The sequence below is a fragment of the Massilia agilis genome (assembly GCF_024756255.1).
Lineage (GTDB): Bacteria > Pseudomonadota > Gammaproteobacteria > Burkholderiales > Burkholderiaceae_D > Telluria > Telluria agilis.
Window position 1 is genome coordinate 230,687 of the sequence record NZ_JANUHB010000006.1, and the last position, 57,671, is coordinate 288,357.

Annotated in this window: 48 protein-coding genes (2 of these 48 running past the window's edge); 28 read left to right on the forward strand and 20 right to left on the reverse strand. The window is 64.6% G+C overall.

Annotation, left to right across the window (positions count from 1 at the left end):
• Window positions 1–1,528: the 3' portion of a xanthine dehydrogenase family protein molybdopterin-binding subunit gene (locus NX774_RS21200; protein WP_258824270.1), read on the forward strand. Its footprint begins 683 nt before the window's first position; 1,528 of the gene's 2,211 nt are visible here — the last part of the coding sequence; the start codon falls outside the window, past its left edge; its stop codon occupies window positions 1,526–1,528.
• 30 nt (window positions 1,529–1,558) lie between these two features.
• Here the strand turns inward: NX774_RS21200 and NX774_RS21205 are convergent, their stop codons facing one another.
• From NX774_RS21205 to NX774_RS21225, 5 genes are all read right to left on the reverse strand, one after another.
• Window positions 1,559–2,230, reverse strand: a complete 672-nt coding sequence (locus tag NX774_RS21205; protein ID WP_258824271.1) for an ABC transporter ATP-binding protein — start codon at window positions 2,228–2,230, stop codon at window positions 1,559–1,561.
• Between the two features lie 64 nt (window positions 2,231–2,294).
• Complete coding sequence (locus tag NX774_RS21210; RefSeq protein ID WP_258824272.1) at window positions 2,295–3,128, reverse strand: ABC transporter permease; 834 nt, start codon at window positions 3,126–3,128, stop codon at window positions 2,295–2,297.
• Window positions 3,125–4,102: an ABC transporter substrate-binding protein gene (locus NX774_RS21215; protein ID WP_258824273.1), complete on the reverse strand. Its 978-nt coding sequence runs from the start codon at window positions 4,100–4,102 to the stop codon at window positions 3,125–3,127. The genes NX774_RS21210 and NX774_RS21215 overlap by 4 nt, the downstream gene beginning before the upstream one ends.
• A gap of 22 nt (window positions 4,103–4,124) precedes the next feature.
• A complete protein-coding gene (locus NX774_RS21220; protein ID WP_258824274.1) occupies window positions 4,125–5,048 on the reverse strand; it encodes a TauD/TfdA dioxygenase family protein in 924 nt (307 codons plus the stop codon).
• A 30-nt stretch (window positions 5,049–5,078) separates the two neighbouring features.
• Window positions 5,079–5,867 (reverse strand): sulfurtransferase, encoded by a 789-nt coding sequence (locus tag NX774_RS21225; protein ID WP_258824275.1) that lies wholly within the window; start codon window positions 5,865–5,867, stop codon window positions 5,079–5,081.
• Between the two features lie 235 nt (window positions 5,868–6,102).
• Here NX774_RS21225 and NX774_RS21230 point away from each other — a divergent pair, with 235 nt between their 5' ends.
• Together NX774_RS21230 and NX774_RS21235 are read left to right on the forward strand one after the other, a co-directional pair.
• Window positions 6,103–7,443 (forward strand): MFS transporter, encoded by a 1,341-nt coding sequence (locus NX774_RS21230; protein ID WP_370660463.1) that lies wholly within the window; start codon window positions 6,103–6,105, stop codon window positions 7,441–7,443.
• Between the two features lie 27 nt (window positions 7,444–7,470).
• Window positions 7,471–7,968 (forward strand): MarR family winged helix-turn-helix transcriptional regulator, encoded by a 498-nt coding sequence (locus tag NX774_RS21235; RefSeq protein ID WP_258824277.1) that lies wholly within the window; start codon window positions 7,471–7,473, stop codon window positions 7,966–7,968.
• A gap of 60 nt (window positions 7,969–8,028) precedes the next feature.
• Here the strand turns inward: NX774_RS21235 and NX774_RS21240 are convergent, their stop codons facing one another.
• Window positions 8,029–9,012: a quinone oxidoreductase family protein gene (locus NX774_RS21240; protein WP_258824278.1), complete on the reverse strand. Its 984-nt coding sequence runs from the start codon at window positions 9,010–9,012 to the stop codon at window positions 8,029–8,031.
• A gap of 84 nt (window positions 9,013–9,096) precedes the next feature.
• Here NX774_RS21240 and NX774_RS21245 point away from each other — a divergent pair, with 84 nt between their 5' ends.
• Window positions 9,097–9,978, forward strand: coding sequence for a LysR family transcriptional regulator (locus tag NX774_RS21245; RefSeq protein WP_258824279.1), 882 nt, complete (start codon window positions 9,097–9,099; stop codon window positions 9,976–9,978).
• A gap of 98 nt (window positions 9,979–10,076) precedes the next feature.
• On the opposite strand, the gene NX774_RS21250 is transcribed toward NX774_RS21245, so the two are convergent.
• From NX774_RS21250 to NX774_RS21270, 5 genes are read right to left on the reverse strand one after another with little or no spacing between them, the layout of a single operon-like run.
• A complete protein-coding gene (locus NX774_RS21250; RefSeq protein WP_258824280.1) occupies window positions 10,077–11,540 on the reverse strand; it encodes an efflux transporter outer membrane subunit in 1,464 nt (487 codons plus the stop codon).
• Window positions 11,541–11,546: 6 nt separating this feature from the next.
• Window positions 11,547–12,461 (reverse strand): efflux RND transporter periplasmic adaptor subunit, encoded by a 915-nt coding sequence (locus NX774_RS21255; protein ID WP_258824281.1) that lies wholly within the window; start codon window positions 12,459–12,461, stop codon window positions 11,547–11,549.
• A gap of 7 nt (window positions 12,462–12,468) precedes the next feature.
• Window positions 12,469–12,675 (reverse strand): DUF1656 domain-containing protein, encoded by a 207-nt coding sequence (locus tag NX774_RS21260; RefSeq protein WP_258824282.1) that lies wholly within the window; start codon window positions 12,673–12,675, stop codon window positions 12,469–12,471.
• A complete protein-coding gene (locus tag NX774_RS21265; protein WP_258824283.1) occupies window positions 12,672–14,723 on the reverse strand; it encodes an FUSC family protein in 2,052 nt (683 codons plus the stop codon). Before NX774_RS21265 ends, NX774_RS21260 begins: the two co-directional genes overlap by 4 nt.
• Window positions 14,720–15,187: a MarR family winged helix-turn-helix transcriptional regulator gene (locus tag NX774_RS21270; protein ID WP_258824284.1), complete on the reverse strand. Its 468-nt coding sequence runs from the start codon at window positions 15,185–15,187 to the stop codon at window positions 14,720–14,722. Before NX774_RS21270 ends, NX774_RS21265 begins: the two co-directional genes overlap by 4 nt.
• A gap of 333 nt (window positions 15,188–15,520) precedes the next feature.
• Here NX774_RS21270 and NX774_RS21275 point away from each other — a divergent pair, with 333 nt between their 5' ends.
• The 18 genes from NX774_RS21275 to NX774_RS21360 all read left to right on the forward strand — a co-directional run bounded on the left by NX774_RS21275 (window position 15,521) and on the right by NX774_RS21360 (window position 39,654).
• On the forward strand, window positions 15,521–16,087 hold the full coding sequence (locus NX774_RS21275) for a Pvc16 family protein (RefSeq protein WP_258824285.1): 567 nt from the start codon (window positions 15,521–15,523) through the stop codon (window positions 16,085–16,087).
• Window positions 16,084–16,899 carry a hypothetical protein gene (locus NX774_RS21280; protein ID WP_258824286.1) on the forward strand — a complete coding sequence of 272 codons (816 nt, stop codon included), beginning with the start codon at window positions 16,084–16,086 and terminating at the stop codon, window positions 16,897–16,899. Before NX774_RS21275 ends, NX774_RS21280 begins: the two co-directional genes overlap by 4 nt.
• A gap of 240 nt (window positions 16,900–17,139) precedes the next feature.
• Window positions 17,140–18,531 carry a phage tail sheath family protein gene (locus NX774_RS21285; RefSeq protein WP_258824287.1) on the forward strand — a complete coding sequence of 464 codons (1,392 nt, stop codon included), beginning with the start codon at window positions 17,140–17,142 and terminating at the stop codon, window positions 18,529–18,531.
• Window positions 18,532–18,590: 59 nt separating this feature from the next.
• Window positions 18,591–19,058: a phage tail protein gene (locus NX774_RS21290; RefSeq protein ID WP_258824288.1), complete on the forward strand. Its 468-nt coding sequence runs from the start codon at window positions 18,591–18,593 to the stop codon at window positions 19,056–19,058.
• Window positions 19,045–19,545 (forward strand): phage tail protein, encoded by a 501-nt coding sequence (locus NX774_RS21295; protein ID WP_258824289.1) that lies wholly within the window; start codon window positions 19,045–19,047, stop codon window positions 19,543–19,545. Before NX774_RS21290 ends, NX774_RS21295 begins: the two co-directional genes overlap by 14 nt.
• 1 nt (window position 19,546) lies before the next feature.
• Window positions 19,547–19,714, forward strand: coding sequence for a DUF5908 family protein (locus tag NX774_RS21300; protein ID WP_258824290.1), 168 nt, complete (start codon window positions 19,547–19,549; stop codon window positions 19,712–19,714).
• A gap of 24 nt (window positions 19,715–19,738) precedes the next feature.
• Window positions 19,739–20,407 (forward strand): CIS tube protein, encoded by a 669-nt coding sequence (locus tag NX774_RS21305; RefSeq protein ID WP_258824291.1) that lies wholly within the window; start codon window positions 19,739–19,741, stop codon window positions 20,405–20,407.
• A complete protein-coding gene (gene vgrG / locus NX774_RS21310; protein ID WP_258824292.1) occupies window positions 20,400–22,184 on the forward strand; it encodes a type VI secretion system tip protein VgrG in 1,785 nt (594 codons plus the stop codon). The genes NX774_RS21305 and vgrG overlap by 8 nt, the downstream gene beginning before the upstream one ends.
• Window positions 22,185–22,196: 12 nt before the next feature.
• Complete coding sequence (locus NX774_RS21315) at window positions 22,197–22,496, forward strand: PAAR domain-containing protein (RefSeq protein WP_258824293.1); 300 nt, start codon at window positions 22,197–22,199, stop codon at window positions 22,494–22,496.
• 5 nt (window positions 22,497–22,501) lie between these two features.
• Window positions 22,502–22,912, forward strand: coding sequence for a GPW/gp25 family protein (locus tag NX774_RS21320; RefSeq protein ID WP_258824294.1), 411 nt, complete (start codon window positions 22,502–22,504; stop codon window positions 22,910–22,912).
• Window positions 22,909–26,670: a baseplate J/gp47 family protein gene (locus tag NX774_RS21325; protein ID WP_258824295.1), complete on the forward strand. Its 3,762-nt coding sequence runs from the start codon at window positions 22,909–22,911 to the stop codon at window positions 26,668–26,670. The genes NX774_RS21320 and NX774_RS21325 overlap by 4 nt, the downstream gene beginning before the upstream one ends.
• Window positions 26,667–29,129, forward strand: a complete 2,463-nt coding sequence (locus NX774_RS21330) for a baseplate wedge protein (protein ID WP_258824296.1) — start codon at window positions 26,667–26,669, stop codon at window positions 29,127–29,129. Before NX774_RS21325 ends, NX774_RS21330 begins: the two co-directional genes overlap by 4 nt.
• Window positions 29,119–32,982, forward strand: coding sequence for a contractile injection system tape measure protein (locus NX774_RS21335; protein WP_258824297.1), 3,864 nt, complete (start codon window positions 29,119–29,121; stop codon window positions 32,980–32,982). The genes NX774_RS21330 and NX774_RS21335 overlap by 11 nt, the downstream gene beginning before the upstream one ends.
• A gap of 79 nt (window positions 32,983–33,061) precedes the next feature.
• Window positions 33,062–34,735 carry a hypothetical protein gene (locus NX774_RS21340; RefSeq protein ID WP_258824298.1) on the forward strand — a complete coding sequence of 558 codons (1,674 nt, stop codon included), beginning with the start codon at window positions 33,062–33,064 and terminating at the stop codon, window positions 34,733–34,735.
• A gap of 38 nt (window positions 34,736–34,773) precedes the next feature.
• Window positions 34,774–35,622, forward strand: coding sequence for a hypothetical protein (locus NX774_RS21345; RefSeq protein WP_258824299.1), 849 nt, complete (start codon window positions 34,774–34,776; stop codon window positions 35,620–35,622).
• 73 nt (window positions 35,623–35,695) lie between these two features.
• Complete coding sequence (locus NX774_RS21350; protein WP_258824300.1) at window positions 35,696–36,538, forward strand: hypothetical protein; 843 nt, start codon at window positions 35,696–35,698, stop codon at window positions 36,536–36,538.
• Window positions 36,539–36,540: 2 nt separating this feature from the next.
• Window positions 36,541–37,908, forward strand: a complete 1,368-nt coding sequence (locus tag NX774_RS21355; RefSeq protein WP_258824335.1) for an ATP-binding protein — start codon at window positions 36,541–36,543, stop codon at window positions 37,906–37,908.
• A gap of 9 nt (window positions 37,909–37,917) precedes the next feature.
• Window positions 37,918–39,654 (forward strand): eCIS core domain-containing protein, encoded by a 1,737-nt coding sequence (locus tag NX774_RS21360; RefSeq protein ID WP_258824301.1) that lies wholly within the window; start codon window positions 37,918–37,920, stop codon window positions 39,652–39,654.
• Window positions 39,655–39,704: 50 nt separating this feature from the next.
• On the opposite strand, the gene NX774_RS21365 is transcribed toward NX774_RS21360, so the two are convergent.
• Complete coding sequence (locus NX774_RS21365) at window positions 39,705–40,745, reverse strand: type II secretion system protein M (RefSeq protein WP_258824302.1); 1,041 nt, start codon at window positions 40,743–40,745, stop codon at window positions 39,705–39,707.
• Between the two features lie 151 nt (window positions 40,746–40,896).
• On the reverse strand, window positions 40,897–41,694 hold the full coding sequence (locus NX774_RS21370) for a hypothetical protein (protein WP_258824303.1): 798 nt from the start codon (window positions 41,692–41,694) through the stop codon (window positions 40,897–40,899).
• A gap of 240 nt (window positions 41,695–41,934) precedes the next feature.
• Here NX774_RS21370 and NX774_RS21375 point away from each other — a divergent pair, with 240 nt between their 5' ends.
• On the forward strand, window positions 41,935–42,249 hold the full coding sequence (locus tag NX774_RS21375) for a hypothetical protein (protein ID WP_258824304.1): 315 nt from the start codon (window positions 41,935–41,937) through the stop codon (window positions 42,247–42,249).
• 581 nt (window positions 42,250–42,830) lie between these two features.
• On the opposite strand, the gene NX774_RS21380 is transcribed toward NX774_RS21375, so the two are convergent.
• The 6 genes from NX774_RS21380 to dnaA form a co-directional block, all read right to left on the reverse strand.
• Window positions 42,831–43,823 carry a hypothetical protein gene (locus NX774_RS21380; RefSeq protein WP_258824305.1) on the reverse strand — a complete coding sequence of 331 codons (993 nt, stop codon included), beginning with the start codon at window positions 43,821–43,823 and terminating at the stop codon, window positions 42,831–42,833.
• A gap of 282 nt (window positions 43,824–44,105) precedes the next feature.
• A complete protein-coding gene (locus NX774_RS21385; RefSeq protein ID WP_258824306.1) occupies window positions 44,106–45,734 on the reverse strand; it encodes a DNA cytosine methyltransferase in 1,629 nt (542 codons plus the stop codon).
• Between the two features lie 195 nt (window positions 45,735–45,929).
• Complete coding sequence (locus NX774_RS21390; RefSeq protein WP_307731410.1) at window positions 45,930–46,442, reverse strand: very short patch repair endonuclease; 513 nt, start codon at window positions 46,440–46,442, stop codon at window positions 45,930–45,932.
• An 89-nt stretch (window positions 46,443–46,531) separates the two neighbouring features.
• On the reverse strand, window positions 46,532–49,033 hold the full coding sequence (gyrB, locus tag NX774_RS21395) for a DNA topoisomerase (ATP-hydrolyzing) subunit B (RefSeq protein ID WP_258824307.1): 2,502 nt from the start codon (window positions 49,031–49,033) through the stop codon (window positions 46,532–46,534).
• A 170-nt stretch (window positions 49,034–49,203) separates the two neighbouring features.
• The gene (gene dnaN / locus NX774_RS21400) at window positions 49,204–50,310 is read right to left on the reverse strand and encodes a DNA polymerase III subunit beta (protein WP_258824308.1); all 1,107 of its coding nucleotides are present in this window, start codon (window positions 50,308–50,310) and stop codon (window positions 49,204–49,206) included.
• A gap of 306 nt (window positions 50,311–50,616) precedes the next feature.
• A complete protein-coding gene (gene dnaA / locus NX774_RS21405; protein ID WP_258824309.1) occupies window positions 50,617–52,011 on the reverse strand; it encodes a chromosomal replication initiator protein DnaA in 1,395 nt (464 codons plus the stop codon).
• Between the two features lie 499 nt (window positions 52,012–52,510).
• On the opposite strand from dnaA, the gene rpmH reads away from it, so the two are divergent.
• From rpmH to yidC, 4 genes are read left to right on the forward strand one after another with little or no spacing between them, the layout of a single operon-like run.
• On the forward strand, window positions 52,511–52,645 hold the full coding sequence (rpmH, locus tag NX774_RS21410; RefSeq protein WP_040378179.1) for a 50S ribosomal protein L34: 135 nt from the start codon (window positions 52,511–52,513) through the stop codon (window positions 52,643–52,645).
• Window positions 52,646–52,678: 33 nt separating this feature from the next.
• Complete coding sequence (gene rnpA / locus NX774_RS21415) at window positions 52,679–53,071, forward strand: ribonuclease P protein component (RefSeq protein ID WP_258824310.1); 393 nt, start codon at window positions 52,679–52,681, stop codon at window positions 53,069–53,071.
• Window positions 53,068–53,325, forward strand: a complete 258-nt coding sequence (gene yidD, locus NX774_RS21420) for a membrane protein insertion efficiency factor YidD (protein ID WP_258824311.1) — start codon at window positions 53,068–53,070, stop codon at window positions 53,323–53,325. The genes rnpA and yidD overlap by 4 nt, the downstream gene beginning before the upstream one ends.
• A 10-nt stretch (window positions 53,326–53,335) precedes the next feature.
• A complete protein-coding gene (gene yidC, locus NX774_RS21425; RefSeq protein ID WP_258824312.1) occupies window positions 53,336–54,994 on the forward strand; it encodes a membrane protein insertase YidC in 1,659 nt (552 codons plus the stop codon).
• Between the two features lie 77 nt (window positions 54,995–55,071).
• On the opposite strand, the gene NX774_RS21430 is transcribed toward yidC, so the two are convergent.
• Window positions 55,072–56,532: a sulfatase-like hydrolase/transferase gene (locus tag NX774_RS21430; protein ID WP_258824313.1), complete on the reverse strand. Its 1,461-nt coding sequence runs from the start codon at window positions 56,530–56,532 to the stop codon at window positions 55,072–55,074.
• Between the two features lie 172 nt (window positions 56,533–56,704).
• Between NX774_RS21430 and mnmE the strand changes: the two genes are divergently transcribed.
• Window positions 56,705–57,671, forward strand: partial view of a tRNA uridine-5-carboxymethylaminomethyl(34) synthesis GTPase MnmE gene (gene mnmE / locus NX774_RS21435; protein WP_258824314.1) — the 5' portion only. Its footprint extends 413 nt past the window's final position; 967 of the gene's 1,380 nt are visible here — the first part of the coding sequence; the start codon lies at window positions 56,705–56,707; its stop codon lies beyond the right edge, outside the window.

Here is a 57,671-nt window from a genome sequence, read left to right on the forward strand (position 1 = left end):
CGTGCTGTGCCCCTTCACCGGCGGCGGCTTCGGCTGCAAGGGCTCGGTGTGGTCGCACGTGGTGCTGGCCGCGATGGCGGCGCAGCAGGCCGGGCGCCCGGTCAAGCTGGTGCTGGACCGGAACCAGATGTTCGGCCCGGTGGGCACACGACCCATCACCGAACAGCGCATGAAGCTGGCCGCCATGTCCGACGGACGCCTGACCGCGTCGAGCCACGACGTGCTGGCCTACACCTCGATGATCGAGGACTGGATCGAACCATCCGCGCTCGTCACGCGGATGCTGTACGCGTCGCCCTGCCAGGCCACCACGCACCGGCTCGCGCGCATGAACCTGGGCACGCCCACCTTCATGCGCGCCCCCGGCGAGGCAACCGGAACGTTTGCGCTGGAAGCGGCGCTCGACGAACTGGCCTGCCAGCTCGGCATCGATCCGGTCGAGCTCAGGCTGCGCAACTACGCCGAGCGCGATCCGGAAAAAGACGTGCCGTTCTCGAGCAAGTCGCTGCGCCAGTGCTACGAGATGGGCGCCGAGCGCTTCGGCTGGTCGCGCCGCAATCCGCAGCCACGCTCGATGCGCGACGGCGACAAGCTGGTCGGCTACGGCATGGCCACCGCCACCTACCCGACGCGCCGCTCGCCGGCCGGGGCCAGCGCCGCCATCGACGAGGAAGGCCATGTGCGCGCGCGCTCGGCCACGCAGGACCTGGGCACGGGCACCTACACGGTGATGACGCAGGTGGCAGCCGATGCGCTCGGCGTGCCGGTCGCGCAGGTGCGCTTCGAGCTGGGCGACTCGCGCATGCCCGAGGCGCCCGTATCCGGCGGCTCGACCACGGTGGCCAGCGTGTCCTCGGCCGTGCACGCGGCAGCCACCGCGCTGCGCATGAAGCTCATCTGGATTGCCTCCGCGGATGCGCGCTCGCCGCTGCACGGTGCCATTCCCGACCAGGTTGGGGTGGAGGACGGCTGGCTCTACCTCAAGAGCGACCCCGCACGGCGCGAACGCATGTCCAGCATCGTCAAGCGCCACGGCAAAGGCCCGGTCGAGGTCACGGCCGATGCCGCGCCCGGCCACGAGAAGGAGCACTACTCGATGCACGCATTCGGCGCCGTGTTCGTCGAGGTGTGGGTGGACGAGGCGCTGGGCGAGATCCGCGTGCCGCGCGTGACGGGCGTGTACGGCGTGGGCCGGCTGCTGAACCAGAAGACCGGATACAGCCAGCTCATGGGCGGGATCGTCTGGGGCATGGGCATGGCGCTGTTCGAGGAGACCGTGTACGACAAGCGCAACGGACGCGCCGTCAACGGCAACCTGGCCGAGTACCACGTGCCGGTGAACGCGGACGTGGGCCGGATCGACGTGCTGGTGGTGGACGAGGACGAGCCGCATGCGAACCCGCTGGGCGCAAAAGGCATCGGCGAGATCGGCATCACCGGCGTGGCCGCCGCGATTGCCAATGCCGTGCACCACGCCACCGGCAAGCGCATACGGCACCTGCCGATCACGCTCGACAAGCTGCTATAAGCCGCCGCCGGCGCTGCCCGCGCGCTCCGCTCAGGCGTGCAGCGCCGCCATCACCTCGCGATGAATCTCGAACAGCGCGGGATCATCCGGATCGCGTGGCCGCGCGATGTCGACCGTGATGGTTTGCACCACCTGGGCCGGGCTTCCCCCCAGCAGCACGATCCGGTCCGCGAGGAACGCGGCCTCGAGCATGTTGTGGGTGACCAGCACGCCGGTCGGCCGCGCGCGGGTGTCGTCCATCCACAGCGACTGCAACATGCTGCGCACGCGGCGCGCGGTCAGCTCGTCCAAGGCGCTGAACGGTTCGTCCAGCAGCAGCACGTCCGGCTGCACGGCGAACGCGCGCGCAATGGCGGCGCGCTGCTTTTGCCCGCCCGAGAGAAACTGGGGATACGAGTGCGCATGCTCGAGCAGTTCGACCTTGGCAAGCAGCGCCGCCACGTCCGGCGGCACGCCCTTGGCCTGCCCGCCAGTCACGATCGAGATGTTCTCCGCAACGCTGAGCCAGTCCAGCAGGCGCGGCTGCTGGAACACCACGCCCAGCTTCACGTCCCCGGCCGGCCGGTCGAACCCGACCTGGCCGCGCGACGGCGCCTCGAGCCCCGCGATCAGGTTGAGCAGGGTCGACTTGCCGCACCCGGAAGGCCCCACCAGCGCCACCAGTTCCCCTGCCCGGATCTCCAGGTCCAATCCGCTGAACACGGGCTTCGCATGTCCGCTTCCATGTCCGGCATACGCCTTGTGCAAGTCCTGTATGCGCACGCCGCTAGTCATCGCCGTCCGCCTTCTTCCATCGGTTTGCACACGCTTCAAGCGGCCGGAATATGCCATGTTCGACCAGCAGCATGGCGAACCAGAATGCGAGCGTGAGCGCAATGACGCCCTCCACGTTCTGGGTGCTGAACTGCGAATTGAGCTGGTAGCCGACGCCGTTGGACATGCCGAAGATCTCCACCAGCACGATCACTTTCCAGGCGATCGAGAACCCGACGCGGCAACCCGAGATGATGAAGCTGAACAGCAGGGGCAGCCACACCTTGCGCAGCACCACCATGAATGGCAGGCGGAACACCAGGATCATCTGCGCCAGTTCCAGCCCCAGCGAGCGAACGCCGTGCTGCACCGAGATGACCAGTGATGGCAGCACGCCCAACGCAACCGCAACCACCGGCGAGACGAGGCTCACCCCAAACCAGATTACGCACAGCAGCGCCCACACCAGCCCGGGGACGGTCAATCCGAGGATGATGCCGGGTTCGAAAAAGCGCTCGGCCGTCTTTGACAAGGCGGTAGCGATCCCCACTGGCAGCGCAATGACCAGCGCGAGCAGGAAGCCCAGCGCCATGCGCGCGAAGGTGATGGCGATCTCCGACAGTGCAAAACCCGATGCCGAAATCTTGATGAGCTCGCGCCCGATGGGGGCGGTGTGCGGCACCAGCGGCGACTCGAGCAGGCTCGCCATGCATTCCCACGTTGCCACCAGCAGCACGAAGAACAGCGCCTGCGGACCGAACCGTGCCGCCAGCTGCCGCAATCGGGCGGCAGCTGCGGCAAGGGACGGCGGCTCGGCCGGGACCAGCCACAGCTTTTCCGTCTTCATGCTGCGCCGGCGCCGACGTAGAGTTTGCGTGACGGCACCCGATCGATCACGCCGAGTTTCGCCGCAACCTCGACCTGCTTGTCGATCACGGCAAATACGCTCTCATCCCAGCGCGTCGCATATGCCGGCGCCAGCCGGCTCGGCAGCAACCCGGCCGCCTTGGTTTCGTCCGGCTTCAGGCCGATCTGGCTGGCGATGGCCAGCAGGCTGGCCGGTTCGCGCCGCACGAGTCCGTTCACGCGCTGCAGCAGCGCCACCAGCTTGGCGGCGGTCGCGCGGTTGGCCTCATACCATGCGCGGTTTGCCGCCAGGCCGAGCAGGATCGGGTCTTCGTGCTGCCCGGTGGCCTGCTTCCAGATGTCGGCCACGCGCGCGATCTCGCGCGCGCCGCGCGCCACCACGCGCGTGGCGGTCGGCTCCAGCGTGATGATCGCATCGACGTCGCCGCGCTCGAACAGGGCGAGATTGGCGGTTGGCGAGCCGTGGATGACTTTCACGTCTTTTTTCAGGTCGATGCCGATCAGCGATGCGGCAATCCGCGCTTGCTGGTAGGTTTCGCTGCTTTCGTCCGTCGTGGCGATCGTCTTGCCGAGCAGGTCGGCGGGTTTGCGGAACGGGCTGTCGCCGCGGACCAGCCAGCGGCCGTGGTTGTTCAGCGCCGGCCCGAACAGGACGATGTCGCTGCCGCGGTTGGCCAGCGTGGCCAGTCCCACGGCGCCGAACACGCCCACGTCGAGCGACCCGGCGCTTAGCTGCACCTGCATCTTGCCCGGATCGGCGGTGACCCAATTGAGCGACAGGGACGGGTCGGTGTTCAACCCGTGGCGCTCGATCAGCGCTCGCCAGGCGGACCCCGCGCTGCCGGGCGAGGGCAGGGTGATCCGCACGGCCGGTGCGGCGCCGGCCAGCGCCGGGCCTGCGAGAGCGCCCAGCGCCGCGGCGCCGGCAGCCTGGATGAATTGTCTGCGTTGCATCTTGAAGTTCCTTTTGAAATGTCTAGAGCACCAGGGCGCGGTGCAGGACACGGCGTTGCTGGCCGAAGTCCGGCACGCCACGGTGCTGGACCGTGCGGTTGTCCCATATCACCGCCTCCCCATCCTCCCAGCGGTGGCGGGCCTGCACCTCCGGCGCATTGACGGCATCGAACAGCACGTCGAGCAGCGCCTGGCTGGTGCGGCGGGTCACGCCGAGGATGCGGTGCGTGTAGAGCTCGTTGGCAAAGATCTGCTTGCGGCCCGTCTCCGGATGCACCCGCACCAGCGGCACCTCGATCGGCGGATACTTCTCGCGCTGCTGCGCCCGCTGCGCGAAGTCGTGGTAAGCCAGCGTCAGGAAGCCTTGCGCCTCCACGTCATGCACCGCCGTGAGCGATTCGATGTATGCCGCAAACAGCGGGTCGAGCAGGTCGTAGGCCGCGACCGCATTGGCGAACAGGGTGTCGCCGCCCAGCCCCGGCGCGGATTGCGCAAACAGCGCCGTAAAGCGCGGCGGATCGGGCTGGAACACCTGGTCCATGTGCCAGATGTAGTTCATGCGGGTCTTCTTGATCGACGAATCGATCGCATTCAGTTGACCTTCGCGGCCGCGGTCGGGCGTGTAGGGCGTGTTCATCAGGCGCGGCGGCCCGAACAGGCCAACCAGATGCTCGAAGTGCTCGGCCCGTACCGTTCCCGGTTCGAAGGACAGGAAGCCGAAGCGGACCAGGGCGTCATGGATGAACTGCTTCAGGGCGGGGCTGACCTCGCCGGTGTCATCGATGCGCAGCCCGCTTACCCGGCCGCCCAGGGTGGGCGAGAGCGCCGTGATGCTGACGCCCTCATGGGAGATGGGGCGGGTGTCGTAGCGCGCCAGGTCGAGCAGTTTGGCCTGGATGCGGTCGAGTTTTTCTTCGTCGACGAAGATGCCGATATCGGATTTCATGGTGTGAGTGGGTATCAGGGGTTGGGGCGCTCAGGCCGAAAGCGGGGTGGCGTCGACCGGGTACGCATCGACATTGCCCCATTCGTTCCACGATGCCGGATACACCGCGGTCCCGGCCAGTCCGGCCAGCTGCAAAGCGAGGAAGGTGCGCGCCGCGCGCCCGCCGCCGCCGCAGTACACGATCGTCTTGCCAGCGGCGCCGAGCGCGCCCGCGGCCTGCGAAACCTGTGTGGTGCTGGCAAAGCGGCCGAGCCCGTCCAGCTCTTGCCGCGTGTCCCAGAAGCGGGCGCCCGGAACGCGTCCGGCGCGCCGGGCATTGCTGCGCTTGCCGGCGTAGTCGTCCCATTCGCGCGCATCGAGCACCAGGGTGCCCTGTCCGGACGCTGCCAGCACGTCATCGGCCGTGGCGAGGTAGGCGTCTTGCACACGCAATTCGAACCGGGCCGGCTTCACTTGCGGCGCGTCCACGCTCAGTTCTCCCTGCCATGCCTTGATGCCGCCGTCGAGCACCGACACCTGCTCCACCCCCGCATAGGCCAGCGCCCACGCCACCCGGGCGACGTTCACCTCGTTTTCCGCGCCCGTCACCAGCACCGGCGTGCACGTGGTAAGGCCGAGCGAGGAAAGCGTCCACGCAAGCAGCGTGTGGAACCGCTCGATCGATGCGCGGTCGGTGCGGGCCAGCACCAGCAAGGCCGGGTCGATGTGGCGGGCGGCGGGAATATGCCCTGCCCAATACTGCGTCGCGGCACGCGCGTCGAGGATGATCGTGCCGGGGGCGTGCGCGTCGTCCGCGCCTGCAAGTCTGAATGTCGCCATGTGTTCCTCCCTTCGCCCGCCAAAGCGGGATTCTCAAAATTCGATGGGAAGATTTTATAGTTAGGGTACTTACGATTCGAACGTATATTAACTAATTTGGATATCTGATTTTCGCGCTTCTGCCGCAGCGTCGCGGCTGCGAAGATACGGCGTGCCCATCACCTGTCGCTACTTTCATATGCAGCATCGCTCGGACTTCCGTCCCTTATCCATCCTGGTTGGTTGCGCGTTCTTCATGGAGCAACTGGACGCGACGATCATCAGTCCCGCCATTCCCGATATCGCCCGCTCGCTCGCGACCAATCCGCTGAGCCTGAACATCACCATGACGGTCTATTTGTTATGCTCGCTGGCGTTCATTCCGCTTGGCGGCCCGCTTGCCGCGCGCTGGGGGACGCGCAGCGTCTTCCAGTGCGCGATCACGCTGTTCGTGCTCGGATCCTTGTTGTGCGCGCTCTCGTCCGGCCTGGTGTCGCTCGTGCTGTCGCGCGCCGTCCAGGGTGTGGGCGCGGCGCTGATGGTTCCCGTCGGGCGCACCGCCATCGTCCACACGGTGGGCAAGCCGGACCTGGTCCAGGCGCTGGCCTGGATGATCACACCGGCCATGGTCGGCCCCATGCTCGGGCCGCCGCTTGGCGCGCTGGTGACCACCTACGCCTCCTGGGAATGGATCTTCCTGATCAACGTGCCGATCGGCTTGCTTGGCCTGCTCACGTCGCGCCGCCTGATGCCCCAGCTTCGCGACCAGTGCGATGCGCCGTTCCAGGCACGCGAATGGCTGCTCATGAGCGCGGTGCTCACGCTCGCGATCCTCCTGCTCGAGCAGGCCAGGCACGGGACTGGCGCCACCCGGTTGCTCATGCTCGGCCTGCCGCTGGCCGCGCTGGCCGGCTGGTACGCGCTGCGCTTCAGGTTCGCCGCGCGCCCGATGGTCGATTTCCGGCTGCTGTCGGTCGGCACCCTCGCCACCGGATTTTGGGGCGGCGCGCTGGTCAGGGTAGGCTATGGCGCCTTGCCCTTCCTCCTGCCGTTGATGCTGCAGGTTGGCCTGGGGTTCAGTGCGCTTGAAAGTGGCGCGGTGCTGCTGTCCAGTGGCGCGGTGGCGTTCCTGGCCAAGACCGGGACGGCGCGGCTGCTCAGGCGCTGGGGATTTCGCCGGGTCCTGCTCTGGAACGGCCTGCTGTGCGCCTTGGCGCTGCTCGGCTGTGCGCTGGCGGGCGCGCGGGGATGGAGTGTGGCGGGTGCCGCACTGGTGGCTTCGCTCGCGGGGCTGTCCCGTTCGATCCAGTTCAACGCGCTGACAGCGATTTCCTATGCGGACCTGCCACCGCAAAAAATCGCGCTGGCGACGACGCTCAACACCCTGGGCTGGCAGTTGGCGATCATGTTTGGCATATCGCTGTCGGCGCTCGCGGTAGAATGGTCGGCAAGGCTGGCCGGGCGCAGCGCGCCGGCTGCTTCCGACTTCTCGATGGCCTTCGTCGTGGTTGCGCTGTTCGCCTTTGCGGCCATGCCGTGGTACCGGATCCTGCCGGGTCAGGCGGGGCAACAGCTCAGCGGATACCGGCCCCGATGATCGACAGTTCCCATCCCCTTTGCCAGCATGCCTTCCGCACCGATCGAAAACCTGTCCCAGTTGTACCTGCGTCCTGGCTTCATGCTGCGGCGCGCCCATCAGATATCCGTCGCGATTTTCGAGGGAAGTTGTGCCCGGTTGGGCCTCTCTCCGGCACAATACGCGGTCCTCGTCGCCTTGCATGAACTGCCGGGGTCGGCGCAGGGCCAGCTGGGCCGGGTGCTGGGAATGAACAAAGTCACGGTATCCCAGGTAGTAAAGGTGCTGGAGGAGCGAGGCTGGGTGGCCCGGACGACCGGGACTGGCGACCGGCGCTGCAGGCAGCTGGTGCTGACCCGGTCCGGCAAGAGCACCATCAGGCGCGCGGCTGGCATGGTGCAGCAGGCATACGACACGCTGATGTCGCCATTCGATGCCACCGAGCGCGCACTATTCACGCAGCTTTTGCAAAAAGCCGTGTGTGAGCTGGAACCGCATGCGCGGGCAGCGCTCGAGCCGATAGCCGAACAGGATGGCACGGCCTAGGCCGGACCGCGCCGCCTGCGCACCATCCTGGCGGCGCCGGACGCGCGCCGGCCGCGGACACTACGGCCGCAGCAGCACCGAGCCGGTCGTCTGGCCGGACTCGATCAGCCGGTGCGCCTCGGCCGCTTGCGCCAGCGGCAGTTCCTGGCCGATCTGCACGCGCATGCCCTGTTCCAGGCGCTGCAGCGTCGCCTGCGCGCCTTCCCGATAGCGCCCGATGTCGCTCATGAAGCGAAACACGCCTGGCCGCGAAAACGCGATCGAGCGGTAGGGGCCGATGTCCGCCGGGTTGATCGCATCGATCTCGCCCGCCACCTGGCCGATGCTCGCCGCCATCCCGTATGGCCGCACGGCTTCCAGCGTCTGCCTGAGCGTCGCCCCGCCGATGCCGTCGATCGCAAAGTGCACGCCCTCGCCGCCGCCGAACGCGCGCGCGGCAGCCACGAAGTCCTGCTCGCGGTACAGCACTGCTTCGTTCAGGCCATGCGCCAGCGCCAGCTCCGCCTTGGGCACGCTGCCCACGGTCCCGATCACGCGCGCGCCCAGCGCTTTTGCCCACTGCACGAGCACGAGCCCAAGGCCGCCGGCCGCCGCGTGCACCAGCACCGAGTCGCCGGGGCGCAGCGGGCGCACGTAGGAAAACAGCATGTGCGCCGTAATCCCGCGCAGCATGGCGCCCGCCGCGGCCTCGAACGAGACCGCATCGGGCAGCGGGATGGCACGCTCGGCCGGCAGGTTGCGCGCCGTCGCGTAGCTGCCCACCGGTGCGCCGGCATAGGCCACGCGCTGGCCCTCCACCAGGTCCGTCACGCCGGGGCCGACCGCCTCGATGATGCCAGCGCCTTCCGCGCCAAGCGTGGCCGGCAGGACCGGCAAGGGGTACAGGCCGGTGCGGTGGTACACGTCCACGAAGTTCACGCCGATGGCGGCGTGGCGAATGCGGACCTGGCCCGGGCCGGGCGGGGGCAGTGCGACCAGCTCGGTCTTCAGTTCCGAGCGGTCGCCGTAGGCGTGGATGCGCACGTGTTCGATTGCGGTGTTCATGAGGTTCTCCTGTCGGGGTTGATGTTGCAGGCAATGGTAGTCCGTGCAAAAATCAACCGAAATCCAAAAAAATGAACAGTTATCGTGCAAAAATCGACCGAAACATCCCTCGGCTGGGATGACGTGCGCTACTTCCTGGAGCTGGCGCGCCAAGGCAAGCTCACCGCAACCGCGCGCGTGCTCGGGGTCGAGCACTCGACCGTGGCGCGGCGCGTGAGCGCGCTCGAAGCGCAGCTTGGCTTGCGCCTGTTCGACCGCCTGCCCAAAAGCTGGGTGCTGACCAGCGAGGGCGAAGGCCTGCTCGGCTACGCGCGCCGCATCGAAGAAGAGGCGCTGGCCTTCAGTCGCGCCGGCGCGGGCTATGGCGCGCTGCGCGGCACGGTGCGCGTGTCCGCACCGCCCGTGTTCACGAGCGCCTTCCTGGCGCCCAGGCTTGCGCTGGCGCGCGAGCGCTGGCCCGGCATCTCGATCGAACTGATCGGCGAGCCGCGCCAGGCCAACCTGTACCGGCGCGAAGCCGACCTTGCGGTGCGCCTGTCACGGCCGCACGAAGAGGGACTTGCGGCCAGGCGCCTGGGACAGATGGGGTATGCGCTGTACGGCGCGACGCCATGGGTATCGAAACCGGAAGCCGCGTGGGAATTCGTCGGCTACGACGAGCTGCTGCGCGAAACGCCCCAGCAGCGTTGGCTGGAACAGCTGGCGGCCGGGCGGCCGTTCAGCATGCGCACCAACGACCTGGCCACGATGTGGATGGCTTGCCGCGGTGGGCTGGGCCTGGCGGCGCTGCCGCACTTCCTCGCGCGCGGGGACGATACGCTGGTGCGCTTCGACCAGCATCCGTGTCCGGTCAACCGCGAGGTCTGGCTGGCGGTCCACCCGGACGTGCGCCGGTCGCCACGTGTGAAGATGGTAGCCGATCTGGTCGCCGAGCTGATTCTAGGAGAAGAGGCACTGCTGGCCTGACTCGTAGGGTGGGCGGGTCTCCCGCCCACGCGTCCAGGCAGAGCCGGCGCGGACTGAACGCGTGGGCAGACGAGCTGCCCACCCTACGCAAAGCATGCTCAGTGCTTCTCTTCGTGGTGCTGCTTGTGCGTGCTCTCCCACCCACCTCCCAGCGCCAGGAACAGGTTCACCTGGTCCGTGGCCAGCTGCGTGTCCGACACCGCCACCGCGCTCTCCGCGACAGCCAGCGCCCGGTCCGCATCGAGCCGGGTGAGGAAGTCCGCGCGCCCGAACTCGTACAGCTTGTCCGCCTGCCGTGCCGCCAGCGCGCTCTGGTCGCGCGAAGCCTTGAGCGCCGCATTGCGATCCAGTTCGCGCGCATACACCGTCAGCGCGCTCTCGGTTTCGCGCAGCGCACCCAGCACCACGCTGTCGAACCGCGCCAGCGCGCCTTCGGTGCCGGCCTTGGCCTGCGCAATGTGCACGCGTGCCGGGCTGGTGGCCGGCAGGCTCCAGCGGATCAGGGGCCCCAGCGCATAGTGCCAGGTGTTCGCATCGCCCACGCCCGGGATCATGCCGATGCTGCCGAACGACGCGCCCAGGTTGATGCTGGGGTAGAGCTCCGCCGTCGCCACGCCGATGCGCGCGGTGGCGCCAGCCAGCAGGCGCTCGGCCTGGCGGATGTCCGGCCGCCGGCGCAGCAGCGCGGCGCCATCGCCGACGGGAATCGCCGAGGCCACGTGCGGCGGCACCTCGCACCTGGCCACCTCGGCGGGAAAGTTGGACGGCACCTCGCCGGTGAGCACCGCCAGCTTGTACAGCGCGGTGCGGCGCTGCGCTTGCAGCGGCGGCAGCGCCGCGCGCAGCTGCTCGAGCTGGGCACGTGCGCGGCTGTTGTCCAGCGCAATGCCGCGTCCCTTCTTCACGCGGTCGGCGGTGAGGTCGACGAATTGCTGCTGCAGGTCCACCGAATGCTGCGCCACCCTGATCTGGTAGCCGGCCGAGCAAGCCTGCGCGTACGCGCGCGCGGTCTCCGCGGCCACCGTCACGTGTGCGATGTCGCTCGCCGCTTGCGCCGCTTCCTCGTCGGCCTGCGCCGCCTCGATGCCGCGCTTGATCTTGCCGAACAGGTCAAGCTGGTACGATACTTTTATTTCGCCCGAATACAACCCGGTATCCGGCAGCACTTCGGGCAGGCCGAGTGACATGCCCGAGATGCGTCCGTAGGCCGGCGCCGCTTCCATGTCCACCTCGGGGCGCTTCTTCTCCTCGACCTCTTCCAGCACCGCGTGCGAACGCTTCAGGTTGGCCGCCGCCACGCGCAGGTCCGCGTTGGCGGCGAACGCTTTCTCGATCAGTTTGTCGAGGGTGCTGTCGTGGTACAGCCGCCACCAGTCGGCCGGCAGTGGTTCGGACTTGAACGGCTGTTCCGCCGCGCCCATGAAAGGCGCGGACGCGGCCGGCCGCTTGATCACCGCTTCGGCCGGCACGTGGTAGTCCGGGCCGACCGTGGTGCAGGCGGCAAGCAGCGCCGCTGCGGCCGCCACTGCCGTTCGTGTCAGGCTTGATCGGTATGAAGTCATCTGTGCTTACTTGTTCGGGGTGGAGGCCATGGCGTGCAGCGCGGATCGTGCCGGCGCAGCCGGCAGCACCTGCACCGTGGCGGTCTGGCCGGCGACCAGGCGCACGTTCGCCGGCACGGCGTCGATCGCCACGCGTACCGGAATGCGCTGGGCAAGGCGCACCCAGTTGAAGGTCGGGTTCACGTTCGGCAGCAGGTTCGCGCCGGTGGTGCGGTCACGGTCGGCAATGCCCTCGGCGAAGCTCTCGATGTGGCCGGAAATCGTGTCGTGCGAGCCCATGAGGGTCACTCGCACCGGGTCGCCCAGGTGCACGCGCGGCAGCTTGGTCTCTTCAAAGTAGCCCTCGACGTAGAACGACTTGCGGTCCACCACGGCCATCACCGGGCGGCTGGCGGTCGCATAGCCGCCCACGCGCAGGTCCAGGTTGGTCACGAAGCCTTCCACGCTGGAGACCACGCGCGTGCGCTCCAGGTTCAGCCGCGCCGTGTCGCGGTTCACTTCGGCCTGCGCCAGCGCGGCGCGCGCCTGGTCGGTGCGGGTCTGGCCCTGCTCGCGTGTCTCTTGCGAGACCAGGTCGTCCAGCTGCGTGTTGCGCTTGTTCTCGCGCTGCGCCTGTGCCAGTGCGGCCTGCGCCGCCTGCACCGTGGCCTCGGCCTGGCGCAGCGCTAGTTCAAAGCGCGCGCGATCGATCTCGAACAGCGGCTCGCCCGCCTTCACCACCTGGTTGTCGTGCACGTACACCTTGGTGACCGGGCCGGTCACGTCCGGCGCCACCTGCACCACGTATGCCTTCACGCGGCCGTCGCGGGTCCACGGATCGACCTCGTAATAGCGCCACAACTGCGCCCCGGCGTACACCGCGCCGGCGGTGGCCAGCAAGGTAATCGCTACCCGGCCCGCGGCCGGAAAAAAGTTTTTCATGACCATGTCAAAACCAGTTGGATGCGAAAAAAGCGAGGCTGCCCAGCACGATGACGAACAGCGAAAGATCGAACAGCGCCGGGTGCCACACCAGGCGATAGAAACCCACGCGCCCCAGCACGCCCGCGAGCACGCGCGAGACCAGCAGCGCGGGCAGCATCAGCAGCAGCAGCGGGGGCATGTACATGCCGAACAGGTTCACTTCGCCGATCATCGGATTTCCTTTTCAATCACGGGTGAGCTCTGGTAAGGCGCGGCCTGCGGGAACAGGTCGCGCCGGATGCCGGCCAGCGCGGTCGCCGCGTCCCGCTGGCCCTTGGATGGCGGCGCCGCGCACACCGAGCGCAGCGCATTGTCGAGCGACGCCAGCAGGCGCGCTTCGCCGTCTTCGTCCACGCGCGGACGCGCTTCGAAGTGCTGCGACAGGTGCTCCATCAGCGGCCACAGCGCGGCCTGGCTGCGGCCCAGCTGCGCGCGTGCCTCGACCAGCTGCGTCATGTTCAGGCCGATGCGCAGGTCCACCAGCGCGTCGGCCGCCAGCAGGTCCTGCTGCTTGCCCGCCAGCGCCAGGCGCGGCGTAAGCAGCGCAATGCGGTCCACCATGCGGGACGAGAACTCCGTCACCGACGGCGCGCGCTCGCCGCTGCCGATGCGCGCCAGCTCGCTCCAGCCGGCCTTGAGCAGGCGCCGCGCGGTAAAGCCCGCGCCCACGGTACGAAACAGCTGCGTCACCAGCGCCGACGCCCAGATGCCGGCCAATTGGGCGATGATGGTGTTCGCGAACGAGACCATGTCGGCGCTGTTCGTGTCATGCATCGCCAATGTGGTGAGGATGCCGAACAGGAAAGGCATCGCCTTGCCGAAGGTCGCCGGCCGCGCGATCAGCACGCCCAGCACGAGGAATGCGGGCGCACATGCAAGCGCCAGCATCTCGAAGCTGTGAACGGCCGGCACGATCGCCAGCAGGTACACGGCCGACACCGGAACCGACCACAGCGTGTAGCGCAGGAAGCCCTTGATGAACTGCGCCGGGTCGTCCTGGGTCGAGAAGAAGCAGGACATCACGGCCGCCATCATCGGCGCGACCGACGCGGACGGCCAGCCGGTGAATATCCAGAACGCGCAGCAGGCCAGGATGCCGATGACCGCGCCAAGCGCGGACATGAGCGCCATTCCGCGGTCCAGGTGCAGCGCGGCCGAGCCGACCGGGCGCACGTCGCGCGCGGACGCCGGCAGCTCGCCATGCGCGCCGGCGTCGATGTGGCCGCGCAGCGCCTGCACCGCCACGCACTGGTCGAGCAGCGCCCGCAGGCGCGCCGCCAGGTTCACCTCGACCAGCTCCTGCCAGCCAGAGTGCGAACCGATCGCCGGCGCCAGCGCGTCGATCTGCGCCCGCAGTGCCACCTCGCGGCCGGCCTCGGCCTGGCCGCGGTGGGCGCCGGTCCATGTGCGGATATCGTCGAGCAGCGCGTTCCAGCGCAGCGACACGCCGCCCGCGCCGAGCTCGCGCAGCGCCAGCAAGCGGTCCTCGATGGCGGACAGCAGCGGCACCATGGTCGCCAGCCGGTCCTGCAGCGCGTGGATCGCATTGGACGTCCAGCGCAGGTGCGAGGTGTCGAATGGCAGGTGGGTGGACATCATGCGCAGCTCGGTGATGTCGGCGGCCAGCTTGCGCCGGTCCTGCGCGCTGCGCTCGTCGCCGTTGGGAGAGAGCGCGTCCGAGATCCAGTGCTGCGCGTCGCGCAGCGCGTGGTCCAGGCGCGACAGCAGCACCGGCGCAAAGCTCTGCGGGAACACCAGCGTGTGGATCAGTGTGGCGCAGCCCAGTCCCAGCAGGATCTCTTCGACCCGCGCCAGGCCCACGTCGAAGATCGTCTCCGGCCGGTCCACCGCCGGGAACGCGATCAGCGCACAGGTGTACCCGGCCAGCATCACCACGTACGAGCGTGGCGTGCGGTCCAGCAGCGAGATGTACAGGCACCCCGCCACCCACAGCGCAATGCCAAGCGAAAGCAGTTCGGGCGAATCGACCAGGGTCGGCACCAGCACCACCGCGCCGAGCGCGCCGAGAAAGGTGCCGGCCAGGCGAAAGATCGCTTTCGAGCGCGTGGGCCCGGCGAACGGCGCGGACACGATATACGCGGTCATCATCGACCAGAACGGGCGCGGCAGGCCGATACGCATCGACACGTACAGCGCAAGCATCGAGGCGGCGAAGCTTTTGACGGAAAAGAGCGCCTCTTGAACGGTGGGCGCCCTCACGCGGCCTTGCGCCCGCAGGCGTGGTGGGTGGCGATGGCGGCGGACAGGCCCTGCAGCACGCGCAGGCAGGCATGCACGTCCTCCTCGGCCACGCCGGCGAACAGCTGGCGGCGGAAAGGCACCAGCGCCTCTTCCATCGCAGCGGCGCGGCGCTTGCCTTCGTCGGTGAGGTGCAGCGTCTTGGCGCGGCGGTCGTGCGCATCCTCTCGGCGCTCGACCAGGCCGCTTTCGACCAGCTGGTCGGTCACGCGCACCAGGGACGGCGCCTCCACCCCCAGCAAGTCGGCCAGCACGCCGCAGCGTACGCCTTCGCCCATGCGGCCCATCAGCAGCACCGGCAACCCGGTCGCCTGCGACAGGCTGTACTCGCCCGCCACCTTGTCGACGGCGGCGCGGTAGGCGCGCGCGACCGGCCCCAGGGAGGAGGCGAGGGTCATCAGGCTCTGGTCGTAAGCAGTTGGCATCCGCGATCGTCAGTATTCGTTAGAGTTCGAAAGTTTAGCATCCTAAGTAATTTCTCTCAAGTAGGACTTGTCCTACGTCAAGGATTGTAGTGATATACTGGCAAGTTTTTTTGAGCCGAAAGGGGATTTGAAAATAGAAAAATATGCTGTTTGAATGCCCATTCGGCATATTTCATGCTCGCCGGGTTTTTTGTAACGACAGCCTGAATGGATATGCCGGAAACGTTTCTTTCGTGATATTGTCACCGCCAGTTCTTCCATCCATCTAATCTATCGGGTCGGCCCCGATAATTGCGGCAAGGTAGCGAGCGCGTTGTGCGATAGGACAGGCAGATGATTGATGTGTCGTTGGGCTACGTCAGGAAGGTTCTGGACCAGTACCTGGTGTCTTACCTGGACGCCGCTCCCGGCATCGTCGTGATGGATAACCTGTCGGGCTCGGATTCGCCCGAGCCGCAAAAGAATCGCAACCGGGTGGTGCTGACGCTGGTAAATCTCGAGTACGAGACCAACAAGCAATTCTCCGGCGGCACCCGCCGCGAGGGCGACCGTTCAATCCAGGTCAACCCGGCCGTTCGTTTTAATCTCGATATTCTCGTTTCCGCGAATTTCGACGATTATGCGGAATCACTGAAATTCCTGAGTGCGGTGATCGGCTATTTCCAGGAAAATCTCGCTTTTACCCGGTCCACCAATCCGGAGATGCCAGACGGTATTTCGGCGCTGAAGTTCGAGATTGAAAATTCGCCGTCCGAGAAAATGCACAATCTGTGGACCGCCCTCGGCACCAGCTACGTGCCGTCGATCGTCTACAAGATCAGGCACGTCAGCATGCAATCCGGCCAGGTCAAGGGCAGTGTTCCCTCGGTGCAGGACTATACCGCCTCGTCGCAGCCATGACCGCCTGCCTCTTCCAGCTCAAGATATCGCATGGCTATTTTGCCAGCGGCATGTTGGAGGGCTGGACATTGGCGCCGGACCCAGCCACCCGGGCGGTCCTCCAGCGTTACGGCCTGGTGCCCGGCATGCGCGACGGGGTGTTTTCGCTGACCACGTTCCAACCGGACCCCGTGGCGCAGTTGCGCTTCCTGGATGACCAGCTGGACGGGGCGCCGCTGGTGTTCTGGCTCGGTTGCGACCAAGAGCAATTCCTCACCGTGACCGACCTGCCGCTCGACTGGGCCGGCCAACTCGACCTGAGCAGCAAATCCTGCACGCACGAGGCGGGCGAATGGCGTCTTGCGCCCGTACCCGGACCGCGCACCGTCCAGCGCGACGGCGTGGCGGGGGTGCTGTCGGTGTACCTGGACGACCTGCTGGCGATGGGCGGCCAGGACGTCGTGTTCAGCGCCGGTTTCGCCGCCCGCCAGGTCCATTGGGTGTATTACCTGGTCAATCGCGGCCAGACCCGCCTGGAAAATCCCGCGATCGGCAAAAACGGCTTTGTTTTCGCCGGACCGCAGCCTGCAATATTGCCCGGCGGTGAAAAGGCGATGTGTTTTGATTCAGGCGATACCGCTTTTCCCTTGCAGCAAAAGCCGACGGTCATGTTCGATTTGTTGGCAAAGCCCGCCGGAATGTCGGCCGATAACGACGACAATGCGGAATATTGCGTGATAAAGGGATTACCGGTCCCGGGTGGAAACCAGCTGGAAGTGCGAAAAGGCGGCAATGCCTCGTACGTTTTTTGTGCGATGCATGTTTATTTGTAGGCAGATTAGCAGACGGGAATAAGAAATTAATATCTAACCAAAACAGGGTGATCGATGGCTACCTATGCAACTCCCGGAGTTTATATTAACGAGGTTAATGCCTTTCCCAATTCAGTCGTGCCGATAGCCACGGCGGTTCCGGCTTTTATCGGCTATACCCCGAAGGCTGAATACCAGGGAAAATCATTACGCAATAAACCGCAGAAGATCACCTCGTTCGCCGATTTCCAGGCGATGTTCATGCTGGATAATCCGCCGCCCCCGGCCGACCCTGCCCGGCAATACAGCCCCGAGTATTACCTGGTGGCGCAGGCCCAGGAACCCGCGGTCGGCAATTACATGATGATCAACGGGCAGTATTACTCGGTGCTGCCCGACCCGAACACGATTTATCATCTTTACAACAGCATCCGCCTGTTCTTCCAGAACGGCGGCGGCGACGCCTACATCGTCTCGGTCGGCGGTTACGGCGCGGCCAGCAAGAAGCCACTGACCGATCCCACCGCCCGCCCGGTCAACCCCAACGTGCAGCTGGCCGACCTGCAGCGCGGCCTGGCCCTGCTCAAGAACGAGCAGGAACCGACGATGTACATCTGCCCGGAAGCGACCCTGCTCGCGCCGGCGGACAACCAGACGCTGATGCAGGGCATGCTGCTGCAGGCCGAAGAGATGCAGACCGCCGTCTGCCTGTTCGACGTGATCGGGGGCGCCAACCCGGACCCGATCATGTACACCCAGGACATCGAGAACTTCCGCAACAGCACCGGCAACAACGGACTGAAGTTCGGTACCTGCTACTACCCCTTCATCGGCACGACCATCATGCAGTCGTCCGATATCGACTTCACCAACCTGTTCGGCGGCGACACCAAGCAGCTGGCGGCCTTCATCAATCCGCCGTCCGCGCCCAATGCCGACGTGGCTACGATCCTGGGGCAGATCCAGAACCCGCCGGCCAACCCGCTCACCAACAGCCAGCTGCAGGCGGCCCTGCTGACCGCCAGCCAGACCTATTCGCAGATCATCAAGCATGTGCTCGAGACGGCCAACCTGCTGCCGCCCAGCGGTGCGATGGCGGGGGTGTACGCGGTCAACGACAACCAGAACGGCGTGTGGAGCGCCCCGGCCAACACCAGCATCGTGGGCGCGGTGAGCCTGCCGATCCGGCTGACCGACAGCCAGCAGGAAAACCTGAACATCGACGCCGTCTCGGGCAAGTCGGTCAATGCGATCCGCTTCTTCAACGGCCAGGGCATCCTGGTCTGGGGCGCCCGCACGCTCGACGGCAACAGCCAGGACTGGCGCTACGTCTCGGTGCGCCGGACCATGACCTTCATCGAACAGTCGGTCAAGCTGGCCGCGCGCGCCTACGTGTTCGAGCCGAACAACGCCAACACCTGGGCGGCGGTCAAGAGCATGATCAGCAGCTTCCTGACCACCGTGTGGAAGGAAGGCGGGCTGCAGGGCGCTTCCCCGGCCGATGCCTTCCAGGTGTCGGTGGGCCTGGGCAGCACGATGACGGCCGACGACCTGCTCGATGGCTACATGCGGGTGACGGTGCTGGTGGCGGTGGTGAGGCCGGCCGAGTTCCTTGTCCTCACCTTCCAACAGCAGCAGGCCAAATCCGGCTGATCCGGCCCGATCCGGCGTTCCCATTGAATCCGTAGAACCCTATAGCTGAGAGGACCACCATGGCAGATGATGGAAGCAAGGAAGGCGCAACCTGGCCGATGCCCAAATTCCGTTTCGAAGTCGACTTCGGAACGCAGCTGAAGCAGATCGCATTCCAGGAAGTGTCGGGAATGGACAAGGAAGTGCAGGTCATCGAATACCGGCACAGCAACAACCCGCTGTTCTCGACGATCAAGATGCCGGGCATCGCGAAATACGGCAACGTCACCATGAAACGGGGCGTGTTCGTCAACGACAACACGTTCTGGGCCTGGATGGACGAGATCAAGATGAACACCATCGCGCGCCGCACCGTCCTGATCAAGTTGCTGGACGAGGCGGGCGAGGTGACCATGCAGTGGCAGCTGAACAATGCGTGGCCGACCAAGATCACCGGCACCGACCTCAAGTCGGACGGCAACGAGGTCGCCGTGGACACGATCGAAATCGCGCATGAACAGCTGATCATCACGAATGGCAAGTCCTGACCTGCTCACCAGCTTTTATTTCAGTGTGAAGGTCACCGGGAAAAGCAGCGCCAACGACGCTGCTTTCCAGGAGGCTTCCGGCCTGGGCAAGGAGATCAAGACCGAGGATGTCGGCAGCGGCGGCGAAAACCGCTTCCGCTACCGGCTCCCGGCCGGCACCACCTACCAGAACCTGGTGTTAAAGCGCGGCGTGGTGCTGGCCGATTCGCCCTTGATCGAGTGGTGCCAGATGACGCTCGATGGCGGGCTGGGCAAGCCGGTCGAGACCCACGATGTCCTCGTCAGCCTGCTCAACGAAAAAGGCCAGACCTGCATCAGCTGGACCTTCGCCAAGGCCTATCCGGTGAAATGGCAGATGAGCGACCTGAAGTCGCAGGAAAGCAGCATTCTGGTGGAAACGATCGAGTTTGCGTACCGCTATTTCGAGGTGGATGACAGCCGCGACAACGAGTACGCCGGCGTGGCCGCCCTTTTTGGAGATGAGTGAGATGCCTGTCGAAATCCGCGAACTGGTCATCCAGACCAATATCGTCAGCCCGGCCCGAACCCAGGAGGCGCCGGGCAGCGACCAGCTCGCCCTGTTGAAGCAGCAGATCGTGCAGGAATGCCTGAAAGCGATCAAGGACAAGGCGCCGAGGAACGGACTGGACCGCTAAGGACACGGGCGCCACATGGGCAACATGAAAATTGTCGCTTACACCGACGAGAAATTCACCAGCACGCTGGCCGGCGGCGAGTATGAGGTCATGCTCAACCCCGAGAAGCTGCAATGGGGCCGCAGCATCCAGTACAACGAAGACGCGGCGGTGGACACCAGCGCGCCCGCGACCAAGTACAACAAGACGCTGAGCGAAAAGCTCAGCTTCGAGCTGGTCATCGACTGTACCGGCGTGGTGGACGACACCCGGGTGGACATGCCCACCGAAGTCAAGCAGCTGTCCAAGGTCATCTACGACTACAACGGCGACATCCACCGCCCCAACTACCTCATCATCAACTGGGGCAGCGGGCTGGCGTTCAAGTGCGTGCTGACCAGCTTTAACCTGTCCTACACGCTGTTCAAGCCCGACGGCACACCCCTGCGCGCGCGCGCGTCGCTGGAATTCAGCTCGTACATCGACCTGGCCACGCTCGCCAAGAAGGAAAAGAAGTCTTCGCCCGACCTGACCCACCTGGTCACCGTGGTCGAGGGCGACAGCCTGCCGGCGATCTCGCAGCGCATCTACCGCTCCCCTGGCCACTACATCCAGATTGCCCAATACAACGGGCTGGACAAGTTCAGGCGCCTGGCCCCCGGCTCGGTGCTGACGGTCCCGCCACTACTTCCCGCAGAGGCCGACCATGCCTGATTCCACAGCCGGCGGCGTCGTCAGCTACGACATCAAGGTCAACGGCGCCAGCATTCCCGGCACCTACCTTGTGCACGCGATCCACATCGAACAGGCCGTGAACCGGATCGCGACCGCCACCATCACCGTGCTCGACGGCGACCCGTCGGCCGAGAACTTCGCCATCAGCGCCTCGGCCAATTTCGTTCCCGGCAACACGATCTCGATCGAGCTTGGCTACGACGGCCAGGACACCGTGGTCTTTTCCGGCATCGTGACCAAGCAAGCGATCCGGGTCATCAATGCGATGGGCCCGGTGCTCGACATCGAATGCAAGGACCAGGCGGTGAAAATGACCGTCGGCCGCAAGAGCGCCAACTTCAGCAAGAAGACCGACAGCGACGTCATCCAGACCCTGATCGGCAATGCCGGCCTGTCCGCCGCCGTCACCGCCACCAGCAACCAGCTGCCCACCCTGGTCCAGTACTACGTGAGCGACTGGGACTTCATGCTCTCGCGCGCGGAAGTGAACGGCATGCTGGCCACCACGATCAACAACAAGGTCAGCGTGTTCGACCCGACCGCCGACACCACATCGGCGCTCACGCTCACCTATGGCAGCAACATCTTCGACTTTGAAGCCGAGCTCAACGCGCTGACGCAGTTGTCGCAGGTGAAGGCCAGCGCCTGGGACTTCCAGACCCAGAAGCTGATCTCGGCGCAGGCCGCCAACACGCTGGCCGGGCCCGGCAACCTCTCCAGCAAGACCCTGGCCGGCGTCGTCGGCCTGGCCAGTTACGAGCTGCAGACCACCGCCACCGAAACCAGCGCCGAACTGACCTCCTGGGCCAAGGCCCAGATGCTCAGGAGCTCGCTGTCCAAGATCACCGGCACGGTGCGCTTCCAGGGCAGCACGGCCCTGGTGCCGGGCAAGTACGTGACGCTCGACGGGCTGGGCGCGCGCTTTGACGGCGCGCATTTCGTGTCCGCCGTGCGCCACGAGGTCTCGCAAGGAAACTGGGTCACGCAGGCCAGCATCGGCATGGCGCCCACCTGGTTCGCGCAGGAGAACCAGGTCGAAGCGCCATCGGCAGCCGGCCTGCTGCCCGGGATCCAGGGCCTGTACAACGCCACCGTCCAGAAGATCTACGAAGACGAGGACAACGAGTACCGCATCCTGGTCGAGGTGGCGCTGTTCAACGACAACGCCACCGGGCTGTGGGCGCGGCTGGCCAACTTCTACTCGACCAACGGGCAGGGCGTGTTCTTCCTGCCGGAGGTGGGCGACGAGGTGATCCTTGGCTTCCTGAACCAGGACCCGCGCTATCCGGTCATCCTGGGCAGCATGTACAGCCAGAAGAACAAGACCTATTCGGCCTTCACGCCGAACCAGAAGAACAGCATGAAGGGCATCGTCAGCAAGAGCGAGCTGCGGGTCATGTTCGACGACGAGAACAAGATCCTGTCGCTGGTCACGCCCGCCGGCAACACGCTGGTGCTCGATGACCAGGGCAAGCAGGTCGAGCTGAAGGACCAGAACGGCAATTCGATCGTCATGGCCCAGTCCGGCATCACGATCAAGAGCAACGGCAACATCACGATCGAAGCCAGCCAGAAGGTCACGATCAAGGGCACCACCGGCATCGACGTGCAAAGTTCCGGCGGCGACGTCAGCACCTCGGGCCTGAACATCAAGGAAACCGCCCAGCTCCAGTATGCCGCCAAAGGCAGCGCCACCGCCGAAGTGCAGGGCGGCGCGACGCTGACGCTCAAGGGCGCCATGGTCATGATCAACTAACCGGAACCGACCATGCCGCCCGCCGCCCGCCTGACCGACATGCACCAGTGCCCGATGGTAACGCCAGGCGTGCCGCCCGTGCCCCACGTCGGCGGCCCGGTAGTGGGGCCGGGTTGCCCGACTGTCCTGATCGGCAAGCTGCCGGCCGCGCGCGTGGGCGACAGCCTGGTGTGCGTGGGGCCGCCGGATGCGATCGTCAAGGGCTCGGCCACCGTGATGATCGGCGGCATGCCGGCGGCGCGGATGGGCGACACCACGGCCCACGGCGGCGCCATCGTGCTGGGATTGCCAACCGTCCTCATCGGGGGCTGAGCGGCATGGACGAGCGCAACGAACGCACTTTCCTGGGCACCGGCTGGACGTTCCCGCCGCGCTTTGACAACGCAAGCATGCACCTGCTGCTCAGTTCCGGCGAAGCCAACATCAACCAGTCGATCGACCTGCTGCTGGGCACGCCACGCGGCAGCCGCAGCCTGCAGCCGGACATTGGTTCCGACCTGGCGCGCTACGTTTTTCGCCGGCTCGACGCCACCATGGCTGAAGAGATCGTCCAGTCGGTCAAAACCACGCTCCTCAATGGCGAGCCGCGCATCACCGTGGACAAGGTGGACGTGTCCAGCCCCGACGGCACCATCGTGTACATCGCGGTGACCTACCACATCCGCACCACCAACACCCGCCACAACCACGTGTTCCCGTTCTCGCTCGCGGAGGGGACGAACCTGTGAGCGGACCAGGCACGAATGCCAACAGCCGCGCCGCCCGGCTCGCGCAGGCGCTCGACCCGGCCAGCTGCCCGGTCGATGCGCGCGACAGCCGCGACCGGCTCGCATTCGTGGCCGAACTGGCGCGGCTGGTGTTGTACTACGACGCGCAGAACCGGCTGGCAGGGGATTGGCAGCCGTTCTTCCTGAAGGACCCGGCGATTTTGCTGGCCGCGATCGGCAAGACCGATTACAAGGCCGGCCACGTCCAGTTCGTGCAGCTGGACCAGCGTTTTATGTCGTCAGGCGACGGCGAGCGCATTGCCTTGGTCAACGACCTGTGCCGGCTGCTGCGCGAAGCCTTCGTCACGCTCAACCGCTGGCTGCACTTCATGCAGCGCGGCGGGCGCGACTACCCGCTGGGCGCCTTTCTCAAGAAGAAAATCGAGACCAGCCTGTCCGGGCAGCTGTGGACGATGGTGGCCTGCCAGCAGTTCCTCAGCATCCAGACCGGCAACAACCCGGACGGCCAGGTCGGCCGGCCCGACACCGCCACTTACCAAGGATTTGAAGCCGCCTGGGCGCGCGACATGCCGGTATGGCGCCCGGAGGGCGACGCCTTGTCTGCGGGGTGGAAGACCTTGTGCGCCGCCTGGCTGGCGGTGTTTGACGTGCTGGTGCAGACGGTGGAACAGGCGAGCGTGCAGTTTTACGCGCAGGTGGACAACCCGACCCGCTTTCCCGACACCGCCCTGCTCATCGCGTTCAGCGCGCTGATGGACAAGCAGCGCGCGCTGGTCAACGGCTACGGCCAGCAGCACCTGGACTTTTACTACAGCCGCGTGCTGCAGGAAACGCCGCTGCCGGCGCAGCCCGACGAGGTGTTCGTGTTCCTGTCGCTCAAAGCGGCGGCCGGCACGCTGGCCTTGCCGCAGGGCGCCGAGTTCACCGCCGGCACCTATCCCGACAACAGCGACATCGTGTTCGCCAGCGATGCGCCGGTGGAGATCAACCGCGCGGCCATTGCGTCGGCCTGTGCGCTGTATTACCAGCCGCAGGCCCCCGATCCCGGCCTGTACCGCACGGACTGTGGCAACCCCACGCAGCAGCCACAACCGTGGGCCGCGTTCGGCGGCGCCGGCGGCACGCAGGTAACGCAGGGCTTTGCGCTGGCCTCGCCCATGCTGCTGTTACAGGGTGGATCGCGCAACATCACCATCACGCTGGAGTTTGCCGCCGCGCCGCCTGCCGGCTTGTTCGATGGGGCGACCTGCTACCTGAGCACCGGCACGGCATGGCTGGCGGTGCCGCCCGCGCAGGTGTCGCTGGCGCCGACGTCGATCGGGATCAGCCTGCTGCCAACCGATCCGCCCATCGTCGCGTTCACGCAGCCGCAGGAGGGCTTGTCCAGCGACTGGCCCATGTTCCGGCTGCTGCTGGGGCCATCGGCCAACCTGCTCGAACCGCCAAGCCTGAGCCAGGTGAAGATCGGCGTCACGGTCACGGGCCTTTCGCAGCTGTCGCTTGCCAACGATGTGTCGCCCTTGCCCGATACCGGGGCGGCTGAGATGTTCGGGCCCGTGCCTGCGTTGGGCAATTGTTTTTACGTGGGCAGCCGCGAAGTGTTTGCCAAGCCGGTCGAAACACTCGGGGTCACTATCCACTGGGACAACCTGCCGGCCGACTTCGCCGACTACTACCAGGACTACAACACCTACCTGATGTCCCGGCCGGCGCCGGTGCAAACCTTCGACAACACCGCCTTCCGCGGGCAATGGAGCCTGCTGCTCGCGCAGGGATGGGAGCCGCTGCTGCCCACTGCGCCGCCGCCGGTCGAGGACTCGCTGGCGCCGACCTGCCTGTTCCAGCAAGCGACCCCGGCGCCGGCAGCCGTGCCTGCGCCGACACCAGCGCCTGCCCCGGCCGTCCCGCCCAATCTCGCCCAGAGCACGTTCACGTTCGCGCCCAGCAAGGAGGCGCCGATCCCGCCGGTACCGGACCTTGCCCGGTCCGCCTTGCCGCCGCCGCTGCAGGCTGCCGCCGGGTACCTGCGCTTTGCGCTGCAGGCGCCGGCCTGGGCTTTCGGCTACGAGCTCTATCCCAAGCTGGTCTCGCACATCACCCTGCTAAACGCGCAAACGCTGATCGACATGGCCAAGCAGCCGTCGCTGCTCAGCAGGATTTGGACGTCGATCAAGAAATTCGTGGCTGGCATCGTGGCCGCGTTCAAGAAGATCGGCGCGGCGGTAGCGGCGGTCTTCAAGAAGATCGGGGCATGGTTCAAGAAAATCCTGGGCAAGCCTGCGGAGGACGATACCGGCACGGTAACTCCCCAGCCCACGCCCGCGCCCGGCCCGGCGCTGCTCGAGATGCCGAACACGCCCTACAGCCCGCGCCAGGCGGGTGTGTCGGTGGACTACACGGCCAGCAGCACGGCCACGGTGTCCGCCGTCGCGCCGCCCGCCGGCGCGCAGCCGCTGCAACTGTTCCACGTCGGCCCCTTCCAATCCTACCTGGCGTTCGACGCCGAGGTGGCAGGCGGCCAAGGCTTTGCCGCCTGCATTCCGGGCGCGGCTGCAGGCGGCTTGCCGCTGTTCCCCGGCGTCGGCGGGCAGGGCGCGCTGTACCTTGGGTTGGGCGGCGTCAGCGCTGCCTGCACGCTCTCGCTCTTCCTGGAAGTCTGCTCCGGCGCCGGCGAGGACAGCGTGGACTGGTTCTGCTGGGGCGCCGCCGGATGGGAGCCTGTCACGCTGCTGGAAGACGGCACCGACGGCCTGCGCCGTTCCGGCATCGTGCGCCTGGCGCTGCCCGCGCCGGTGCCGTGCCCGGTGATGGCTTCCGGGAACTACTGGCTGGCGCTGGCAAGCGGCAAGACTGCACCGAACGTCACGCTGGGATATGTGCAAACCCAGGCGCTCAAGCTGCGCCGCGCCGACGCATCCATGTTTGCGCCGGGGCAGGTCCCGCTCATCGATGCCAATGCCATCACGGCGATGCGCAACCAGCCGCCCACGATCGGCGCAATCGTCCAACCGTTCCCGTCGGGCGGCGGCTTGCCTGCCGAGACGCAGGATTCGTTCGGCGGCTTCGCGAGCTTCTACCGGCGCGTCGCGGCCAGGCTCAACCACAAAGACCGTTGCAGCAGCCTGCGCAATTACGAGGACATGGCCTACGGGGCCAGCCAGGACCTGTATTTCGCGCGTGCCCTGGCGGACGAGGACGGGCAGGTCACCGTTGCGCTCGTCAGCCGCTACGCCAGTGCCACCTTGCCCAACGCCTGGCGGCCCGTGATGAATGCGGCCGAGCTCGATACCCTGCAACAGTACTTCGCCCAGCGCGTGTCGGCGATGGCCCAGCCTTGCGTGGCCGGATTCACGCACCAGGAGGTCACGGTCAAGGCCACGCTGGTGGTCGCCAGCGACGCCATCCCGGCCACGCTGCTGGCCGAGCTGGGCCAGTGGCTGCGGCTCTACCTGTCGCCGTGGATCGACAGCGACTTGGCGCAGATGGACATGGCGCTGGGGCTGACCAGCTCGGGCGTGATCTCCGTGCTGCGCAGCCATCCGCAAGTGCTGTCCATCGCGGCGTTCAGCCTGCTGGGTGCCGATGGCGCGCCGCTGCAGCCGGGAACGGGCGGACTGTTCAATCCCGAACCGGGCGCCATGTTTGTCACCGCCATGGAGCACGCGCTGTCAGTTGCCACACCGGACGCGCCGGGTTCGCCAGCCGCCGCGGGAGATGACGCCAACGCCGTAGCCGCCGGCGAGGAGGTGGCCGCATGAGCGACGACGACCTCATGGACGACGACCGCTACATCGTCGACGAACCCTTGCCCGATGCCGTCAATTTCGACGTGCTCAAGGACGAAGGGATCGCGCGCCTGAAGGCCCTGGCCGGCCAGGTCTGGACCAATTTCAACGAAAGCGACCCGGGCGTCACCATCCTCGACCAGCTCTGCTATGCGCTGACCGAGCTGGGCTATTGCGCCCGGTTTCCCATCGAGGACGTGCTCACGCGCGCTGACGGCACCATCAACTACGACGGGCAGTTCTTCCTGCCGCAGGACATCCTGACCTGCTCCCCGGTCACGCCTGACGACTACCGCAGGCTGGTGCACGACCGGCTGGCGGCGGTGCGTGCGGTGTACCTGGTGCCCCAATGCACGGACAGCGGCCGCCTGACCGGTCGCTACCTCACCTATTTCTGCGCCGACGCCGACGAGGCGCTCGTTGGCGCGCGCATCGACGCCTTGCTCAACCAGCACCGCAACCTGGGCGAGCAGTTCCTCGCGCCGCAGCCCTTGCAGCCCCTGGTGATCACGCTGGCCGGATCGGTTTACCTGCAAGACGGGGCGGACGCCAGCGCTGTCTACAACCGCATCCTGCAGGTGCTGCGCGAGTACGAGGTGCCGCCGGTGGTGCAGTCGGGCTACGGCGAGCTGCGCGCACAGGGATTCACGGCCGACGAGATTTTCAACGGCCCGCGCCTGGACAACGGCTGGATCGGCGGCCCCGACGCGCTCGGCGCCAAGCGCACGGTGGTCAGCCTGTACGAGCTCAACACGCTCATTGCAGCGATCGACGGCGTGTCGCACCTCGACGGCCTGGCCTTCGCCGACCACGACGGGCAAGAGGTGGCGGTCGGTGACGACCAGATTCCACAGCTAACCCCCGGCCCCGGGTTCGGCCTGCAGGGCATCGGGCAGCCCATGGCGCGCCCGCTGGATACAGCCGCGCTCGAACTGGCCAGCCTGCGCGCCAGCCACGACGCCGCCAGCGTCGAGTCGCAGGTCGACCTGGCGCCGGACGTACCGCAGGGCAGTTACCGCAACATCGAGCAGTACTACTCGGTACAGAACACCTTTCCCGAAATCTACGGCATCGGGCCGAACTCGCTACAGTCGGACACTCCCAGCTACCGCGTCGCCAGCGCGCGCCAGCTCAAGGGCTACCTGCTCGTGTACGACCAGTTGCTCGCCAACGAGTTTTCCCAGCTCGCGCATGTGGGCGACCTGTTCTCGTTCGCAGCGCCGCAGCCGGTGGAAGGCGAGCGCTGGCCGCTGCACCGCACGTTCTGCACCACCTACCATTCGCAGCCGCTGTACGACGTGCCGGACGTGCAGGCCCTGTTGCGTGGCAGCGAGTCCTTCCATTACCAGCTCGACCCGAACAAGCCCGACGCCCAGGTGGAACGCGGCGCATGGAAGCGCTACCGCAACTTCCCGTTCAACGAATACATTCACGGCCTGCGCGCGATCACCGAAACCGAGGACGAGGCGGTGCGCCGCCGCGACGCCATGCTGACCCACCTGATGGCGCGCCACGGCGACGACGCGGCCGAGTACCACCCGATGTTCAAGGCCACCCAGTGGTATGGCAGCGAGCTCAAGACGCGCGTCGTCGTCAAGTCGGTCTGGTTGCAGAACTACCAGCAGTTGTCCAGCCACCGCACCAACGGGTTCAACTACCAGGCGGCCGATCCGCTCACAGCGCCCGGTCCGTTCGCCGCAGCCAGCAGTGTGCGCGCCGGGCCGGATGACAAGATCGCGGCGGGTATCCTGCGCAACTTCTCCGCCTTTGAGCTGAAGCTGGCGATCCTGCTCGGCCTGCCCGCGCACCTGGCCAGCCTGGCCGACAAGCTGGAGGCGCTGCTGCGGCAGGAGGATTTCCTGTCATGGCTGCGGCAGGGCGGCGATCCGGGATCGTCGTGGCAGCTCAAGGACACGGACGTGGTCGTGGTGCGCGGTGTGGACAGCAGCGGCAAGGAGCAGCAGCAGCTGTTCGATGGCGCACAGTGCCTGATGGACATCAGTCCGGTATCGGCCGAGGCGATTGGCGAGAACACCTACCGCGTGCACGCCGACCAACTGGGCTGGCTGTCCACGCAGCGCAAGGGCGTGCTGCTGGTCGAGCACATCCTGCTGCTGCCGTCGTATGCGTTCAACGACGCCGGCTACTACCTGGCGGCCACGCTGGTGTTGCCGGCCTACGTCACCCTGTTCCAGCAGGCCGCCTTTGCCAGCTACCTGGACACGCTGGTGCAACTGCACTGGCCGGCGCACGTGCGCCTGCGCCGGCTGGACGCGTCGTGCACCGTGCTCAAGCCGCTCATCCCGCTGTTTGTCGAATGGCACAACGGCCTCAACGCGAGCCCGGCCGCGAATGCGCCCGACGCCGTGTTCCCGGGGCCGACGCTGGCCAAGCTGCTGGGCATCGGGAAGGAGGTTGCGCATGCCGCCTGACCACGTCATTGCCCAATGCCGCTGGCAAACCACCTTCGACCACGAGGCCACCGGGGTGGCGCTGCAAGACTTTCTCAGCCACTGGAGCAACAGCGAGCTGCCCGGCGAGATCGGGGCGTCTTTCGAGCGCCGCTGCCCGCCCGGGACGACATGGCGCATCGAGCGCCTGGAGCTGGAACTGGGCGATATCGCGCTGGAAGAGCTGCCGCTGGAGTTGCCCCGGCGCCTGCGCGCGAGCCTGCAGCAGGCGCTGGACAATCTTCTCGCGCAGCACGACCGGGGCCTGGCGGAAGTGTTTGGCGATAACTTGCTGGTGCTGGATGAAAACGCCAGGGCGCAGCAGTTGATCGCGAGCTTCTTGCAACACGGCAGCATGCCGTGGTGGCTCAGCGGCAACGCCGACCTGCTGCAGGTGTTCGACGGCCAGCTGGACCGGTTTCCTGACGTTGTCATCGGCCTCGTTCGGGACCTGGGGCGCGCAGAGGCCGTGCGGCGGCGGCTGGTGTGGCAGGCCGGCGAGCCCCGGGTGCGGCGCGTGGTGCGCTTGCTCGAACCCGGGCACGCGGATTTCATCTGCTCGTATGCCGACGGCCTGTTCGCCGTGCAGGCCCAGCGCAGGCTGGCCAGTGTCGATAGCCGCGCGTTCCGCAGCGATACCTGGATCGACATCCTCGGCTACCTGCTGGTGGACCGCGGCAGCCTGTTCAACACCATGGCGTTCGTGCAGGCCAACCTGCGCGCCATGGCGCAGCGCTACCACATCGACGAGGACACGCTGCTCGAGCAGATGTCCGAGGCCGCTGTCGCGCTCGAGCCGATGGGCCTGGCCACCCCGGTGTTCATCCAGGCTATCAAGGCGGTCCACCGCCAGCGCACTGCGCGTGCGATCGCGCCTGGCGCGCCGGCCGCCGCAGCGCCGGACCAATGGGCGCAGTTCGCGGCGATGCTGCGCTACAGCCGCGCGCGGCAGGCATCGGGCGGCGCGAGCCTGCGGCTGGGGCAGATGTTCACGGTATTGAGCGACGAGGATGCCCAGCGGATGGCGGGGCTGCTGCGCCGCGAGGGCCGGGCCGCTTCGGTGCGGCACGGCATGCTGCAGCATTTTTCCACCGACGAGCTTGCGCGCGTGGTGCGCGTGCTGGAACCGCAGGACCACGAATTCATCGTCGCCCATGCCGAGCACACCCAGGCGGTGGCGCAGCGGCAGCGCTGGAGCGGGCGGACCGTGTGGCAGGTGCTGCTGGCCTACCTGCTGGTCGAACGTGGCTCGCACTTCAACCGCCGCCAGCTGGTGCACGACACCGTGCTGCAGGTGTGCAAGCAGCGCGGCTACGCCTACGGTCTGTTCCTCGACCTGCTGATCCACGCGGTGCTGGCCGAGCATCCCACGCACCACCGCTTCGAGCTGCTGTCGATCTTGCAGGAGCTGCGCGGCAGCCACGGGCGTTCGCAGGCCGCGCACGGCCTCTCGCGCGACGACTGGCTGGACCTGCTCGATTTCCTGAAAGGCGGCCGGGCGGCGCAGGGCACGGCCGCTGGTGCGCGCCGTCTGTTGCTGGGCAAGCTGGCGCAGCAGCCGGCACTGGCAAGCACCCTGCTGCGCGAGCCAGTGCTGCGCGGCGTCAGCGATGCCGTGCTGGCCCAGCGCTTGCTGGCGCTGGCTGGCGCGGCTGACTGGCAGGCGGTGTTGGCGATGTTCGAGCCGGCCGCCGGCCAACTCTGCGCATCGTTGGCCACGCTCTTGCCGCGCTGGCACCGGCAGGGCCTGCTGCCCAGCCTCGACCGGATTGACCTGGCGCTCGAGCTGCCGGCGCTGCTGCTGCAAGCGCTGCCCGCGTTCCGCCAGGGCCGCCACGGCAGGGGAGCAACCTTCCACCCGCGGGCCTACTGGCGCACCCTGACCACCTTGCTGCGGCAGGCGGGCGGCGTGGACATCGAGTCGTTCGAACAGCAACTGCGGGCCTGTCTCGATCCCGATGGCGGCCACTCGGACGAGGCAGCGCCGGGCGAGCCGCGCGCATGGCTGCTGCCGTTGCTTGGCCCGGCCCAGGCGGAAGAAGCTGCGCCGGTCGTTCCCCAAGGCGCCGGCCAATCGCTGCGCACCCAGCTGTTCGACGCGCTGCGCCAGCTGCTGGCCGGGCGCACGCCGGCTCCCGCGCAGGCGCTGGAGCAATTGTGGCGGCAGGCCGACCACGGCGATGCGATCCGAACCTGGCTGTCCGCCCAGCCCGACAAGTACCAGCTGCTGCAACGGCTGGGCCGTCTGCGCCACGTTGAACCGGTCGAACGCTGGCTGGTGGCGCAGTTGCCAACCGGGTTGCGCGCGCCGGACGAGGCGCTGCGGCAGTGGTCGGCCCTGCTGCGCGAAAGCGGCTGCTGGCAGGGCGCCGCCGCCGTGCTGGACCGGCAGCTGCACGAGGTCTTCTGGATGGTGAGCTTCGACGCCCGCCGGCACGGGCTGGAGGCCAGCGCGCTTCTGGCCAGGGTCGCGGCCAGCGCCTGCCTGCGCCTGGGCATCCGCGTGCAGGCCTGTGTTGCCGCCTGCCTGGCGCACCTGCCGCTACTCGGCCAATCGCACTGGCGCAAGGCCTTTGTGCTGATGTCGTCGCGTGCGTTGGCTCCGGTGCGACATGATCCGTCCGCTCCTGCCGCACCATCGCGCCCGGCGGCCCCGCGTGCATTCCAGCAGGACTACGTCGGCCGCTACCTGGACCACCCGCGCCTGGCCGAGGCGGCCCGCTACCTGTTGCGCCACGGCCGCCCACCCGCCTGGCTCGCGGGGCCGCTGGACCTGGCGCGCCTGCTGTTCGACCTGTGCACGCTCCGCCCGGACCGCCTGCTCGCGATCCTGCGCGGGCTGGAGCACGACAGCGCGGCCATGTTCCGCTTGTCGAACGCCATGCCGTTCAGCTGGCTGCTCGACGCCATGCGCTCGGCCGCGCCCGCACGCCACGCCGAAGCCGCACTGCTGGACCAACTGCACGACTGGCTGGCCGCGCTGGATCTCGCCGGCACTGGCGCGCCGCAAAGGCAGGCGGTGCTGTTCCGGCTCGTGCTCGAACACTGGCTGGGCGGCGACTGGGCCGCGCTTGCGCCGGACCAGCTTGCCGCTGGCTTGTCGTGGCGGCTGGCGCGCGAGCTGGACCTGGACACCGGCGCGCTGCGGCAGGCCATGGAGCCGCGCCTGCAGTCCGCGCCCGCCGCGTTGCGCGCCCCCTTCGCGCAGGCCTTGTCCGGCCGCACCGAGCCGCCGCTCGCGCGTCTGCCGGATGCCGCCAAGCAGCTCGCCCGGTTGCCGAAGCAGCCGGCACGCCGGCCGGATCCGGTGGAAGAACGCGTGACGGCCCCGTGGAGCGTCCACAACGCGGGCCTGGTGCTGTTGCAGGACTGGTTTCGGCCCCTGTTCACCCGGCTGGGACTGGTGGCGGGCGACCGCTTCGTCAGCGCGCACGCGCAGCGCCGCGCCGTGCACTACCTGCAGTTCCTGGCGACCGGTCACACCGAGACGCCGGAGCATTTGCTGTTGTTGAACAAGGTGTTGTGTGGCCTGGCATGGCATGAGCCGGTGGAAGCCGGCATCGACATGTCCGCGGAAGACAAGGCGCTCTGCGAGAGCCTGCTGGAAGCGGCGATTGGATATTGGCGTGCAGCCGGCAGTAGTTCGATACAAGGTTTCAGAGGTAATTGGTTGGTGCGGGGCGGTTCTTTGAGTGAGGGCGGCGAGCGGTGGAACCTGGTGGTGGAGGAAAGGCGTGCCTACGACGTGCTGTTGGCACGCTCTCCATTTACCTTTTCCTTCATCAAGCTGCCCTGGATGGAAAAAGCGGTGTACGTAACCTGGCCGACGGTATGAGCGGTTTTCCGGGATTGTTTGCGGAAGAGCGCGCACGCCGTCGTGATTTGCAATAACTCGTGGAAGGGACAGGAAGCTGATGAATACCTATGAAGAAAACCTGAAAAGCACGGCGATCGCCACCCTCGGGGCCCTGGCGGCCGAACAGGACCGGCTCGATTCGACGCAAACCGCCGAGCATTACAACCTGTATTACGCGCAGGGCGCGCAGCTGACGGCGCTGGACAAGGTGGGCGCCACCAAGCACACCTTGAAGTCGGCCGGGGCCATCAACACCGAGTGCCTGTCCAACGACAATGCGGCAGTGAACCTGCTGGCCACCGCCACCATGGCCAACGGCACCGTCACCACCAGCGGTACCAACATGGCGACCGCCGCGTCCAACGTGCAGATCGCCTCCAACGCCATCGCGATGGTGGCGGCGGAAATCGGGGCGGCGCTGAACAATGCCACCGCGTCGCTGTACAAGACCGATGTCTACAGCAAGCTCCTGAACGCGAACGCGCTGATCAACGAGGTTGCCAACGAGTCGCGGCGCGTGTCCGACATGGCCATGATGGCTTCCAGCAACACCTCGGAAATCATCGCCGGCCCGGTGCTCACGCAGGCTACCGCGTTCAAGGGCAAGGTCGACGGCCTGCTCAAGGCAACACAGGCCGAGTTCGACAAGTTCAATGACCTCTACGTGTCGGAAAAAGCCGCGGTGGGCCAGGCCAGCATTGCCGAGCGCCAGGCCGAGGGCGCGGTGAAGGACGCCGATTGCGAGGCGGCCGCCATCGATACGGCGTACCAGAACGCCAATGCCCAGTTGAACGTGGGCCTGTCGGTCTCCGTTGCCTCGGCAGAGGTGGCCGCGACACAGCCGAGCTGCACGGTGACGGTGAATTACAACGTGCTGTCCACGCCGCAGTTCTACTCCGTGCCCGGGGACCTCAAGATCCCGGCGATGGCCCCGCAATACTTCGTGGCCCTGGTGCCGGAAGCGAAAAAGACGACGCTGACCACCGACCTGGCCGAGCAGCTGTTCAATGCCAGGCAGGAAAGCAATACCCAGTTCCAGGCAATGGGCCTCACCGGCACGCAGCTGACCTTCACCACCGATGTGTACCTGAACAACATCGTGCCAGGCCAGCCCTACGTCGCCTTCCTGTACGCGGTGCTCTCCAACGAGTACAAGTTCTTCATCAACAACTACTCGGATTGGCTGTCTGCGCCGAGCGCGCGCTTCATGGTGGCCGAGGTGCTGCCGACGGCACAAAACATCACTGCGAAACTGCCGCAGCCTGCCGAGCCTGACCGTCCGCTGTTCGTGAACTTTTACGCGGCGCCGTTCAATCCGGCTGGTGGCCAGCTGGAGTACCGCTGCATCCTGGTCGAGGAAGACCAGAACGACTTCGCGCTGGGCCTGCTGAGCAAGGAGCCGTCGCCGATCTACTTCGACCTCGACATCGCACTGCAGGTGGCGCCGGCGAACTATGAAAAGTTCATGGTGGCGCCGGCTGCCCCGGCGGAAGAGCCCTCCGATGCCAGCCAGCCGGAGGTAGCCGCGGCCGCACCGTCGAGCCGTCCGCGCCCGATCCGGCCGAACGTCACGATCAATTTCAATTCGTGCAGTACGGATAACTACGGCAACATGCTGCGCCCCGGCGCGACCTACCGGCCGTACGTGCTTGCCACCGTGACCGGGGCAAGCGCCAGTGCCTACGTGAGCACGCTCGCGTTTGGCGACACCATCCAACTGCCCGGCGCCTGAGCGTCCATCCATCGAATACCCAAAACAAGGAGAAACACATGCGTGATACCTCGGCACCCGGCCTCGCACTCAGTGTGGCCGACAAGAAGAATTCCGAGATCCAGTCGCTGACCGGCTCGGTAACCCAGGCGCAGTACGATGTGGCCGAGCAGCAGGCCATCGTCAGTTCCTTGCAGGCGAAGTCGCAGCAATTCAACCTGTACCTGGCGCAGGCAGACGACGACCAGGAGTCGGCCCTGGCCAACCTGAACCTGGGCAAGGACGCGCTGTCGAGCGCGAGCTCGCTGGTCGCCAGCATGACGACGGCAACCAGCAAGGTGAACGAAGCCAGTTCCGGCGCCTCGGACGTGGCAGCCCAGATGGCCGAGCTGGTCAACAAGCTGATCTTGTCGATCGAGTACATCAACAAGACGGCGCAGCTGGTCAACAAGCAGAAGGCCAACAACCCGCTCGTGCCCGACAAGCTGATCGACAACATGTCCAAGGCCGCGGCCAATGCCAACAATGCCATCGCGCTCTCGCTCGCGGCGCTGCAAAGCTGCTATGTGGCCGAGGCCACGCTGCTCGAATCGAGCGAGGTGCTCGCGCTGGGTTCGCAGCAGTCCACACAGCTGCGCGACCGCATGTCCTTCCTGTGGGATTCGCAATCCGGCAAGGTGCTGATGGCGGCCGATGCGGCGCCGGGCGTGAACGGTCCCGGCATCGTGGCGTTGCTGCAGCAGGCTTATGACGACGCCAAGGTCAATTACAACCAGGCGCTGACGAGCAACAACATCGTCACCGGCCAGTTGTCGCACGCCCAGGCCGAGCTCGCGGACGCACAGGTCCGGCTCAACTCGTACCAGGCGGGGCTTGCGGCCGCGACCGCCGCTGCATACGCCGCCTGACCGGCCACGCGCGACAACAGGCCCGCACAGGGCAGGCGGCCGGTCCGCCTGCCCATTGTTACGAAAGGCGCCCATGTTCAAGAAGAACTTCTATCGGGATTGCTATCTGCAAACGGGGTGGCTGCCCATGCAGCCGCTCACGCAGGCGGTGGCGGTCGGCGATGTCTGCCAGGTGCTGCAAGGCCGGTTCCAGCCCTTGCTCAACCTGGAGCACGCGCACCTGGTCGAGCCGCTGCATACCAGCGCCCCGGTTCCCCTCGCGCCGCCCGACTTCAGCCTTGCGCGCAACGTGATCCTGGCCGCCAGCGAGGCGCGCTGGAGCGACGACGGCGATGGCGAACGACGGCAATGGACGCGGCAGGCGCTGGAGTTCGCGCAGGCCGGCGACTTCCTGTTCTACTGCAAGGAGGCCCGCGCGCGCCTGCTGCGCAACTGGCACCAGCTGCGCGACGACGCCACCATCAAGCTGACGCAGACGCATTTCGGGTTTCGCGAAGTGTATGTTGTCACCGGCATCGCCCGCACCGACGAATGGGCACTGGCGGTGGCGGGGCAGCCTGGCGCCAGGCTCGAAATGTCCGCCGCGGGCGACAACGGCAACTGGCATGCGCTGCTTGGCCATGCCAGCGCCAGGACCGAGCGCAGCCAGGGCATGGCGAGCTACGAAGTGGGGCGCGGCCAGCCCGCGTATTTCTTCAAGGCCAAGAAGCTCATCCTGAGCGACAAAATGCACGACCGCTACCTGAACCACCTGTTCGATAACGAGGCGCGCCACAGCCACCTGGAAATCGCGAGCTGGAACAAGGCGAGCCTGCTCAACCTGAGCCGCGCCAACGAGCTCACGCTCAATACCTGCATCGAGTTTTTCTCCTGGGCCGACCTGTCGCTGGACGACGTGGAACGGCTGGAGGCCTAGTGATGGAGGAACCGGCGCCGTCGCCCGAGCAGAACCTGGCCGCCCTGCAGCGCGAGCTGGACTGGCTGGACGCCGTGGTGCGCCAGGCCATCGCCAGCTACCTGAAGCACGAAGGGCACGAACGGCGCTGGCGCGAGATCGAGCCGCCCGCGCTCGTGGCGGACGAAAGCGTGTACGCCGCGCAAGTGCTGGCATGGCAGCTCGACACCTGCGAACGGCTGGCGCTGGCGCTGGCGATCGCGCCGCACCTGCGTCCGCAGGCGCTCGACATCTTCTTCGGCATCAACGGGCTGATCGACCGCGGCTTCAGCGAATTTGGCGGCTGTCCCAGCAAGTCGTTCAGTGGCTTCCTGCCGACCGGGCAGACGCTCGCCTTTGTGCTCGGCGCGGACGACCCGGCGCTGCAGCTGGACGCCCTGCGCATCCTTGCGCCGCAACACCGGCTGCGTGCCGAACAGGTGATCACGCTGGAACGCGAGGACGAACGCCTACCTCCGCTGTCCGGGGTGCTTGGCCTGTCCGAGCAATGGCTGCACTACCTGCTGAGCGGCGAAAAGGTGCGGCCTGAGCTGAGTGCCTCGTTCCCGGCCAGCCCCATCAGCACGCCGCTGGAGTGGCGCGACTTGGTGCTGGACCACCAGGTGATGGCGCAGGTGCAGGAGATCCGCGCCTGGCTCACGCACGGCCCCACGCTGATGCGCGACTGGGGGCTGGCCAGCAAGGTCAAGCCGGGCTTTCGCGCCGCCTTCTACGGACCGCCCGGCACCGGCAAGACGTTGACGGCGGCCCTGCTCGGAAAATCGACGGGGCGCGACGTGTACCGCGTGGACCTGTCGATGATCGTGTCCAAATACATCGGCGAAACCGAGAAGAACCTGGGCAAGGTGTTCGACGCGGCCAGCTACAAGGACTGGATCTTGTTCTTCGACGAAGCCGACGCGCTGTTCGGCAAGCGCACCAGCGCGAACAATTCCAACGACCGCCACGCCAACCAGCAAACCGGCTACCTGCTGCAGCGGATCGAGGATTTTCCCGGCACCGTGATCCTGGCCACCAACCTCAAGGCCAACCTGGACGAAGCCTTCACGCGGCGCTTCCAGACGATGATCAACTTCACCATGCCGTCGGCCGCACAGCGGCTGCAGCTGTGGACCAACGCGTTCCAGGGCGTGTGCGAGCTGGCGCCGGAGATCGACCTGCACAAGGTGGCCCAGGACTACGAACTGGCGGGCGGCGCGATCATCAACGTGCTGCGCCACTGCGCGCTGCACGCGATCAGCCGCGAGCGGCGTGAGGTGACGCGTGACGACCTGATGGAAGGCATCAAGCGCGAGTTCCGAAAAGAAAACAAGACGATCCAGATCCACTAGGAGCAGGGCATGGGCGAGTTGACGCACCAACGGCGGCAGCAACGGACAGACCAGCAGACGCAGGACAGCGGGCGCAGGCGCGGGACCGTCTTGCAGGACAATCGCGCCGCCGCCGAACCGGTTGCACAGCGCACCGCGGCCGGCCCCGGCGGCCTGCCCGAGCAACTGAAAAGCGGAATCGAGTCTCTTTCCGGCATGAGCATGGACCACGTGCGGGTGCATTACAGCTCGCCCAAGCCGGCGCAACTGAACGCGCGTGCCTACGCCCAGGGAAACGAAATTCACATGGCCCCCGGACAGTCACATCATCTTCCGCACGAGGCGTGGCACGTGGTACAGCAGGCGCAGGGCCGGGTCAGGCCGACGGTGCAAATGGGCGGCACGTCCGTTAACGACGATCGCGGGCTGGAGGCGGAAGCGGACAGCATGGGTGCACGCGCCGCCGCGTTGCCCGTGCAACGGCGCGCCGACGGGGCAAGCGAAGCGCCGCGGCCGGCCGCTCTTTCCGTTGGACGTGTATTGCAGGGCAACTTCCCCGACGCGGAAAACGATGAACGCCGAACGATCAAGGACCTTGCAAAAGATCAGGTGCAGCTCGATCACATGGTGCCGCAAGAAGCACTCCGGGCATTCAGCGCCACGCTCAAAACGCTGGATCAGGTAGCGAGTGACCCGAAGAGCAGATGGGAAGGGCTGAAGGAGGCCCTTGACGCGGTCAGGGAGATAGGCGGGAAAAGCAAAGGCGCGCACGAACTGCTGACGGAAGGGCATTTGGTCAACATTCAAGAGAATATCGTACCGGGACGAGCAGACCAGATCCAGGGCGCCGGGAACTTCTTCGATCCGAAAATGGAAAGCGGCGCCAACGGAGTGGTCAAGGAAAGCGCCTTTTCGCTGGAAATGCGCAAGCTCGACAATGCTATCCGGGAGTTGAACCAGCTGGTGCATGCCGACGTGTTGCCAACCAAGGCAGCCGACTCCAAGAAGAACACACATCACAACAGCGATGTCGAAGATTATTTGGTGAACCTGTTAACCGTCGTCAGCACCCAACTCACTGCGCTGAACGCGGAGAAGATCCCCACTTACACGCCAGAGCACTGGTACCAGCATGCTGGAAAATGGGTGAAAAAGCGAAGCGCCACCTGGCTCGACAATCCGCAGGCCAACCAGGTCGGCGGTGGCCCCGCCGCCGCCGCGGTGGCCAATTGGACCTTCACGTTTAACTTCGACGCCAAATCGCTGGCGAAGGACGGAGCCCGACCCACGTTCGTGAATGTGCCCGTGCAAGTGACGGTCAACGTCCCTCCTGCCACCTGGGCCCATATTTTTGAACGCCACTATTTGTCGACATTTAAGTGGGACATCCAGGCCGTCAACACGTTCTGGAAGACCAACCCCGTCACCTATCTGCAGGGCGCGGGCGGTCAGGCGTTGCTGACGAGCGAATTGACGTCACTCCTGAAAAAGCACTTCAACTTTTCCAAACCGGTGGACAATGCCGACGATGGCGAGACCAGCACGGCAGATTGGTCGCAGGCTGAGGGGAAGTTGTTTTTCCAGGGGAAGGCCAAGAGCGAGTTCGCCAAATTCGATATAGGGAACGGCGAACAGTACGAATATGACGTGACGATTGACCTGAAGTCGATCGCACCACAAAGCGAAGACCTGGCGTTCGCAATCACTCCCGCCAAGCTCACGGAACTGAAACCGCCGCCACCGCCAGTAGTGCCGGCGCAGCAGTGAACGCCGTCGAGAAAGCACCTGGCCTGACGGGACTCAGCGAGGCAGATTGATCAGAGCCCACCACCGGTCGTTTTCTTAACCCACTTCTCGTATTCCTCCTGATACTGAGGCAGGAGTACCTTGAACTTGTTGGGATTCGCGCCCGAGGCCACCCAGTGCATCAGCTCATGTTGCCCCATGCCGGATCTTGACTCACTGTCGCTGCGTTCAGTCAGCATCAGGTTGTTGGCTTTATGGGCGTGCTGCGGGAAGAGCGATTTGTATTCGAGGTGGTGCAGTTCGGGAGGTTTGCCGCTGACGCTCTTGAGCACGTCATTCAGCGTCGCGTGCCCGACGTCTTCCGCCTTGAAATCCTTGGTGATTTCGCTGCGCAGCACCGAATACAATCCGCTGCCGGTCTTTTTGCCACCATAGCCATCAAGATTGTCTTGCCACAGGTTGCCCAGCGTTTTGTTGGTGGCGAAGTGCAGCGGTGCCGCGGCGTCGAAGAGGAGGTGCAGGTCGCTTGCAGTTCCTTGTTGCAGCTTCCCTTTTCCGCCTGAGCCGACATCGAACTTGATGCGGTTGGCCAGGTCATCGTAGACCTTGACGACGTCGGTTGTCGGATGCCCGTAACTGTTCAGGATGCTCTGGATGTCCGCGTGGGGCGACTGATAACTGCCGAGGTTGTTGTCGACGTCCCACTCGAATTTGTTGGCGCTGGTCGTGCCTTGGGCCAACTTTACCGCCTCGTCGCTCGAATAGTGTTTCGCTTCCTCGTGCAGGCCCTGGATATACTTCATTTGCTGGGGCGACATGTGGCGCATCACCTTGTAATTCGACTGCAGCGCGCGGCCAGGCTTGTATGGGTCAACCACCCGCTGTACCACCTGGGACGCCGACTGCGACGCCGGCGTTACGCTTGCCGAGCTGCGCAACTGGACAGCCTCCTGGACCCCGGGGCTGCTGCTCGCCAAGGCTTGTTGCTGGCGCTGCACCGTTGACTGCGCACGGTTGTCGACCAGCCCGGCGGGGCGCCTGGCGTGGCGCTTGGGGCCTGTGCCAGCCTGGTCAAGGTATCCTTTGAAATTCTTGCCCGCGTAGATGCTCATGTCGTTCCCCTTGCTTGGTGACGGATGCAGCAACTTCGGCAGTCATTCTTGCATGGCATTGCTGCCAAGGCAACTTAAACAAGGCTCAGCGACGTGATCGGCGGGCGGACGATGGCATGGCAGCTGGTCGTCAGTTGCGAAACGATTGGGGCTACTGTGAACAGCTGATCACGGGACGAGTAAATACCTTTTCCGTACGATAGCTCTTAACGCTGACCTCGAGCACCTGCGAGAGCGATTGTGGGGCATCATCAACCGCACTCCCGGCGCGGGCCTTGATGAGCTGCCCTTCGCTCAAGGCTTGGCCGGGCGGCGCCAGCACATACCAGCTGCGGGTGTAGTCGGTGCCCAGGGCGCAGTGCGCGTCGTAGACCCTTCCTTCAGCCACCGCATCCTTGGGCAATGCGCGGCTCCAGTCCTCTTGCTGTTCCAGATCCGTCAACCAGAAACGGTCCGAGAGCTTCGTGAGTTCCGCGCGGAGTGCCCCGGGCTTTTCGGTCGCATCACATTTGACGAGCTTTCCGTAGGACAGCTGAGCAAGTTCGTTCTCCTTCGGCGCCGGGGTCTTGGCGATGGCATGTCCCAACGGCCCGGATTTGGCGTACCCGACTCCAGGAACGATTTCGGCGAATGGCTCCATGCGCCAATACGGGGGGAAGTGCATGCTCTCCGGAACCGTTACGACATAGAGGCGCGCCTTGGGGCCGTCTGCGGTCTGTTCTGCACACTCCGCGAAGCCAAGGCGGCCTTTCTCGATGTCTTCCCTAGAGAGGCCTTGGTCAAGCGCATTGCGCGCTGTGATCGCGGAGCTGGTGGGGCGGAATGGGAGCCTCACCGGCTCATCGATTTTCAGGTAGATGATTTCGCCAGGTCTTGGCGCTGGCGTATAGCACCCTGCAAGCGTCGCTATCAGCAATAAGCCCAGCCACTTGGGCGCACTCATCAACATGGCGATTTCTCCTGCCCCAATTTTTCTAGCAGAAAAGATTAATCGATAACCCGGCCAGGACAAAAATGGTTTGTCACTGGTATTGCCAAACAGTACTTTAAGTACCGGTATGTTCAGTGGTGTTTGTGCGGTGCGCGACTTTCGTTTCCCTGCGGTGACTTGGCTAACTTCAACGCTTTAGCTTCGTTGGCATAGTTCAATGAAGACTCTCTTCGAACGGCCCAGAGAACGCCCCCCAATATGGATCGCATAATTCTGCTCTTGGTAGTCACGGCGCTTTCTCTGCAAGCATCGGCAGTCGAGAAGGTGCCAGCAGACGTCCGCGCGTATATCGAAGAAAGGGAAGGCTGCGACCACATGCGCGGAGAGCCTCCTGATCCTCGGGATAAGCAGCGGGCGAAAGAGGTGAGCCGCGAGATCAACGAGCTGTGCAAAGGAACTGATCGTCGATTGGCTGGGTTGAAGCGAAAGTACGCGTCGGATCAACGGGTGATGCGGCACCTGAACCGATTCGATTCAAACGTCGAGCCCGATCCGGACCGGGCACCGCGCTGATGCCCCTTGACGGCTGGGGCGCAGGCAAGCGCCGAGCGCTGTCGCCGGTACTCTGCCCCCCGAAGCGAAAGCGCGGCAAGTGCAAGTTGAGCGAAGCAGAAACTGACGAGCCTGCGCGCTGATAAGTCGTGTTCGTCAATGACGGGCAAGAATAGCCCAGCTGACGGCGTCAACCGCTGTCGTACTCTCATCATTCCATCACTTCGAACTAGTACAAAGCAGGCGGAGCCGGGCATCGGCTTGCGAAGCGGATCGTCTCGTTTTTCCACCTGATCCCCGGCATTTAAGAGCGCCGACATCGATATCGTCTCACCGCGGCTTGGCGGGATTCGCTCATGGGGCACGGGCTGCTATTGGAGTAGCATCGAAGTTTGGTTCTCGAAATTGGCCTAGCTTTACCTGAATGATGACTGCCCGGTCGATTGCCGGTCAATTCGAGGGTATGGGCTCTGGAACTGAGCTTTTGGGCGGGAGTGGACAGACGTTGAGAAAGCCGTAGGCGATTATGCCAACGAAAAGACGACCGGCAGGGCAGTTCGGGCCGCAAACGGGAACGGTCAGCCTTTCCGGTCGCTCACGCCTTAGAGTGCGAGGCTTTGTTGGGGGCTATTGCCGAGCTCTTCCAACGGGACAGGAACGTCCGGACTGTCGGACAGCTGAAAATATGAGTACCTGCTTGGAAGCAAAGGCAGGAATCTTGCGAGAGAAGGCAGCACTCCGCGCCCGCTAGACGGACCAATTTTCGCGACATCGAAGATCTGGCGGATCGATCTAGCAATGCCGGGCTGATCCGGGCGGCCCCAGTAGTTTCCGCCAGATAGCTCACTCACCCTCTTTACTGACAACGAATTAGGCTTGAAACTCTCTAGCTTGTTTGTTGGGACGGTTACGAACGCGTAATTGAAAGACTTGAAATTGATTAAGTGCCGATTGTTGCGTCCCTGATTGATTCGCGGGTCGTAAAAGATCTTGGCGTTGTATAGCATGTCCCACATCATTGGAATCTGTGCGTTGTCGTTCCAGTTGGTCTTACACTGGACGATTGCGACCGCTAGGTCCGGAAAGCTCCGCTGGGCAATAACATCCAGACGTTCTTTTATAGATTCCCCTTTCGCTAAAGGCTCCAGCAATGCTACATCGTTATCGGGGAATGTTACCGCAACCATATCAGACTCAGTGTTAGCTGAAACGTTACGATAGGATATCGTTAGGGCGTCTTGGATGGATGGCGGAACTGCTGTGCGCTTCTTGAAGACGACCGCGTTAGATCCGATCAAACACAGGTTCAAGTAATAGCAAACCAATGATTCCCACGCGGCGCCCCCTGCTGAAAGGCTATCTTGGCCACGTCCGGCCTGAGCAGTGCTCCTAAATATTTCGGAAAGTTGGGAGCCTAGCTCAAGAAAGTGGCCAGCCGTGGGAGCTAGGCCAAGTGAGTCCAGAATCAGCGGCCGCCATACTGGCCAGCATTGCGTCACTACTGGGGTCTTCAAGATGTCCGTAACGACAGTCTTGCGTGCCAAATCGACAATGTTGTCAGCGCCACGGCCGAGCGGTTCGGAAGCCATATTCATCTAATTTGGAAAGAGATGAATTTATCCTATGGCAAGTCGAGCTAAAAGTAAATGAACATAACCACGTCGCAACTCCAAGCGCGAACATCGCGCGCAATTCCGGGAGCTTATGAGCTTGTAGGGGCGGCTGGGGGACCCGTTCATGAGAACGGCGACAATGTCGGCTAGGCAAAGTTGCCATGGCGGTCGGCCAGTCCGCTTCAATCATCGGTCGGCCGTCGTCGACGTCGCCGATCGGCTACCGCCTCGCGGCGTTGCGGCAGGCTCGTCTGATAGATCGTCTTAGGCCACCACCGCCTCTGGCTCATGAATAGCCTCATTTGTCCGCCGCAGTAGCTCGTCGAATATTCGGCCTATCGCTCTCCCAAGTAATGGCGGCACAGCATTGCCTACCTGAGTGTACTGCGGCACCTCGTACTTACGCATTTGTCCTCCGGTAGTGATCTTCGAACGGAACGCGAAGTTATCAGGAAACGACTGGATGCGTGCCATTTCACGTACAGTCAAGGTGCGCAACTCTTCATAATGGCAAGCGTCATCTGGGATCGACAGCGCGGCAGGCGCTGGAGCTGATGGGTCGAGTGCTTTCTGGGTCTGCTTCTTGGTTTGGTGCCCGAGCAAGTATTGAACCATTGCTGGGTAATTCTTCTTGCCGAAAATAATCCGCTCGCCCTTTTCTCCTAAAAACCAATGAGCAGAAAGTTCAGCCAAGCTACCGTGGCTTAGGTCGTTGCCAGTGCCCGCCAACAGAGCCTGCACTTCATTTTGCACACCACGGGACACTTGTTGCAAGACTTGGTAAATTCTGAAACGGCGTTTCACGTGCGGGCTATTTTGCCGGTGTTCATGGTTCTCCATCTTATGCGGCGCCACATGTGGTGCAAGGTACGTGTTGATTTGGTCCAGATAGGGCGAGTAGTGGCCTCCTTCTTGACGTAGATCATCGATCGCATCGCGGACCGTGAAAGGTGTGCGATCACCACTGTAGGCCACCAGCGGGGCGAGAAACGAATTTTGAAATAGCGCTAGGTCCGATGAGTCCTTCACATCGAAATAGGGAAGCGCTCCTGCCTCGAATTCAACGTCAGGTTCTTGCGTCGCCCGCTCGAAAAATCTTCCTGACGGGACCAGGAGTTCTTTTTCAGCCGCGTTTAGCGAACCAAGAAGAGTCTGGTAAATATCCGCCCTGAACAAAAACATCAGGAACCTTGGTCGGTTCTGCGCGACCCCGGCGAATTTTGCATTCACATGGAGACAGAGCGGGACAAAACCGGCGGCTACAAAGGCTTTGGCAACCTCGAACCAAGCATGGATCTTTCTTTCGCCAACGGTGAAAGGGCGGAGGATGCCGGTAACGTTCTCAAGTAATGCCATCTTCGGCATGACCATCTGAACAAAATTAGCGAACTCCATTGGTAAAGTGTTCCGTGCATTGTCGTACTGTCGCATCCCGGCCATGCTGAAACTCTGGCAGGGAGGGCCTCCGGAAACAAGATCGACGCCTCCAGAGCCAAATCCGCTCTTGATTAAGCTGCGCGCGCGGGGATTTCTAGCCAGCCACTGGTTGAGCTGGATAATGCTGCCAACTACGAGGCTTCCTTTCAACGTCGCGTCAGCCTTGAGATCACTTGACCCGGAACCCAAGGCAGGGTATTGACGTGGATCCTCGCGGAGTCGTTGCTTCAGGTCGGTTGCAGCGAACTTGCTACTTAACCACTTTGTTCTCAGAGCCGGCCTGCCATGCTTCCCGCATGGAGTATCGTAACCAGCGAGATCTTCACCAAAAAAATTGTAGGCAAACGTTTCCGCCGCCATCGGGGATAGCTCGTTTGCAAGCAGTAGGTCAAAGCCGACTGATTCTAATCCAAGAGAAAGTCCGCCGCATCCAGCGAACAGCTCAATATGGTTCATCTCTTCCCCTGCAATTGCTCCATGTTTGGCGCCATGTACTGCGAGCGCAAGCGCTGTATATATATACAGTATCGTAAGGCCCAAGTCTTGAGCTCGTCAAGTTGCGTATGCGCACCTCTGCGGATTGTAAGGGATGAACTCGGAAAAGTCCAGGGAACGGGGGGGCTAGCAAAAGTCCCTTCTGGTGGGCGCCCCTCATCGAGGACGGGAGCGGATCCTATGGCTCAGGCGATCGGCCACTTCCTGAGTTAGCTTTTGACTACGAATTTGGCACTCCCATACTACGAACACTTTCCAGCCTAAGCTACGCGCCTTCCGGATATTTTTCGCGTCTCTAGCTCGATTCGCGGTCACTTTTGCGAGCCAGAATGCTGAGTTCGACTTAGGAATGTGGCCAGTGGGGCATTTGTGGCCGTGCCAAAAGCAACCATTAACGAATATGAGGACTCTCCGAGGGGCGAATACGATGTCCGGTTTTCCGGGGAGACCAGCAACGTGGAGCCGGTATCGGTGACCGCGGGCATGCAACGCGCGCCGGAGAGCAAGTTCGGGTTTCGTGTCACGCGACCGGATCAACGACATCCGTCGACTCCGGTCTGCGACCGACATGATATCTGTCATTGTCCCTCCTATTTCTAGAAGGGATAGCATAGCGCGTGCGCGAAATTGCTTGCGGACACTTGGCGGCTCAACAGCGTGGAAGTGCATCACTTCCACTTCCTAATTAGGATGACTGGATAGGAAGTGGTTGACTAGTAATGGCGTACGCGAGCGATTCACGCACTGCCAAACGTTTGTTAAACGTCGATATTCCCCGCCTGCAGCGCATTGGTCTCGATGAAGTTCCTACGCGGCTCCACCTCATCGCCCATCAGCGTGGTGAAGATCTGATCCGCCGCGATCGCATCCTCGATCTGCACCTTGAGCAGACGACGAACCGCCGGATCCATCGTGGTCTCCCACAGCTGCTCCGGATTCATCTCGCCCAGACCCTTGTAGCGCTGCTTCGACACACCGCGCTCCGCTTCATCGCGCAGCCACTGCATCGCCTGGTGGAAGTCGACGACAGCCGACTCTTTCATCTTCTCGCCTTCGCCGCGGCGGATGATGGCGCCTTCGCCCATCAGCCCCTTGAAGGTCGATGCCGAATTGGACAGCACACCGTAATCCGCGCCGGCCACAAAGTCCGAATCGATCGAGGTCACCTGCACGTTACCGTGGCGCATGCGCTCGATGCGCAGCGAGTGCTTCTCCGACAGGTCGTCCGAGCGCACGGTCACCTTCACCGCCGGGTCCTTGATGGCCGCCTGCATCGCCTTGGCCGATTCCTCGGCCGCCCCCAGCGACGACAGGTCCAGCTTCACGCCCCCGGCCACAATCGCGGTCAGCGCCGCGCGGTCGATCACGCGCGTCAGGCGCATCATGATCGCGTTGGCCAGGTTGTATTGGCGCACCAGCTCGGTCAGGGCTTCGCCGGTGATCGGCTCGGCGCCGTCGCGCGGAATCAGCGAGGCGCCGTTCAGCGCCACGTTCATCATGTAGCTCGCTTCCTCCACGTCGTCCTTCAGGTAGCGTTCGTCGCGACCGGCCTTCACCTTGTACAGCGGCGGCTGCGCAATGTACACGTGGCCGCGCTCCACCAGCTGCGGCATCTGGCGGTAGAACAGCGTCAGGAGCAGCGTGCGGATGTGCGCGCCGTCCACGTCCGCGTCGGTCATGATGATGATGCGGTGGTAGCGCAGCTTGTCCACGTTGAATTCGTCCGGGCCGATCGAAGTCCCGAGCGTGGCGATCAGGGTCGTGATCTGCTCCGACGACAGCATCTTCTCGAAGCGCGCCTTCTCCACGTTCAGCACCTTGCCGCGCAGCGGCAGGATGGCCTGGAACTTGCGGTCGCGGCCTTGCTTGGCCGAGCCGCCTGCCGAGTCACCCTCGACGATGTACAGTTCGCACAGCGCCGGGTCGCGTTCCTGGCAGTCGGCCAGCTTGGACGACAGGCCCAGCCCGTCCATCACGCCCTTGCGGCGGGTCAGGTCACGCGCCTTGCGCGCCGCCTCGCGTGCACGCGCTGCTTCCACGATCTTGCCGCAGATGATCTTGGCATCGTTCGGCTTTTCCATCAGGAAGTCGGTGAGCGTCTTGGCGACGATTTCCTCGACCGGGCCCCGTACTTCCGACGACACCAGCTTGTCCTTGGTCTGCGACGAGAACTTCGGCTCCGGCACCTTGACCGACAGCACGCAGGTCAGGCCTTCGCGCATGTCGTCGCCCGAGATCTCGACCTTGGCCTTCTTGGCGAAGTCGTTCTCGTCGATGTACTTGTTGATCACGCGCGTCATCGCCGCGCGCAGGCCGGTCAGGTGGGTGCCGCCGTCGCGCTGCGGGATGTTGTTGGTGAAGCACAGCACCTGCTCGTTGTACGAGTCGTTCCACTGCATCGACACGTCCACCGAGATGGTCGTGTCGTTGTCCGACATGCGCTCGCCAGTGGCCTGGAAAATGGTCGGGTGCAGCACGGTCTTGGCGCGGTTGATGTACTCGACGAAGCCGCGGGTGCCGCCTTCGAACGCGAACACTTCTTCCTTGCCGGTGCGCTGGTCGGTGAGCTTGATGTTCACGCCATTGTTCAGGAACGACAGCTCGCGGATGCGCTTGGACAGGATCTCGTAGTGGAACTCGACGGTGCCGAAGATATCCTCGTCGGCCCAGAAGTGCACCTCGGTGCCGCGCTTGTCGGTATCGCCGAGCACCTTCATCGGCGAGACCTCGAAGCCGTCCACGATTTCGATCAGGCGGTCTTGCGGCACGCCGCGCACGAATTCCATCTGGTGGATCTTGCCGTGCTGGCGCACCGTCACGCGCAGCAGCTTGGAGAGCGCGTTCACGCACGACACGCCCACGCCGTGCAGGCCGCCGGACACTTTGTACGCGTTCTGGTTGAACTTGCCGCCGGCGTGCAGCTCGGTCAGCGCGATCTCGGTGGCCGAGCGCTTTGGCTCATGCTTGTCGTCCATCTTGACGCCGGTCGGGATGCCGCGGCCGTTGTCGGTGATCGAGATCGAGTTGTCGGAGTGGATCGTGACCTGGATCTCGGAGCAGAAGCCGGCCAGCGCCTCGTCGATCGAGTTGTCCAGCACCTCGAACACCAGGTGGTGCAGGCCGGTGCCGTCGGACGTGTCGCCAATGTACATGCCCGGACGCTTGCGCACGGCCTCCAGGCCTTCCAGGATTTGAATCGAGGCTGCGCCGTATTCGTCCGCTTTCGCGGCGGCTTGGATTGCTTCAGTGTTCTCGGACATGACTGCTTTCTCTTAAAACTGTGTTCGGGCCGATACTGTTGGCCATAGCCCCTGGCCAAAAAACCGTCATTCCGGCGACCGCCGGAATCCATAGACCGTGTGCTACTTCGGATAGTCAGCATGGGTCCCGGCTTTTGCCGGGACGACGTGCAAACGGTGCGGGTCGGTTCTTAAATCCGCATCGGCATGACGACGTACTTGAAGTCGCCGTTATCGGGAATCGAAATCAGCGCCGACGAATTCGAGTCGCCCAGCGCAATGTTCACCTGGTCGCACTTCAGGTTGTTGAGCACGTCGAGCAGGTAGGTGACGTTAAAACCGATGTCGATCTTGTCGCCGCCGTAGTCGATTTCCAGTTCTTCCACCGCCTCTTCCTGGTCGGCATTGGTCGAGCTGATCTTCATGATGCCCGGCTCGATCATGCAGCGCACACCCTTGAACTTGTCGCTGGTCATGATCGCGGCACGCTGCAGCGAACGCAGCAGCTCGTCGCGGCTGATCGTGAAGTCGTTCTTGTAGCCCTTCGGGATCACGCGCGTGTAGTCCGGGAACTTGCCCTCGACCAGCTTGGACACCAGTTCGATGTCGGCGAAGGTCAGCTTCACCTGCGAGGCGGCGATGTCCAGCTGCACCGGATCGTCGTTCTCTTCCAGCAGGCGCTGCAGTTCGATGATGGTCTTGCGCGGGATGATCACTTCCTGGCGCTCGAACGACTGCTCGGTCTCGACCTGGCAGAAGGCCAGGCGGTGGCCGTCGGTGGCGACCGCGATCACGTGCGAGCCGTCCAGCACCAGCAGCAGGCCGTTCAGGTAGTAGCGGATGTCCTGCTGCGCCATGGAGAAGTGCACCATGTTGAACAGGTGCTTGAGGGTCTTTTGCGGCAGGGTCACGCTGGCGTTGTAGCTGTCGGCTACCGAGACGGTCGGGAACTCTTCCGCGGCCAGGGTCTGCAGCGCGAAGCGCGACTTGCCGCTTTGCACCGTCAGGCGCTTGTTCAGCAGGGTCAGCGACACGTCGCCCGACTCCGGCAGCGCGCGCAGGATGTCCAGCAGCTTGCGCGCCGCAACCGTGGTGCCGGTCACTTCGGCGCCCGAGCCGATCGCCGCGTGCGTCGTGATCTGCACTTCGGTGTCGGTCGACAGGAAAGACACGTTCTCGCCGTCCTTGCGGATGAGGATATTGGCCAGAATCGGCATCGTGTGCCGACGCTCGACAATACCACTCACGATTTGCAGTGGCCGGAGCAGCGTGTCTCGGGTGGTTTTGACCAGTTGCATAGTTATCCCTCAGGTATGTATTTATAAAAACTGTCTTTCCAGCACTATTTTGCCAGAATTCTCCTACATCATTGCCCGTAGGGTGGGCGGGTGTCCCGCCCACGCGTCCGACCGGCTCTGGCGCTGTCGCGGCGCCTCACGTTGTCGTTGGACGGGTGGGCAGGGTGAGGCTGGGCAGTGCCCAGCCGAACGCCCACCCTACGGTCCTGCCGTCGTTCCGGCGCAGGCCGGAACCCATGCTGAGCGTCTGATTACGCGGCGTATGGGGCCCGGCTTTCGCCGGGACGACGGTTACACGCTGGCGGGTTACCCCTTCAGCGTCTGCTCCAGCACGTGCAGCTCGTGGTTCACCTCCGGGCTTTTGGCCCGGTCCTGCGCAATCTTTCGTACTGCGTGCAGCACGGTGGTGTGGTCGCGGCCGCCGAACAGCTCGCCGATCTCCGGCAGGCTCTTTTGCGTCAGCTCCTTGGCCAGGTACATCGCGATCTGGCGCGGCCGCGCAATGTTGGCCGGCCGGCGCTTGCTGTACATGTCCGCCACCTTGATGTTGAAGAAGTCCGCCACCGTCTTCTGGATGTTCTCCACGCTGATCTGGCGGTTCTGCACCGACAGCAGGTCCTTCAGCGCTTCCTTCACGATGTCGATCGTGATCTCGCGGCCGTGGAAGCGCGAATACGCCAGGATCTTGCGCAGCGCGCCTTCCAGCTCGCGCACGTTCGAGCGCAGGTGCTTGGCCACGAAGAAGGCCACGTCGTCCGACAGCGTCACGCCGTCCGACTGCGCCTTCTTCAGCAGGATCGCCACCCGCATTTCCAGCTCCGGCGGCTCGATCGCCACCGTCAGGCCGGAGTCGAAGCGCGAGATCAGGCGATCGTCCATGCCCGTGATCTCTTTCGGGTAGGTGTCGCTGGTGATGATGATCTGCTTCTTGGCCGCGATCAGCGCTTCGAACGCATAGAAGAACTCTTCCTGCGTGCGGCTCTTGCCGCCGAAGAACTGGATATCGTCGATCAGCAGCATGTCCAGCGAGTGATAGTAATGCTTGAAGTCGTCGAAGCCCTTGCGCTGGTACGCGGTGACCACGTCGCGCACGTACTGCTCGGCGTGGATGTAGCGGATGCGCGCGCCCGGCTGGTCGGCCATCACTTGGTTGCCGATCGCGTGGATCAAGTGGGTCTTACCAAGGCCCACGCCGCCGTAGAAGAACAGCGGGTTGTACGACACGCCCGGGTTGTTGGCCACCTGGATCGCGGCGGCGCGCGCCAGCTGGTTGGCCTTACCGGTCACGAAGCTGTCGAAGGTCAGGTCCGGGTTGATGCGGCTCTGCTCGCGTTTGGGCGAGTTGGCGATGTTCATGTTGTCCGGGCTGGACGAGATCATCGGCGCGCCGACGCCGTTGCTCATGCCCATGCCGTTGACGACCGGCGCCGGCGCGCTGGCCGGCCCGAGCGGTTTCTTGTTCTTCGGGTCGAGCACGAACTGCACTTCGACCGGAGCTTCCCAATACTGGCAGGCCAGGGCCGTGATCCGCGAGGCGAATTGCGACTTGACCATGTCGAGCTTGAAGCGGTTCGGCGCAGCGATGCGCAGTTTGCCGTCTTCGTAGTCGAGGGCGACCAGCGGCTTGATCCAGGCGCTGAATTGCTGCGGCGTCAGCTCGAGTTCAAGTTGCGCGGAACAGGTCTGCCAGAAATTTTCCATGAATGCCAGCTAATTGATACGTAACACGCTATTTTACCTGTACTGGCGGGAGTTATCCACAGGCAGCGTCGCGAATTTTTCACCGTGGCGGGCTTGACAGGAAGCCTGTTGCAGCGCGTCATCGCCGCCTTGCCCCACGCCCGTCGTCCCCGCGCTGGCGGAGACCCATAGACAAGATGAGTTGTCGAAATCTCTGCTGCAGCTCAGCACACTCAGCATGGGTCCCCGCCTGCGCGGGGACGACGGTGCGGCGGCGAACGGCGCCCCTCGGCAACAACAGCGACCTTGACAGCTGGACCGAAAATGCTGTCTAATTCAGGGTTCCCCGTCCGTATGCCATGTCAGGTCGTCAACAGCAACCTGGCGATGTGAGCGGGCGAAACGAGTATCTGCTGTGGCGTGACGCTGGCTTAACTACTGCGATCCTGTCATTGGCGCCCGAAGCTGACGAGACGTCAGACCCGATTTTGCATATTAATTTGCTTTAAGCGAGACCACCATGAAACGTACTTACCAACCTTCCGTCGTCCGTCGCAAGCGCACGCACGGCTTCCGCGCACGCATGGCTACCCGTGGTGGCCGTCAGGTCCTGAACGCCCGCCGCGCCAAGGGCCGCAAGCGCCTGGCCGTATAAGGCCAGCTGCTGCTCGATCGATCGCGGTCGGCCATGACAGGCGAAGGGTTGCACGACTTCGCGCGCGTTCGGCGAATCGTTAAAACGGATGAGTTTTCATCCGTTTTTCGTTTGCGGCCGACGCAAAAAACGGCGCATTTCGTGCTCTATACCCGCCCCAACAGCCTGCCGCACGCGCGGCTGGGCGTCGTTGCGGCCAAACGCTTTGCCCCGCGCGCGGTCACGCGCAACACCATCAAGCGGGTCACGCGCGAGCTGTTCCGCGTGACCGGGCTGCCGCCGCTGGACTGCATCGTGCGCCTTGCGCGCCCGGTCAACACCAAGTCCGGCCCGGCCACCACCAGCGCCCTGAAGGCCGAGCTGCGCTCCGAGCTGGAACGCCTGTTCGCCGCCCAGAAGGCGCGCGCCGCGGCGGCCACCCCATGAGCCGCCTGCTCGTCTGGCTGGTGCGCGGCTACCAGTTGCTGGTCTCGCCCATGCTGGGCCAGAACTGCCGTTTCTACCCGACCTGTTCCAACTACGCGGTGGAGGCCCTGCGCACGCACGGCGCCGGCCGCGGGTCCTGGCTCGCGCTGCGTCGCGTGTGCCGCTGCCACCCCTGGAATCCGGGCGGCGTCGACCCTGTTCCGCCCGCGCGGCAGGACTCTCATCCAGCCGCTTGCGGTTGCAATCACCACTGAATGAAATCCAATGGAAATCAATAAACGTACCATCCTGTGGATCGTGTTCGCCGTCTCCCTGATCGTCCTGTGGAACGATTGGATGGTGTCGAACGGCAAGCAGTCGATGTTCTCGGCGACGCCGCCGGCCAAGGTCGCCACCACCGCGCCCGCCGCCAAGCCGGCCGGCTCCGACCTGCCGGCCGCGCCGCAGGCGAACGCCGTTCCGGGCACGCCGGCCGTGCCGGGCGCAGCAGCGCCGGTGAAGGCCGAGACCATCACCATCACCACCGACGTCTTCAAGGCCGACATCGACACCGCCGGCGGCGTGATCAAGCGCCTGGAACTGCTCAAGTTCCGCGACCAGCAGGATCCGAACAAGAACCAGGTCCTGTTCAACATTGCCGGCAACAACCTGTACGTGGCCCAGACTGGCCTGTTGGGCACCAGCCCGGCCGGCGCGCTGCCGAACCACGACACCGTGTTCACCGCCCGTCCGGGCGCGCGCGCCATCGACGGCAAGGACCAGGTGCAACTCGTGCTCGACGCCGAGCAGGGCGGCGTGAAGCTGACCAAGACCTTCACCTTCAAGCGCGGCGACTACGTGATCGACATGCGCCATGACGTGAGCAACCTGACCCAGGCGCCGGTGAACCCGTCGCTGTACCTGCAGCTGGAGCACGACGGCAACACGCCGGAAGGCAGCTCGTACTTCAACCGCACCTACATCACCCCGACCCTGTACACGCCGGAAGAGAAGTACCAGAAGCTGTCGTTCGAGAAGATCGAGAAGGGCGATGCCGAGTACGCGAAGAAATCGACCAGCGGCTGGATCGGCGTTTCGCAGCACTTCTTCGTGTCCGCGTTCGTCCCGCCTGAAAAGGTGAGCCGCACCATCGCCGCCGAGAAGAAGGGCACCAACCTGTACGCGATCAACACGGTGTACCCGCTGGGCATCGTGGCGCCGGGCGCCACCGTCTCGACCGACGTGCGCCTGTACGCCGGCCCGCAAGACGAGAAGGTGCTGGAGAAAGTGGCTCCGGGCCTGGAGCTGGTCAAGGACTACGGCTGGGCAACCATCATCGCCAAGCCGATCTTCTGGGGCATGGACATGATCCACAAGGTCCTGGGCAACTGGGGCTGGACCATCATCGCCTTCACCATCCTGATCAAGCTGCTGTTCTTCCCGCTGTCGGCGGCCGGCTACCGCAGCATGGCCAAGATGAAGACGCTCACGCCGAAGATGCAGGCGATCCGCGAGCGCTACAAGAACGACCCGGCCAAGATGAACCAGGCCACCATGGAGCTGTACAAGTCCGAGAAGATCAACCCGCTGGGCGGCTGCCTGCCGATCCTGGTGCAGATGCCGGTGTTCCTGGCGCTGTACTATGTGCTGCAGGCGTCGGTCGAAATGCGCGGCGCGCCGTGGGTGGGCTGGATCCATGACCTGACCCAGCCGGACCCGTGGTTCATCCTGCCGGTCGTGTACGCGATCTCGATGTTCATCACGCAAAAGCTCAACCCGGCCCCGGCCGATCCGGTGCAGGCCAAGATGATGATGTTCATGCCGCTGGCGTTCTCGGTGATGTTCTTCTTCTTCCCGTCCGGCCTGGTGCTGTACTGGGTGGTGAACAACATCGTCTCGATCGGCCAGCAGTGGGTGATCACCAAGAAGCTGAACCCGCAATAAGCGAGCGCTTCTCCCAGCAAAAAGCCCGTGCACTTCGCACGGGCTTTTTCTTTTGGGGCAGGGTCAGGCGGCCCCGGTCAGGACTTCCACAGGCCCAAATAGATATTCGATCGATTGAGCAGGCTCTCGCGCATCTTCGAGAACCGGTCCGGCTCGGGTTTCTTGTCGTCCGGGCGCAAGCCCCCGATGCCCAGCCCGAGCTGCCTGCCATGCGCGTCGAAGCCGATGAATTCGAGCATCGTGGGCAGCAGGTCGAAGTGCACGATCTCTTCGCGGTTCTTGTGCACCGGCTCGGACGAGATGAACTTGTTGAAGATGTAGCGCTCTGGCAGCGCTTCCAGCCGGTCCGCCACCGGATTCTTGCGCGCCAGGTGGTCGCCCAGGATCACGACGTTCGTATCCGCGAGGTAGCCGCTTTGCTTGATAAAGGCGACGAAATCGGCGACCGAGCGCGCCGTGCACTGGACCACCCCTTCGAAATGCGGCGCATCCCCGGCATTGCAATGCCGTGACTGGAAGCCGTACGGCTCGTGTGTATCGACCGTCAGCAGCGTCAGGTTGAACGGCTTGCCGGAGCCGTGCAGCTGGCGCAGCTTGTCCCTGGCATGCGCGAACAGGTCCTCGTCGTATAAGCCCCAACCGTTCATGTCGCGCGGGTCGGCGCCGCGCGCGATCCATTCTTCCTTGCCGTACGCCTCTTCGTAGTGATGGCTGCGCAGGAAATTGTCCTTGCCTGCGAATTTAAGCGAGGCGCCGCCCATGAATACGTTGCGATAGCCGTTCTGCTGGAGCAGGTCGGAGAGGCAGGTCGCGTTGGGCAAGAAGTCGTCGATCACCTGGCCCTGCGTGTTCACGTCGAACAGGCCGACCCGTTCGAGCGGCACCCCGCACTGGGTCGAGACGAGCGCGGCGATGGTCCAGCCGGTACCCGGCGCCTGCCGGTAGCGCGCAAAGCTCGTGCCTTCCAGCTTTGTCAGCGGCGAGATGCGGTCCTGGCCGAACAGCGACGGATCGGCATAGGCCGCTTCCAGGCTCTCGACGTAAATAAGCACCAGGTTCTTGGGATGCACGGCCCGCAGCTGCGCCGACTGCGGTGGCGCATAGTGGCTGCCGAAGTAGTCCTCGCCGAAGTTCTGGGCGATGTAACGTGCGGCCGATGTGTCCACGAACCAGTAGATGACGGCGGCAGCGAGCAGCACGAGCGGCATCCTGCCGCCGGCGACGGCGCCGAGCTGCCGTAGTCGCGCGGGCACGCGGGCGCGCACCGCGCCGCGGTGTCCCAGCCGCTCGGCCAGCAATGCGGCCGCGGCGAACACCAGGGGCGCGATCACGCACCAGCGCAGGAAGCGTTCGACCAGCACCGGATCGGAGGCCGCCAGTCCCTCGACGCCAAGGCCCGCGTGGTAGGCGATCTGGTCCAGGTCTGGCCGGCCGAAGTACTTGTTAATCCATAGCCCGAAGCAGATCAGGGCGAAGGCCAGGAAGTAGGTGAGGGCGCGTGCAGTGTGCAGCACGCCGGGCCGGCGCAGTAAAGACATGGCTGAGTAAAGTTTGGCAACAGACGCCGATGATTGTCAGCAATGCCAGCGTTAAGAAACGTTAACTGTGCCAAGCGTTTGTAGCGAATTTGTTAGCGCTATGTAACTGCCGCGAAGGTGCTGATCCCCTTCTGGTGCCACCTCCTTCGGGTAGATAAATTACAATCCCGCTATGAAACTCGACACCTCCCCCATCGCCGCCATCGCCACCGCCCCAGGACGCGGCGGCATCGGCGTCGTGCGCGCGTCCGGCAAGTCGCTGGCGCCGCTCATCGAAGCCCTCTTCCCCGGCACCACGCTCGCGCCGCGCCACGCCACCTACATTCCGTTCAAGTCCGCCAGCGGCGATGTCATCGACCAGGGCATTGCGCTGTACTTCAAGGCGCCGCATTCATACACCGGCGAGGACGTGCTCGAGCTGCAGGGCCACGGCGGCCCCGTCGTGCTGCAGATGCTGCTGGCGCGTGTGCTCCAAGCGGGTGCGGAATCGGGCCTGCGCCTTGCCGAACCGGGCGAATTCACGCGCCGGGCTTTCCTCAACGATAAGCTCGACCTCGCCCAGGCCGAGGCTGTGGCCGACCTGATCGACGCCTCCACCGAGGCGGCGGCCAAGTCCGCCTCGCAATCGCTGTCCGGCGCGTTCTCGCAGGTGGTGCACAAGCTGGTCGACCAGACGATCAACCTGCGCATGCTGGTCGAAGCCACCCTCGACTTCCCGGAAGAAGAGATCGACTTCCTCGAAAAATCGAATGCGCGCGGCCAGCTGGCCGGGATCATCGAATCGCTGGGCCATGTGTTCAAGCAGGCCGCCCAGGGCGCGCTGCTGCGCGAGGGCCTGAACGTGGTGCTGGTGGGGCAGCCTAACGTCGGCAAGTCCTCGCTGCTGAACGCGCTCGCCGGCGCCGAGGTGGCGATCGTCACCCCGATTGCGGGCACCACGCGCGACAAGGTGAGCGAGACGATCCAGATCGAAGGCATCCCGCTCAACATCATCGACACGGCCGGCATCCGCGCGATCGACGAAGGCATCGACGTGGTCGAACGCATCGGCATCGAGCGCACCTGGGGCGAGGTCGGCAAGGCCGACGTGATCCTGCACCTGCTTGACGCGAGCAAGGGGCCGACGCGCGAGGACGAGG

Coding starts and splice junctions, on each gene's coding strand:
- NX774_RS21290 (WP_258824288.1), top strand. CDS start 18,591: ATGGCAGATGATGGAAGCAAGGAAGGCGCAACCTGGCCGATGCCCAAA.
- NX774_RS21305 (WP_258824291.1), top strand. CDS start 19,739: ATGAAAATTGTCGCTTACACCGACGAGAAATTCACCAGCACGCTGGCC.
- yidD (WP_258824311.1), top strand. CDS start 53,068: ATGAGCCGCCTGCTCGTCTGGCTGGTGCGCGGCTACCAGTTGCTGGTC.
- NX774_RS21215 (WP_258824273.1), bottom strand. CDS start 4,102: ATGCAACGCAGACAATTCATCCAGGCTGCCGGCGCCGCGGCGCTGGGC.
- NX774_RS21270 (WP_258824284.1), bottom strand. CDS start 15,187: ATGCCAACTGCTTACGACCAGAGCCTGATGACCCTCGCCTCCTCCCTG.
- NX774_RS21240 (WP_258824278.1), bottom strand. CDS start 9,012: ATGAACACCGCAATCGAACACGTGCGCATCCACGCCTACGGCGACCGC.
- NX774_RS21360 (WP_258824301.1), top strand. CDS start 37,918: ATGGGCGAGTTGACGCACCAACGGCGGCAGCAACGGACAGACCAGCAG.
- dnaN (WP_258824308.1), bottom strand. CDS start 50,310: ATGCAACTGGTCAAAACCACCCGAGACACGCTGCTCCGGCCACTGCAA.
- NX774_RS21365 (WP_258824302.1), bottom strand. CDS start 40,745: ATGAGCATCTACGCGGGCAAGAATTTCAAAGGATACCTTGACCAGGCT.
- NX774_RS21225 (WP_258824275.1), bottom strand. CDS start 5,867: ATGGCGACATTCAGACTTGCAGGCGCGGACGACGCGCACGCCCCCGGC.
- NX774_RS21375 (WP_258824304.1), top strand. CDS start 41,935: ATGGATCGCATAATTCTGCTCTTGGTAGTCACGGCGCTTTCTCTGCAA.
- rpmH (WP_040378179.1), top strand. CDS start 52,511: ATGAAACGTACTTACCAACCTTCCGTCGTCCGTCGCAAGCGCACGCAC.
- NX774_RS21210 (WP_258824272.1), bottom strand. CDS start 3,128: ATGAAGACGGAAAAGCTGTGGCTGGTCCCGGCCGAGCCGCCGTCCCTT.
- NX774_RS21285 (WP_258824287.1), top strand. CDS start 17,140: ATGCTGGATAATCCGCCGCCCCCGGCCGACCCTGCCCGGCAATACAGC.
- NX774_RS21315 (WP_258824293.1), top strand. CDS start 22,197: ATGCCGCCCGCCGCCCGCCTGACCGACATGCACCAGTGCCCGATGGTA.
- vgrG (WP_258824292.1), top strand. CDS start 20,400: ATGCCTGATTCCACAGCCGGCGGCGTCGTCAGCTACGACATCAAGGTC.
- NX774_RS21295 (WP_258824289.1), top strand. CDS start 19,045: ATGGCAAGTCCTGACCTGCTCACCAGCTTTTATTTCAGTGTGAAGGTC.
- NX774_RS21385 (WP_258824306.1), bottom strand. CDS start 45,734: ATGAACCATATTGAGCTGTTCGCTGGATGCGGCGGACTTTCTCTTGGA.
- NX774_RS21330 (WP_258824296.1), top strand. CDS start 26,667: ATGAGCGACGACGACCTCATGGACGACGACCGCTACATCGTCGACGAA.
- NX774_RS21250 (WP_258824280.1), bottom strand. CDS start 11,540: ATGACTTCATACCGATCAAGCCTGACACGAACGGCAGTGGCGGCCGCA.
- gyrB (WP_258824307.1), bottom strand. CDS start 49,033: ATGTCCGAGAACACTGAAGCAATCCAAGCCGCCGCGAAAGCGGACGAA.
- NX774_RS21350 (WP_258824300.1), top strand. CDS start 35,696: ATGTTCAAGAAGAACTTCTATCGGGATTGCTATCTGCAAACGGGGTGG.
- NX774_RS21430 (WP_258824313.1), bottom strand. CDS start 56,532: ATGTCTTTACTGCGCCGGCCCGGCGTGCTGCACACTGCACGCGCCCTC.
- NX774_RS21345 (WP_258824299.1), top strand. CDS start 34,774: ATGCGTGATACCTCGGCACCCGGCCTCGCACTCAGTGTGGCCGACAAG.
- NX774_RS21320 (WP_258824294.1), top strand. CDS start 22,502: ATGGACGAGCGCAACGAACGCACTTTCCTGGGCACCGGCTGGACGTTC.
- NX774_RS21260 (WP_258824282.1), bottom strand. CDS start 12,675: ATGATCGGCGAAGTGAACCTGTTCGGCATGTACATGCCCCCGCTGCTG.
- NX774_RS21255 (WP_258824281.1), bottom strand. CDS start 12,461: ATGAAAAACTTTTTTCCGGCCGCGGGCCGGGTAGCGATTACCTTGCTG.
- NX774_RS21390 (WP_307731410.1), bottom strand. CDS start 46,442: ATGCACTTCCACGCTGTTGAGCCGCCAAGTGTCCGCAAGCAATTTCGC.
- NX774_RS21230 (WP_370660463.1), top strand. CDS start 6,103: ATGGAGCAACTGGACGCGACGATCATCAGTCCCGCCATTCCCGATATC.
- yidC (WP_258824312.1), top strand. CDS start 53,336: ATGGAAATCAATAAACGTACCATCCTGTGGATCGTGTTCGCCGTCTCC.
- NX774_RS21370 (WP_258824303.1), bottom strand. CDS start 41,694: ATGTTGATGAGTGCGCCCAAGTGGCTGGGCTTATTGCTGATAGCGACG.
- NX774_RS21335 (WP_258824297.1), top strand. CDS start 29,119: ATGCCGCCTGACCACGTCATTGCCCAATGCCGCTGGCAAACCACCTTC.
- NX774_RS21340 (WP_258824298.1), top strand. CDS start 33,062: ATGAATACCTATGAAGAAAACCTGAAAAGCACGGCGATCGCCACCCTC.
- NX774_RS21380 (WP_258824305.1), bottom strand. CDS start 43,823: ATGAATATGGCTTCCGAACCGCTCGGCCGTGGCGCTGACAACATTGTC.
- NX774_RS21220 (WP_258824274.1), bottom strand. CDS start 5,048: ATGAAATCCGATATCGGCATCTTCGTCGACGAAGAAAAACTCGACCGC.
- rnpA (WP_258824310.1), top strand. CDS start 52,679: ATGACAGGCGAAGGGTTGCACGACTTCGCGCGCGTTCGGCGAATCGTT.
- NX774_RS21280 (WP_258824286.1), top strand. CDS start 16,084: ATGACCGCCTGCCTCTTCCAGCTCAAGATATCGCATGGCTATTTTGCC.
- NX774_RS21235 (WP_258824277.1), top strand. CDS start 7,471: ATGCCTTCCGCACCGATCGAAAACCTGTCCCAGTTGTACCTGCGTCCT.
- NX774_RS21355 (WP_258824335.1), top strand. CDS start 36,541: ATGGAGGAACCGGCGCCGTCGCCCGAGCAGAACCTGGCCGCCCTGCAG.
- dnaA (WP_258824309.1), bottom strand. CDS start 52,011: ATGGAAAATTTCTGGCAGACCTGTTCCGCGCAACTTGAACTCGAGCTG.
- NX774_RS21300 (WP_258824290.1), top strand. CDS start 19,547: ATGCCTGTCGAAATCCGCGAACTGGTCATCCAGACCAATATCGTCAGC.
- NX774_RS21275 (WP_258824285.1), top strand. CDS start 15,521: ATGATTGATGTGTCGTTGGGCTACGTCAGGAAGGTTCTGGACCAGTAC.